This is a genomic window from Streptomyces sp. Je 1-4 4N24, from assembly GCF_026239515.1.
GTDB lineage: Bacteria > Actinomycetota > Actinomycetes > Streptomycetales > Streptomycetaceae > Streptomyces > Streptomyces nigrescens.
In genome coordinates this window covers 8,500,367-8,558,037 of record NZ_CP110836.1, presented here as the reverse complement: position 1 = coordinate 8,558,037, position 57,671 = coordinate 8,500,367, and the positions used below count along the sequence as shown (strand labels likewise).

Here is a 57,671-nt window from a genome sequence, read left to right as displayed (position 1 = left end):
GAAATCAGCCCTGCGGTGAGCGAGGTCCTTCTGTCGTATCGCTTCGTCACATAACCGCTCCAGCTCGGCCCGCAGCCGGTCAGAGGGCTCGTTCCAGGAGGGAGACACGGGTGGTCCGGCAGAGGTAGTGGCCATGCCTGGATTCCAACACGAGGGAAACTCAAGGGACTTGTGCGCGCATGGACAGTCTTACGGGGCGTCCGTGGTGGGCTCCCGACAGATCGGCGGGGGCGGGGCGGAGATCGAAGTGCGGTGCCCCTCGCCTCACAGGTGCCTGCCTCCGTACGTCGCCCGCGCACCTCTCGCCCGGACGGATGCCCCTCTCCGCGCAGCTCACCCACGATGATTAGTGTGGAATCCGCCGGCGTGATCACCGGCGGACGGGCGGCCGCCCTCGTGCGTCCCCCCGGGAGCCCGAGGAAAGGTGTGGACATGACGAGCGTGCACGGCGCATCCCTGGACATCCCCACCCCGGACGGCGCCGCCGACGCCTATCTCGCTCACCCCGACGACGGCAAGCCGCACCCCGGGGTCCTGCTGTACATGGACGCGTTCGGACTGCGCCCCTCATTGGAGGAGCTGGCCGGGCGTCTGGCCGGGCACGGCTACACGGTGCTGGTGCCCAACGTCCTGTACCGCGCGGGGCGTGCGCCCGTCGTGGACCTGCCCGACTTCATCGCCCCCTCCCATCTGCCGGAGATCTTCGAGCAGCTCTCCCCGAGCATGCAGGCCCTCACCCCGGACCTGGCGATGCGGGACGCCGGCGCCTACCTGGACTGGCTTGCCGCCTCTCCTCTGGTCACCGACGGGCCGGTGGGTACCACCGGCTACTGCATGGGCGGTGTGCTCGGGATCCGCACCGCCGCGGCCTACCCCGACCGCATCGGAGCCGCGGCCTCCTTCCACGCGGGCCGGCTGGTCACCGATGCCGAGGACAGCCCGCACCGGCTCGCCGGCCGCAGCACGGCTGAGCTGTACTTCGGCCACGCCGACCGCGATCATTTGATGTCGGCCGACCAGATCGCGAGCCTGGAGCGGACCTTGGACGCCGAGGGCGTCCCCTACCGCAGCGAGTTGTACGAGGGTGCCCAGCACGGCTACACCCAGACCGACACCGCCGCGTACAACTCCGTGGCGGATCAGCGTCATTGGCACAACCTGCTGGAGCTCTTCGGTCGTCGGCTCTGACCGACGGGCCGGGCGGGCGGTGCGAACCCGAAGGGCCGCGCTCGCCACCCACGACGCCGGCAGCCCTGCGCTCCCAGTCTCCTCAACCAGCCCTGACCAGCGGCTCCGAGACGTACGGCGGTCAACTGGAGGGGCCCCTCACCCCGTGTTAGCGTGAAATTGTCCGTACCAAAACGGGCACGCACCCGCATACCTGGCCTCTCCAGAGGGAGATGGTGACCATGGCGCGGGACCCTCTGTTCCACGCGTCCCGGGCCGGCACCGAGGCTCGGGGAGGCGAGGAGAGTTCCCCCCGGGCCGTCGGACGGGCGGCCGCCGTCAGGAACAATGTGGACTGGGACGGCCTGCGCCGGCGGATGAGCGGCGCGCTGCTGCGGCCGGGAGACGCCGGGTTCGAGACCGCCAGGAAGCTTTTCAACCCGCTCAATGACGACCTGGTGCCCGCGGCGGTGGCGCAGTGCGCGTCGGTGGGCGATGTCCGCGAGGCGGTGCTGGCGGCGGCGAACCGGGTGCCGCTGGCGGCCCGTAGCGGTGGGCACTCCTATGTCGGCTACTCGGCGCCGCACGGCGGCCTCACCCTTGACCTCCGGCGTCTGTCGACCGTGCGGGCCCAGCCGGACGGCACCGCCACCATCGGCGCCGGTGCGACACTGCAGGACGTCTACACCGCGCTCGGCCAGGCCAACCGTTGTCTGCCCGGCGGCTCCTGTTTCACCGTCGGCATCGCCGGGGTGGCCCTGGGTGGCGGAATCGGCGTGCTGCAACGCAGGTTCGGGCTCACCTGTGACCACCTCGTGTCCGCCGAGGTCGTCACCGCGGACGGGAGGACGCTGACCGCCTCGGCCACGCAGAATCCGAATCTGTTCTGGGCCCTGCGCGGTGGTGGCGGCGGCAATTTCGGGGTCGTCACACAGTTCACCTTCGCGACCGACCCGGCTCCGGCGCTGACGGTGTTCCGGCTCGACTTCCCGGCGGGGAACGCGACGAAGGTGCTGACCGCGTGGCAGCCGTGGATCACCGCCGCGCCGCGCGAGCTGTGGGCCAACCTCAATGTGTCGGGTGGGGCCAAACCGCGCTGCAAGGTGGCCGGCTGCTTCGTCGGGCCGAGCAGCGCCTGCAATCTCCTCCTGAACGACCTGGTCACGCGCGCCGATGTGCGTCCCGACCAGCGAAGGGTCGAGGACCGCGACTACTTCAAGGCCATGCGCTTCTTCGCCGGCAGCCCCGACCGACAGTCGTTCGTCGCCTCGTCGCGGGTTCTCACCTCGCACGCCGCCAATCCGGGCGCCGTCGTCACCGTGCTCAAAAACCGTCCGGGAATGGATCTCATCCTCGATCCCCTCGGTGGTGCGGTGGCCGATGTGGACGTCCAGCAGACCGCGTTCCCGCACCGCAAGGCCTTCGCCACCGCCCAGATCTATGCGAGCGCGACGGCGGCGTCCGAAGCCGCGGTGACGCGCAGCGTCGGCCAGGTCGTGGCGGGACTTGCGGACCAGGGCATCAAGGGCGGCTATGTGAACTACATCGATCCGGCCCTCCCCGACTGGGCAAAGGCCTACTACGGCCCGAATCTGGAGCGCCTGCGCACTGTCGCGTACGAGTACGACCCGGACCAGGTCTTCGACTTCCCGCAAGCGGTCACCCACACGTGACCGGCCATCCCGGCGACGCACCGGCTACCCCGCCGGCCGGTACCGGCAAGGGGTCCGGCGTGTCCCGCCAGGAGTTCGACGCGCTGTTCGCGGCGGTCCGTACGTGGGGCCGCTGGGCCGCTGCCGACCGCGGGGCCTGGAACCGGGTGACGCCGGAGCACGTACGGCGGGCCACCGCGCTGGTCCGGTCCGGCACCCTCGTCCCGATGGCACGTCCCTGGGACACGGCGCCCGGCCCGGACAACAGCAAGCCCGCCCTGCATTACATGTCCGATCTCGGTGACGTCGAGCCTCCTGAGCCCGCCACGCACAAGGACTTCATCGCCGTCGACTACCACGGCAAGGCCGTCAGTCATCTGGACGCGCTCTCCCATGTCGCTTACCGCGGGCAGCTCTACGACGGCCGCGCGGCGCAGGAGTGCATCGACGCCGGAGGTGCGCGGTTCGGCGCCGTGTCCGCGCTGGGCCCGCTGGTGACCAAGGGGGTGCTTCTCGACCTGCCCCTCGTTCTCGGGCTCGGCTGGCTGGAGCCCGGACAGGCGGTGCACGCGGCGGACATCCTTGCCGCGGAGCGGGCACTGGAGGTGACGATCGGCGAGGGCGACGCGGTGCTGCTGCGGTCCGGCGCTGTCCGCCGCCGCCAGGAACTGGGTGCCTGGGACACCGGCACGGCGAGCGCGGGCCTGCATGTGGACGCCATGCCCCTGCTGGCCGAGCGCGGCATCGCCCTGCTCGGCGGCGACGGCGACAGCGATGTACGGCCCTCACCGGTCGACGGCCTGCATTCCCCGGTGCATGCGCTGGCCGTCGCCGCGATGGGGGTGCCGCTCCTGGACAACCTCGACCTGGAGGTGCTCTCCGCCGCGAGCGCCGAGACGGGCCGTTACGAGTTCCTACTCCTGGTAGCTCCCCTGAACATCCCCGGTGGCACGGGCTCGCCCGTGACTCCGGTCGCGGTCCTGTGACGGCCGGCGGTCACCGGGCCGTCCATCAGGCGACCTTTTTACCGGGCGACCCGCTGGAGGCCAGGTCACGGCCATGATCGCTGCTTCGGCCCGCCCGTGAGCTCCGTACGGTCGGACTCCGTGGCCGGGTCGCGGAAGGTGTCCGGCCGCCCGGTTCTCCTCCGGGTCCGCGATCAGTACCGCCAGAAGTGCAAAGCTCTACAATTGGATCAAACGGGACAGCTGCTCCGACGTACGGGTGGCCATCGCGGCATGCACCCATGTGGGAAGTGATTGGGATGGGGCTGGCGGGAGAGGGCATCGGTCCCGCACGCGCCCGTGAGCAGTTCCTCCGTGAGGGGTCGGTCGAGGGGGCCGTCCGGAGTCCGATCCTGAATTCGTGGCAGCGTTCCCGGTCGCTGGGGCTCACACCGGAAGGCTGCGTGCTCCCCTTCCGCCAGGATCTCGATCTGGACGGCCGGCTCGTCCGCGCCGCGGTGCCCGTACTGGACCGGCTGCAGTCCCGGTTCGCGGGCCGGAACATGAATGTGTCGCTCGCCGACGGACGGGGCGCGGTGCTGCAACGCCGCTTCGGCGAAGCCTCTCTGGTCAGACATCTGGCCGCGATCCAGAGCGTCCCGGGCTTCGTGTTCGCCGAGCGGTTCGGCGGGACCAACGGGATCGGGCTGGCGCTCGCGGAACGGCAGCTGATCAATGTCTTCGGTGCCGAGCACTTCGCCGAACGCTCGCAGTCCAGTGCCTGCGCGGCCATTCCCGTCCGCGACCTGCTCAGCGGGCGCATCGAGGGCGTCCTCTGCCTCGGCTTTCCGCTCACCGACGCGGACACCGCGCTGAACACCGTGATCCGCAAGGCCGCCGGCGTCATCGAACGGCGGCTGCTGGAGCAGAGTTCGGCGCGGGAGCGGGCCTTGCTGCAGGCGTACCTCGACGCCAGGCGCCATGCGCCGGGCGGCGAGACGAGCGGCAACGGGCAGCTGGGCGAGCTCGCCGAGAGCGGTCTGGACTGGCGGGACCAGATGATCCTCAAGGAGAAGGCCACCGAACTGATCACCTCGGCCCAGCGGGCCGCCGTCGAGGTGTCCCTGCCTGGCGGCCGGCGGGTCACCCTGCTGAGCCGCCCCGTGACGAGCGCCTCCGGGGTGGAGGGAATCGTCATCGAAGCGGTCCTGCCCTCGGCCCACCAGCGGGTGGCCGTACCCGCCGAAGCCGGGACACCCGCCACCCCCCTCGCGGAGCAGGTCCTGGCACCCGCCACCCCCCTGCCCGGGCGCCTTCCCGACGCCGCACCCGGCCGGGCGGTCGCGACAGCCCGCAGGCCCGGCACTCCCGGCATGCCCGGCGCCATGGGAAGCACCGCACCCGACAGCGCGGCCAGGGGGCTGGTGATGGTGGGCGAGCCGGGTGTGGGGACGTATGCGGTGGCGGCCCGGCGCCGTCTGGAGCTGCTGTCCGAGGCCAGCACCCGCATCGGCACCACCCTGGACGTGAGCCGTACCGCCCACGAGCTGGCCGAGATGGCCGTGCCGCGCCTGGCCGACTTCATCACCATCGACCTGCCCGCGGCGGTGCTGCGCGGCGAGGAGCCGACCGACCCTCGCTCCGGACTCCACCGCACGGTGGTCCACGGCATTCGCGACGACTGCCCCTTCTACCCGGCCGGCGAACCGGTCGATCTCCGCCCGACCACGCCCCAGCTCCGCTGTCTGGCCGCCGGGGAGCCGGTCCTGGAGCCCGACCTGCGGGCCGCCACGGGGTGGATCGCCCAGGATCCCGGGCACGCCCAGGATCTGCTCGACCACCACGTCCACTCCCTCATCACCGTCCCCCTCCTCGCCCGTGGGATCGCCCTGGGCGTGGCGAGCTTCTACCGCTCGGCGGATCCGGCGCCCTTCGGGGACGACGACCGGTCGCTGGCCCAGGAACTCGCCACACGCGCGGCCATCTGCATTGACAACGCCCGCCGTTACACCCGTGAACACACCATGGTCCTGGCGTTGCAGCGCAGCCTGCTGCCGCACAGCTTCCCCGAGCAGAACGCCGTCGAGGTCGCCTCCCGCTATATGCCTGCCGAGTCGGGGGTCGGCGGGGACTGGTTCGATGTCATCCCCCTCTCCGGCACCCGTATCGCCCTGATCGTCGGGGATGTGGTCGGCCATGGGATGCATGCCGCCGCCACCATGGGCCGACTGCGCATCGCCGCGCGCAACTTCGCCGAACTGGACCTGGGCCCGGACGAGGTCCTCACCCACCTCGACAATCTCGTGGGGCGCCTCGACCGGGACGAGGACGCCGCGGAAGCCGCCGGCAGCCCCGGCATCATCGGCGCCACCTGCCTGTACGCCATCTACGACCCCACCTCCCAGCAGTGTGTGATGGCCCGGTCCGGCCACCCCCCACCCGCGATCGTCCGCCCCGACGGCACCGTGACCTTCCCCGACCTCCCCGCGGGCCCGCCGCTGGGCCTGGGCGGGCTCCCGTTCGAAACCGCCGCATTCCACCTCCCGGAGGGCAGTCAACTCGTCCTCTACACCGACGGGCTCATCCAGGACCGCCACCGCGATTTCGACCGGGCCCTCGACCGGCTGCGCCAAGCACTGGCGCACCCGGACCGCTCACCCGAGGACACCTGTGAGGCCGTTCTCCGGACCGTGGTGCCCGACCACCCCACCGACGACATCGCCCTGCTCGTCGCCCGTACCCGCGTCCTGGCCCCGCACCGGATCGCCACCTGGGACGTGGCCTCCGATCCCGCGTGCGTCTCCGGCATCCGCGCGGCCGTCACCCGCCAACTGGCCGAATGGGGGCTGGACGAGGTCGTCTTCGCCACCGAACTCCTGCTCAGCGAGCTGGTCACCAATGCCATCCGCTACGGCACCGGCCCCATCCAGGTACGCCTGCTCCACGACCGCACGCTGATCTGCGAGGTCTCCGACACCAGCAGCACCGCCCCGCATCTGCGCCATGCGGCCAGCACCGACGAGGGCGGCCGCGGTCTGTTCCTCGTCGCGCAGCTCGCTCAGGCCTGGGGCACCCGCTACACCGCCGACGGCAAGGTCATCTGGGCCGAGTGCGCGCTGGAGGCACCTGGCGGAAAGCCCGGCGCCATCGAAGCACACTTCGACGACATTCCCGCCATCTGACAGCCCATCCGGCATCGAGGCCAAAGGGGGCCTTAGCATGTCGGAAATGTGGCGACCTGGCCGGTCACGCATCATCAGGACCGCACGCCCCGGCGCCCCCACCACCGCGAAGCGCCCAGCAGCAGTGTCCCTTTCAGTCGGGAAGAACCACGAGGCCGACCCCCGGAGAAGTCTGTGCACGACGCTCCTGACCGCCCCCCTCCCCCGCACCATGGCCCGGAGCCGCTCGTCCGCATACGCGGCCTCAGCAAGCGGTTCGGCGGCACACTCGCCCTGGACGCGGTCGACCTCGACATCCACTCCGGCAGCATCCTCGCCCTGCTCGGTCCCAACGGTGCCGGAAAGTCCACCCTCATCAAGGTGCTCGCGGGCGTCCACCACGCGGACGAGGGCGAGGTGACCGTGGCCGGGCACCCGCTCGGCACCGAAGCGGCCGCCCGCACCATGTCCTTCATCCACCAGGACCTGGGGCTGGTGGAATGGATGACGGTCGCCGAGAACATCGCCCTGGGCACCGGCTACCCACACCGCGCCGGGCTGCTGTCCTGGCGGCTGGCCCGCGAACGGTGCGCCGAGGCCCTCAGCATCGTCGCCGCGCACCTCGACCCCCGCACCGTCCTCGCCGACCTCCCGCGCGCCGAACGCTCCTTGGTGGCCATCGCCCGCGCGCTGTGCACCCGGGCCGAGCTCATCGTCCTCGACGAGCCGACCGCCAGCCTCCCGGCGGCGGACTGCGCCCGGCTCTTCGAGGTGCTCCACACCCTGCGCGACCAGGGCCACGCCCTCGTCTACGTCACCCACCGGCTCGACGAGGTGTACAAGGTCGCCGAGGTGTTCGCCGTCCTCCGCGACGGCCGCCTCATCAGCCAGGGCCCGCTCGCCGGCCACAGCCCCGCCCGGCTGGTGCACGACATCGTGGGCCATGAACCGGCCGGCTTCCGCCGCGCCCCCGCCGCGGGACCCGTCCTGCTGAGCCTCGACGGCGTACGGACCGAGAACACCGCACCGGTCAGCCTGGAACTGCGCACCGGGGAGATCCTCGGCATGGTGGGCCTCACCGGCGCAGGCCACATGGAACTGGGCCGCGCCCTGGCCGGCGCCCGGCCCGTCGTCGGCGGACGGATCCGGCTCAACGGCCAGCCGTACACCCCGGGCACGGTCACCGCCGCCGTCGGCTCCGGCGTCGGCTTCGTGACCAGCGACCGTCAGGAAGAGGGCTGTGCCGCCGAACTGACCGTACGGGAGAACTTCCTGGCCAACCCCCGGGCGGACGGACTGCGGGCCTTTCACTGGATCAGCCCCCGGCGCGAGCGGGCCGAGGCCACGGCCCTGGCCGAGCGGTTCTCGGTGTTCCCCCGGGACAGCGAGGCACCGATCGCCACCCTGTCCGGGGGCAACCAGCAGAAGGTCATGGTCGGACGGTGGCTGCGGATACACCGCAGTCTGCTGATCCTCGAAGAGCCGACCGCCGGGGTGGACATCGGCGCCAAAACGGCGGTCTACCGCCTGCTCCAGGAAGCGCTGGCCGAAAGCCTCGCCGTACTGCTCATCTCCACCGACTTCGAGGAGGTCGCCCAGGTGTGCCATCGCGCCCTGGTATTCGTCCGCGGGGCGGTGACGGAGGAGCTGAGCGGGGAGGCCCTCACGGTCACCGGACTCGCCCGCGCTTCCTCGGCCATGGCCGCGCTCACCGGGGAGACGAGGAGACCATGACGCCCTCCCCGCATTCCCCGCAGGTCCGCCGGCTGGGGCACCTCGTCGGCGCCTACGGTCTCTTGGCCCTCACCGCCCTGCTGTTCCTGGCCTTCTCCCTCGCCCTGCCGGACACCTTTCCCACCCTGGACAACATCTCCGAGATCCTGTCCAACCAGTCAATCCCCGCCATCCTCGCGCTCGGCGCGATGATCCCCATCGTCACTGCCAAGTTCGACCTGTCCATCGGCTACGGTCTCGGCCTCGCGCATGTGATGACGATGCAGCTCATCGCCAACGCCTCGTGGCCCTGGCCGCTCGCCTGTCTCGTGGTGGTCCTCGGCGGTGCGGTCGTCGGCACCTTCAACGGTGTCGTCGTCGAATTCGCGAAGATCGACTCCTTTATCGCCACCCTCGGCACCGGCAGCATCCTGTACGCCCTCACCGGCTGGATCACCAACGGCGCCCGGATCGTCCCCGGCCCCCAGGGCCTGCCGGCCGCCTTCACCGACCTCTACGACTCCCGGTTCCTCGGCCTGCCGGTTTCCGCTTTCTACGTCCTCGCCCTCACCGCCGTGCTGTGGCTGCTCCTGGAACGGCTGCCCCTCGGCCGGTACCTGTACGTCATCGGCTCCAACCCGCGCGCCGCCGACCTGCTGGGCATTCCCTCCCGGCGCTATGTCATCTATGCGTTCGCCGGCTCGGGCCTGATCGTCGGTATCGCCGGTGTTCTGCTCGCCGCGCAGCAGCGCATCGGCAATCCCAGCGTCGGCCTGGACTATCTGCTGCCTGCCTTCGTCGGTGCGCTGCTTGGCTCCACCGCGATCAAACCCGGTCGCCCGAACGCACTGGGCACTCTGGTCGCCGTCGTCATCCTCGCCATCGGCCTCGCCGGTATCGGCCAGTTCGGCGCGCAGTTCTGGGTCACCCCGCTGTTCAACGGCGCCACCCTGCTCCTCGCCGTCGGTATGGCCGGCTATGCCGCGCGCCGACAGCTGCGCCACCGACGGGCGGAGCCGCCCCGTCCCCGCAAGGACCTGTCCAATGTCACCTCGTGACGTGCCGTCTCCGTGTCATCCCTCCGCGAGGAGCACCCGTGCAGCCGCACCGCAAGCCCGCCCTGAGCACCGCAGTCGCCGTAGGGGTGGTGGCCGCTGTGCTCGCCGGCTGCGAGCGCGGCACCTCGACCGGTGCCGGGCCCACCGCCACAGGGCCAGCCGAGGCCGGCTGCCCCGCCGTACTGGCCGGCGCCGAGGCGGCCGTACAACGGGCCATGAAGAACCGCCCCGCATGGCACGGCCCCACCCGTGGCCCCCGGGCGGTCCCCGGCAAAAGCATCGTCTATGTCGCCCAGACCATGACCAATCCCGGTGTCGCCGGCGCCGCCGAGGGGGTGCGGGACGCCGCGCAGGCCATCGGCTGGGACGTCCGGGTGATCGACGGCCAGGGCACCCCCGCCGGGATCCAAGCGGCATTCAGCCAGGCCCTCGCCCTCCGGCCCTCGGGCATCGTGATCGGCGGCTTCGACCCCAAGCTGACGTCGCAGCAGGTCGCCAAGGCCAACGCCCTGCACATTCCGCTCATCGGCTGGCATGCGGTCGACTCCCCCGGCCCGAGCAAGGACCCCGAGCTCTTCACCAACATCACCACCCGCGTCCAGGACGTCGCGAAGATCAGCGCGGACTGGGTCATCGCGCACTCCCACGGCCACGCCGGAACCGTCGTGTTCACGGATGCCTCGATCCCGTTCGCCAGGAACAAGTCCGAACTGATCAAGAAAGAACTGGCCACCTGCTCCGGAGTGCGGCTGCTGGCGGAGGAGAACATCCCGATCTCCGACACCAGCAGCCGCACTCCCCAGCAGGTCTCCTCACTCCTCTCCCGCTTCCGGAACACATGGACCCACTCCATCGCCATCAACGACGTGTACTTCGCCGACGCCGCCCCGGCCCTGCGCGCGGCACGCAAAAAAGGCGCCGGCGCCCCCTTCAACGTCGGCGCGGGCGACGGCGATCCCTCCGCCTTCCAGCGCATCAACAGCAAACAGTTCCAGGCAGCCACCGTTCCCGAGCCGCTCTCGCAGCAGGGCTGGCAAATCCTCGACGAATTCAACCGCGCCTTCTCCGGCGAACCCGCCAGCGGCTACGTCTCCCCCGTCCACATCTCCACGGCCGCCAACAGCAGCGGGGCCACGACCTGGGACCCGCCCGGCTACCGCGCGGCGTACCGGAAGATCTGGGGCAGATAGGCCCGGGACACACCACCCTCAGGCCCCTGCCCCACGAAACACGGACAGTTCGGGATGCCGGAACGCGGAATGGCGTCGGCCGTGGCCGTTGCCCGGGCAGGAGCGCCGTGTTCTGGCCGCGCGCGGGTCGTTCGCCAGTCACTCGGCACCAAGGATGTCCGAAGCTTCCCGGCGTTCCTTTTCGGCGTTCCACGTGACGCGTATATCTGCTGGTCACGGCTGATTCAGACGTTCCCGTATCCCGAACTGCCCGTCGTTGGTGGCGGCTGGGACGGATCATGCCGCAGGCTCGAGCCGCCTCGGCAACGCAACAGCCGGACCACCGGGGCACGTAACAGCGCAGCACGGTCGAAGCCGCCGAAGGCTGCTGCACCGCCGGGCGTTGACCCGATGAAAGAGCTTGGAGTGCCTTGGTGGCCTTACGGATAGCGATCACCGCTGAACCGGTACCTTCACACGTGTCCGCGCTGGACTACGTCACCTGCCCGGCCCTTGAACAGGGCCACCAGGTCACGCTCCACGCCCCCCTCATGTTCCGCCGCGAAGCCCGGCGACGCGGGGTGGAGTTCTCCGGCGCCGGTACGAACTGGACATGCGATCCCGTCGTCCAGCAGGCGGCGAGCGAGGTCTGGCAGAGGTACGGAAACGGCCCCTTCAACCGGTACGTCTTCGGCCACCTCTGGCCCGAACAGGCCGAGGCGAAGGCCCATGACCTGCTCACCGCGTGGACACAGGAGCGGCCCGATCTGGTGATCGCCGAGTGCAGCGACCTCGGCGCGCACCTCGCGGCCAGGGCCTTGCAACTGCCCCTGCTCGCAGCGGACAACGGCCTCGGCCCCGTGCTCCTGGATCTCTGGGACACCCACATCGCGCCCGCGCTGCTTCCCCTCTACATGCAGCACGGGCAGGACACACCCACGCTCCCCCCGATGCTCACCCCCGCGCCGGTCCACTGGTTCTTCGAGACGCCCCCGCCCTCGGCGCGCGCGGTCCGACGCACTGTCGCGGACTTCCGCACCGCCCTCCCCCAGTGGCTGGACCGTGCCCCCTCGTTCCGCCCGTCGCGCCCGCTCGTCTACGTGAGCCTCGGCACCCTGACCACCGCGATGTCCGGTCTGCGTACCGCCGTCGGGAAGGTATACCGGGAGATCATGGCTGCACTCCGCGCAATCGACTGCGACGCGATCGTGTCCGCGGGAGACCTCGCGCAGCACCTGCCGAGCGCGAGCCCTCACATCAAGGTCGTCAAGCACGCCCCGCAGCCCGCGCTCCTGCACCGGGCCGACCTGTTCGTGACGCACGGAGGCCGGGCGTCCCTGCTCGACGCGGTGCAGGGCACAACGCCCGTGCTGGGACTGGGTGTTCTCGGCGATCAGCCCGACAACGCCGCCGCGTTCGCCCGCAGCGGCCTGGGCCGGGCGCTGGACGTGACGGCGAGGCGCGGCGAGATCGCCGACGCCCTGACGGCGCTCCTGGGTGCCCCGCGCTACGGCGCCGCCATGAGCGCGGCCCGTGCCGAACTGTCTCAGCTGCCGCCCCTGGACCTCACGGAAATACGGGACAGCCTCTTGGGCCGGCAACCGTGCGGTCGTCCTCGGCTCTGAGTTCACTGCGCCTCTTCATGGGCCCAGCGATCCAGTGGGCCGTGATCGGGCCCAACTGCTGCACCGGACCATCGCACGTAGCTGCGGGAGCGCACCAGGAAACGAGCGTCAATTACAAGTTGACAATACCCGAACGTCAACTTAAGATTGACGCATGAGCCCACTCGACATCAGCCTCGCCGACCTGATCGCCCGGCTCGACGAGGAACTCCCCGACGCCAACGCACTGGCCCGCATCAGCGAGGCGCGGCTGCGTGCCCAGACCCTGTCCGACCTCGGTGACCAGCTCATCGACCACTACGTCAGCAACGCCAAGCAGACCGGCGCGTCATGGACCGAGATCGGCGACGCCATCGGGGTGTCCAAGCAGGCCGCCCAGCAACGCCACGCACCCGGCCCTTTCGAGCGGTACACCAACCTGAACCGGCACAGCATCGTGCTGGCGCAGGAGGCCGCCCGAACGCACAAACACGACTCCATCGGCACCGAACACCTCCTGCTCGGCCTGCTCGGCGAACCGCGGGGCCTGGCGTACGAGGTGCTGATCGCGAAAACCGAATCGGAGCAACGCATCCGTGACGCGATCGAGGAAGCGATGCCGCCGGCCGGGGAGAAGGCGCTGCGCGGTCACATCGCGTTCCGGCCGGAGAGCAAGGAGGCCATCGAGCAGGCACGCCGCTCATCGGCCGACCTCGGCCACGACTGGGTCGGCACGGAACACGCGCTGCTGGGCCTGATCAGCACCGAGGAGAGCCCGGCCGCGCAGATCCTGCGCGACCTCGGCTTCACGTCAGACGAGCTGCGCGAGACCATCAAGACCGAGATCACCAAACGGTCCGCCGAGGGCGACAAGCAGTAGCGAAACGATCAGTCGCCCGGAGGACCGGACCGACACAGCCTCCCCACCCGAACGGGACGGTGCGCTCGCGCCACCGGCCCCCACCTGAGGCGGCAGTCGCGGAGGAACGTCCAGCTCTTCATGGATCTTCCAGCTTGACCAGGCCGGTTCCCGGCTTCAAAACCCCGGACGTGTGTAGCGAGTTGACGAAGAGTCAGGTTGGTGCGCCAGTACGCGGCAACCAGCAGGACCCGGTCCTCCAGTTCAGGCTCCATGACCGACCCCGGCGGACCGGGTCCGCGCCCTCGCGGCGCAAGGCGACGATCAGCCTGCCGAACTACCGCGGGCTCAGCCCGGTGAACGGGCTGCCCAGGACGGCTCCGGCGCCGTGATCACATCAGCCACAGCAAGACCATCCCACCCGTGACCAACAGTTACGGACAGCCCTTAGGCTCCGCGCCCGACCCACGTAAGGGGAACGTCGTCGTCCGGCGCCTGGATGAGTACCCGGGCGGGAATCGCGACGATCTTTTCCGCCTTTCCATCGGTGTTGTCGATCTTTTGGACGATGTAACCGGTGTACCACCCGGCGTTCGCGTGCGCTTGGAATGTTCCACCGGCCATTCCCTCCGGGACGGTGAATTCCCTGCGCTGCTGGGCCATGCTCGCCCACTTCTTCGTGGTTTCGGTCGACTGGTTGTACTCGCCGCCGCCCTCGAGGGCGGCCCCTTTGTTGTCCGGCGAGGCGTTGATGATGAGCTTGCCGCCCGCCTTCCAGCCCTTGACCTCTTTGTCTTCCGTGCCGATGCTGGCCTCGGTCACGTAGGTGAGCTTCGTTCCGCCGGGGACCCTGTCCGTGGTCACCATCACCGGGTATCTCTGGTCGACCTTTCCCACAAAGCCACACGTCAGCTTGCGGGTTTGCTTCTCGAGTACGTCGCTGGGCTGACCGCATATGGACTTCGCATCCCAGTTGCCCAGCCAGCCAGGGTCCTTGTCCTCCTTGCTGTTCGCGCGTTCCTCCGTGCCGTAATTCTCGAAACCAGGGGTGGAGCCGAAGCCCTCCAGCATCTTCTGGGCATCCTGGACCGCCTGCTCGGGTGAATAGCCCGTCTTCTTCACCTGTTCGAGCGTGATCTCCTTGGTGTCCTGACCGGTGACCGGGTAGCCCTGGATGGCTGCCGTGTCCTTGAGGTGCGCGGCCTTGTCGAGGTAGTCGATGACCTCCTGGTCGCTCTTGTAGAAGGGGGTCTTGGGGGTCTCGGCGTCGGCGGCCCAGGCCGTAGCGGGAGCGCCGGCGAGCGGGGCCGCGAGGAGCGCGGTCGCGGTGATGAGGGCGGCACGCCGGGCTCTCCCCGTCGGTGGCGTGCGGCGGGAGGTACGGGCCGAGTCTGTTCTGTCGAGTGACATCTCTTCTTCCTTCCTTGCGCCGGGTGGCCGATGCGTCAGCCTGTTCCCGAACTCGCCTGAAGATTGCGGTACGGAGATTTCCGCCCCGCCCTTCGGTGTTTAAGGAGAGCGCCGCTGCACACTATGGGTTCCCCGGACTCCCCGGTAACTTCCGCAAGTGTCCGCGAGTTGACGCACGGGCCCCATTGGGCGAATCCTCCGCGCATCTCCCGGTCAACTCAGAGTGAGGCGAGCGCGAGGGGGAGCGAATGCCGTATCTATCGGATGGCCTACACCTCAGGTATCACCTTTCCCGGCGATAGGCCGGGCGCAGGTGGCAGTGCAGACGGCGGAATTCCGACGGACGGGCACATGACCCAGCAGAAAGCCGCCCCCGGCGACACAAGACCGTCTCGGGTTGCGGCTCTGCCTTTGGGCGAAGGAGCGCGTCCTTCGCGAGAGGGAGGAGAGCACGCTGTGGCATCAGCTACGGAGCAGATATCGGGTGGATGCGGCCGGAAAACGCAGACCGGGTGCGCGTTCGTCAATGGGCATGTGGCGATCCTTCGGAACAATTTCTGCCCTGAGCGCTGCGCCCAAGGGTGCCGAAGCGTTCGACGTGGCTCGCTGGTCCACACCGAGAGGGGGTGGCGGTTCGAGCAGATAGGGGCGCCAGACGCGACCTGCCCTCCAATGGGCCCCAAAGGGGGTGACCCCTTTGCATGATCATGCGCCGCCATGCATACTTCATCCATGTCTAAGGTCCTCACCTCCCTTCCCGCCGGCGAGCGCGTCGGCATCGCCTTCTCGGGCGGCCTCGACACCTCGGTCGCGGTCGCATGGATGCGCGACAAGGGCGCCATCCCGTGCACCTACACCGCCGACATCGGCCAGTACGACGAGCCCGACATCGCCTCGGTGCCCGGCCGTGCGAAGACCTACGGGGCCGAGATCGCGCGCCTGGTCGACTGCCGCGCGGCACTGGTCGAGGAGGGCCTGGCCGCGCTCACCTGCGGGGCGTTCCACATCCGCTCGGGCGGGCGGGCCTACTTCAACACCACGCCGCTCGGCCGTGCCGTCACGGGCACCCTCCTGGTCCGGGCCATGCTCGAGGACGACGTACAGATCTGGGGCGATGGTTCGACCTTCAAGGGCAACGACATCGAGCGGTTCTACCGGTACGGCCTGCTCGCCAACCCGCACCTGCGGATCTACAAGCCTTGGCTGGACGCGGAGTTCGTGACCGAGCTCGGCGGCCGCAAGGAGATGTCGGAGTGGCTTCTCGCCCACGACCTGCCCTACCGCGACAGCACGGAGAAGGCGTACTCCACCGACGCCAACATCTGGGGCGCCACCCACGAGGCCAAGACTCTGGAGCACCTGGACACCGGCGTGGAGACCGTGGAGCCGATCATGGGCGTGCGGTTCTGGGACCCCTCGGTCGAGATCGCCCCCGAGGACGTGACGATCGGCTTCGACCAGGGCCGCCCGGTGACGATCAACGGCAAGGAGTTCGCCTCCCCCGTCGACCTGGTCATGGAGGCGAACGCCATCGGCGGCCGGCACGGCATGGGCATGTCGGACCAGATCGAGAACCGGATCATCGAGGCGAAGAGCCGCGGCATCTACGAGGCGCCCGGTATGGCCGTGCTCCACGCGGCGTATGAGCGCCTGGTCAACGCGATCCACAACGAGGACACCCTCGCCCAGTACCACAACGAAGGACGGCGCCTCGGCCGGCTGATGTACGAGGGCCGCTGGCTGGACCCGCAGGCGCTGATGGTGCGCGAGTCGCTGCAGCGCTGGGTCGGCGCGGCCGTCACCGGCGAGGTGACGCTGCGGCTGCGGCGCGGTGAGGACTACTCGATCCTCGACACCACGGGCCCGTCGTTCAGCTACCACCCGGACAAGCTGTCCATGGAGCGTACCGAGGACTCGGCGTTCGGCCCCGTGGACCGGATCGGCCAGCTCACCATGCGCAACCTCGACATCGCCGACTCGCGCGCGAAGTTGGAGCAGTACGCCGGGCTCGGCCTGATCGGCACCGGTACTCCCGCCATCGGTGCCGCCCAAGCGGCCGCGACCGGGCTGATCGGCACGATGCCGGAGGGCGGCGCCCAGGCCATCGCCTCCCGCGGCGAGGTCTCCGGTGACGACGAGATGCTGGACCGCGCCGCGATGGAGTCCGGCACGGACTGACGGGGTCCCTCGATCGGAACGCTCGGCACCCCCGGGCGATGCACGACCGGGAAGGGCCGGCTCGACGCCCACAGCATCGAGCCGGCCCTTTCCGCTTCCCGGGGCCGCGGGTCATGCCGTCACCGTACGGAGCCCCCATCGGAACTCACCACACAGCTGGAAGACCAACTCGGCACGGCTACACAGGGGCTCCAAGCGCAACCCGGCGGCGGAATGTGGAGTCCTGAGTGGCTGTCAGATGTGGGCTGTGGTGGGAGTGGCAAGCACACCGAAAGCGAGCGCCGTTCCCGTCCGCCGGGAACGGCGCTCGCGATCGGTGCCGGTTTGTGGATCCGGTGGCCGTATCAGTCCCGCTGTGCGTGGTGGAGTTCGGAACGGAAGGCCGCCTCACGGGCGGTATGACCCGGGCGACGGCGGAGCCCCGCCCACGCGATGCCGAGGATGACGAACCAGACCGGGGTCACCAGCAAGGCCCGCAGCGTGTCGGGCTCCTGGGTCAGTGCCCAGATGAGGAACGCGAAGAAGACCAGCACGACGTAGCACATGGCGATGCCGCCGGGCATCTTGAACTTCGATGCCTCGTGCAGGTGCGGACGGCGCTTGCGATAGACGAGGTAGCTGATCAGGATGATCGACCAGACGAAGATGAACAGCACGGCGGACACGGTGGTCACCAAGGTGAACGCCTCGATGATCGAGTTGTCCATGGCGACCATGACCACACCGGCGAGCAGGAACACCCCGGAGAGGAGCAGGGCGTTGGCCGGTACCTTCCTGGAGGTGAGTCTGCCGAAGCGCGCCGGGGCGTCGCCCTCCCGGGCCAACCCGTACACCATCCGTGAGGTGGAGTAGATGCCCGAGTTCGCAGACGAGGCGGCCGAGGTCAGCACCACGAAGTTGATCAGCGAGGCGGCGATCCCCAGACCGGCGAGAGTGAACATCACGACGAACGGACTGCGGTCCGCACTGATCTCGCGCCAGGGCGTGACCGAAATGATCACGATCAGCGCGACGACGTAGAACAGCATCACGCGCACCGGGATCGAGTTGATCGCCTTGGGCAGGTTCCGTTCCGGGTTCTCCGCCTCGGCCGCGGTGGTGCCGACCAGTTCGATGCCGACGAAGGCGAAGGTCGCGATCTGGAATCCCGCGACGAACCCCATGGGACCGGTGGGGAAGAAGCCTCCGTCGTTCCAGAGGTTGGAGAAGCTTGCCGCCGCACCCCCGGGCGCCTGGAAGTGACTGAACACCATGACCAGCCCGACGACGATCAGCGCCACGATCGCGACGATCTTGATCAGTGCGAACCAGAACTCGGTCTCGCCGAACGCCTTCACGGTGGGCAGGTTCAAGGCGATCAAGAGGATGACGGCGGCCAACGCCGGTATCCACAACGGTAGATCGCGCCACCAGTAGGACACATACCCGGAGATCGCGATGACGTCGGCGATGCCGGTCACGATCCAGCAGAACCAGTAGGTCCAGCCGGTGAAGAAGCCGGCCCACGGCCCCAGCAGATCGGCCGCGAAGTCGGCGAACGACTTGTAGCGCAGGTTGGAGAGCAGCAGCTCCCCCATCGCCCGCATCACGAAGAAGAGCATCACGCCGATGATCATGTAGACGAAGATCACCGAGGGCCCGGCCAGCGAGATCGTCTTGCCCGAGCCCATGAACAGGCCGGTTCCGATCGCACCGCCGATCGCGATGAGCTGGATGTGCCGGTTGGACAGTTGACGGGAGAGGTGTTGCTCGCCCTCGGGCGGGGCCGTGGATCCGGCCGCCGGTTGGTCCGGCGCGGCCGTCGAGCCGGTGTCACTGCGTTCAGGCATGGGCAAACCTCGCAGATCTCAAGACCCGTGCGGGCACGGGAAGGGGGCATCTCGGAGAATGACCACGCGCCCACAGGGGGCGAGCGGCAGGGTCGGCCGGGCGCGGACATGCGGCAGTCGGCCGGAACGGCGTCAGAACGGTCCCACATAGTAGATCGAAGATCAGCCCGGGAGCCGGCAGGCAGTGGCGGTCAGGGAAGAGGCGGCGGGACAGCCATCAGGGGCTCCTCGAATGTCGAGCACGGGCAGGGGCCCGTGCGGCCGAGTGAGCCTCCCCCTCTGTCATGAGCCTGAGAGCTTCGCCGCGCTCAGCGCGCGGCTTGCACCGTCGGCGAGGCGCCTCAGCGCCTGCTTTCCAGAGTTGCCTGCCCGAGCGGTAGGGGTGCCTGAGAGATTCCGGGGAGGTGTTGCTCCTTCGGCGCCTGGGTCTGGCTGATCCAGTGCTCTCCCGCTCCGGGGTGAACGGCAATGTGCGGTGAGGCTAGGGCCCACATCAGCGACCGGTCAAGGGACCGGCCGAACGCTGGACATTACCTCCAAGTAGCACGGCACTCACCCGTGGGGCACGGCATTTGTGCAGCTCAAGGCGCACATCCTGAGGCCATCCGTTACCGGCACGTACACCGGGCGGACTCTTGACGGCTGTCTTCCGGTGCCCGTACGTTGCGTCCGGAAAGATCCGGCAGCACGTACACCGCTGACGATCCTGCGCGGGAGAGTCCACACCCCAAGATGCGGCGCACCATGGGTGTCCACCGCTCGGTACGACCAACCAGGTCATCACCGGCTGAACGGTTCCCGACGGCCGCACCGCAGTGACGCTCACCCCGAACGGAGCCCGGCCGCCCTACGGGCCCCCGTTGACGACCGCCCGCCCCACCGAGCCGTCCGCGACATGCCACTTCTTGAGGATCCTTGCGTACTCGCCGTTCCTGATGAGGCGGTCGAGGGCTTCCCTTACGGCGTCGCGCAGGGCCGTGTTGGTCTTGGCGACCGCTATGCCGTAGAGGAGGGGTTCGAGCTGGGCGCCGCTGAGTTCGAGGGCGGTGCCGCCTGCGCGGGTCGCGGCGTTGTGGGCCGCGACCGGGAAATCGTCGAGGCAGGCCGTGGACCGGCCCTTGGCGACATCGTCGTAGACCTCAGCCGGTGAGTCGAACTCCCGGATCTTCAACTTCGCGGGGGCCTTCGGGTTCAGCTGGTCCAGGTAGTCACGGGCGAACGTGCCGCGCTGGACGGCGACCTTCCTGCCGGACAGGTCTCCGGGAGCCTTGACGCCCTCCGGGTTGCCCTTGCGGACGACGAGCACCAGCCCGGCCTTGAAGTAGTCGACCAGGTCGACACCGCTGCCGGTCTTCGTGCCGTCCGTGCGCCCCTCCTGACGGTCCTTGGTGTCGGTCATCGCCGACATGACCAGGTCGAAGCGGTTCACGTTCAGACCGGTGAGGAGGGTGTCGAAGGTGGCGTTCACGAACTTGACGCGCAGGCCCAGCTCACGGCTGAGGGCGGTCGCGAGTTCGACGTCGAGGCCGGCGGGCTTGCCGTCCCTGACGAACTCCATGGGCGCGTAGCTGATGTCCGAGCCGATGGTGACGATGCCCTTGTCGCGTATCTCCTTCGGCAACCGGCCGGACGGTGTCCCGATGGCCGAAGGGTTCCCGCTCGGCCTGGAGCCGCCGGACGGCTTCCTGCCGCCGTCACTGCCGCCGTCCGGCTGCAGCGTCCAGGCCAGCGCCCCGCCACCGGCTCCGACCCCGACGACGGACAGCGCGGCGAGCACACGGCGTCGGCTCGGTCCCGGGGACGCCGGCTGCCCAGGGGGTGCGGAGGCCGGTCCGGGAGGGACGACGTGCGGCCCCGGTGGCGGAGCAGGCCGGTGGCGCTCCTGCGGCGGGGTGGCGAGGGCGGGGCCGTATTGGCCCGGGGACGGAGTGGCGGGCTGGGGAGGCACGGGGGCTCCCGCGGGCCTCTGCGGCGGCGCGTCGTACGACGGCGGGGGCGGTGCACCGTCCGCCGTCGTACGGGTCGGCAGCCGGTCGTCGGGGACGTCGGCGGGCCCCTCGGCCGGGGGTTGCGGCGCGAACATGTCCGGGGACCTGGGGTCGCTGAGCTGCGCGGACAAACGGCGCAGCTGTACGGCGACGGGCTCCGGCAGCCAGTCGCCGTACGGGCCCGGTGCGCCCACCAGAGCCATGAGGGCGGGCAGAGCGGGCCGCCCCTCCGGCTCCTTCGCCAGGCAGGCCGCCGCCAACTCCCGGAGGAAGTCCGTGAGTTCGTCGAGCCGCGGTTCCTCGTGCACGGTGCGGTACATGAGGACCTGCGGATCGGCGTTCCCGTAGGGGCCGGCGCCCGTCGCCGCGAAGACGATCACCCCGCCCAGCGCGAACACGTCCGCCGCGCCAGTGACCTTGGGGCCCGTCATGACGAGTTGCTCGGGCGCCATGAACCCCGGCGTGCCGAGGGCGGTGCCGGTCGTCGTCAGGGCGGTGTCAGCGGCTGAGTGCGCAATGCCGAAGTCGATGACACGCGGGCCCTCCGCGGTGAGCAGGATGTTCGACGGCTTGAGGTCGCGGTGCACCAGCCCGTGCGCGTGCACCGCCGTCAGGGCGTGCAGCAGGCCCGCCGTCAGCAGCCGCACCGTGTGCTCGGGCAGCGGCCCGCAGTCGTGCACGGCATCGGTCAGCGAGACACCCGGCACGTACTCGGTCGCCATCCAGGGGACGTCGTCGTGGGGCGCGGCGTCGACCACCGGCGCCACGAACGGTCCGCCCACCTGCTGGGCGGCGGATACCTCACGGGCGAAACGAGCCCGGAAGCCCCGGTCGTCGGCGAGTTCGGAGCGCGCGGTCTTCACCGCCACCGGCCGCCCGTCCGCCGCGCGGCCGAGATAGACCCGTCCCATGCCGCCGCCACCGAGAAGGCCGATGATCCGGAACGGGCCGATCTGCTGCGGATCGTTCTTCGCCAGCGGTCGCACCGATACCCCCACCCGTGCCGCCAGTTGTGTCGACACCATTCTGCACGTGCCCGAGTGCTCCGACGGAGGCCGTACGCCGGTGGCGGCGGGCGGTGCGGTGGACGAGGCCAGGCCCTGCCCGGGGCCGGAGCTCGTGCAGGCCGAAGAGGGCCGCGTCGTTCTTCAGTGGCAGGTCTTCGGCGGGGCCGGTCGGCTGCCGCCGTCGGACCGGGGCAGCGCGGCCGAGGCGAGGAAGTCGTCGAGCATGCTGATCTGTACGTCCTGGGGGAATCGGCCGGGGTCGAAGAGGGCCTGGACGACGAGTCCGTGGGTGAAGGCGACGGCAGCGGCGGCAAGTTGGTCCGGGTCGGCGGCTGCGGGGAGCTCGCCGAGATCGCGTGCGGCTTCGAGGTGCGGGCCGATCGTCGAGCGCAGGCGGGTGTAGCGGTCGGCCTGTTCCGCGGTCAGCCCGTCGTCGGCGAGGGAGAGGTCCCAGGAGCTGACCCAGATGCGGTTGCGGGCGGTGTCGTCCGGAGCCAGCGGCAGGATGTCCAGGAGCATGGCGCGCACGGTGGCGAGGCCCGCGGCGGGACGCGCGCGGCGGGGCCTCTCCGCGCTGCGCTTCTCCAGCAAGTCCAAGGCGTGTGTGAGCAGGGCCCGTTTGGTCGGGAAGTAGTGCATGAGCATTCCGGTCGAGACCCCCATCGCAGCGGCGACGGCACGCAGGGTCAGCCCGCCGAACCCCCTGTCGGCGAGTACGTGCCACACCGCCTCGGATACGTCCTTGCGGCGGGCTTCACGGTCTCCGGGTGCGGGCGGCGGCATGCTGCTAGCTTACGTACCGAACGCTTGTTATGGACCCAGAGAGCGAGGCTCCCATGTTCACCCAGCCGCTCGGCGACCAGGCCCAACTCCGCCCCCTGGAGCCGTGGCAGGCACAGGAGTTCCTCGCCCATATCGACCGCGCCCGGGGCTCCGTGGACCCGTGGATACCCTGGGCGACGTTCAGCACCGACCTCGACTCGGCCACGGCTACCCTCCAGCGCTACGCCGACCGTCTGGCCCAGGACACCGGCCGGATCTACGGGATCTGGCTGGACGGCACGCTGGTCGGCGGCGTCATGTTCACCCACTTCGACAGCGCCTCCGGGGTGTGCGAGATCGGCTGCTGGCTGGAGCAGGCCGGGGAGGGACGGGGCCTGGTGACCCAGGCCTGCCGGGTGTTGATCGACTGGGCCTTCCAGGAACGCGGAATGAGCCGCGTCGAATGGTGGGTCGCGGCGGGCAACACCCGCAGCATCGACGTCGCGCGCCGACTGGGCATGACCCGCGACGGCGTGCTGCGACAGCGCTCTTCGTACCGAGGTACGCGGCACGACAGCGAAGTCTGGTCGGTCCTTTCCGGAGAATGGCCCTCTCCCGGGGAAGTGTCCGGGGCCCGCGTCCAGGCCGAACTCGACCGGCTGATGCGCGTGTTCGTCGGCGCCTTCACCAACACCGGCGACAGCCGGCCGGACCTCGGGGTCATCCGCGACGTCTTCATTCCGCAGGGGAGGATCATCGCGAACGTCGGGGCAGAGCCCGTGATCTACGACCTCGACGCGTTCATCGAGCCCCGGCAGAAGATGCTCACCGACGGGACGCTGACGGAGTTCAGCGAATGGGAGGTCGCAGAGCGGACCGAGATCTTCGGATCGATCGCGCACCGGTTCAGCGAATACCGCAAGTCCGGCTTCCACCACGGCGAGTGGTTCGAGGGCTCCGGCCACAAGACCACCCAGTTCGTCCGGACCCCGTCAGGATGGAGGATGTCTTCACTGGCCTGGGACGACGCACCCGCCACCGCCACCGAATGACCGCGCGGATCATGGCGGGACCGAGGCGTGCGCGGCGGCACTCGACTGGTTCACCGGCGTGCTTCCCGGCGAGCCGGTGGTGCTCTGCACCCAGACCGCCAACGACCGCGCGATGCGCCTCGCGGCGAAGCTGGGGTTCACCGAGGTGGAGCGGTTCGAGGAGTACGGCGCCGAGCAGTGGTTCGGCGTGTGGTCCTCCGTAACGCCGTCCGGTTGAGCCGGGTTCTCTCACACCCGTCCGGGTCTCGCAGTGACGAGGGATGCGCCAGGGCATCGCCGCCTGACGTCCGGCCACAAGTCGCCTGTCGCAACGGCGGGTTCCTGCAGCCTCGATGCCGGTGATTCAGGCCGTGGTCGTGCGCGGGCTTCCTCCTGGGCGGGGGCCGATCAGGACGCGGGACAGCAGGCGTGGGTCGGCCAGCGTCAGGGGACCTGCAGTCATGTGGAAGAGGCCGGAGAAGGCGGTGTAGAGCTGCGGGTCATGGGGGACGGTGTCGATCAGGCGGTTCATGAACCAGTTGCCGGCCCTGACGGGCCAGGAGAGCCGCGACTGATCCCAGGCCCGGTCGGGGGTGGTTGCCATCAGCCATGAGGAGGCGGTGACGCGGGCCAACCGCTTCTGGAAGGCCTGCCCGTCGAGGGGAGTGCGGGCAGGCCTGTTGCTGAGCATCTGCTCCAGGAGACGGGCTTCGAGCGCGGCGATGGTCATGCCCTGTCCGTAGGCGGGGTTGAAGGTGCACACCGAGTCCCCCAGGGCAATCAGACCATCGGGCCAGCTGGCAAGGCGGTGGTAGGCGATCTTTCGGTTGACCGTACGGGCGTAGCGGCGCACGGCGGAGGTGGGGGTGAGGGAGGCGATGGTGTCGGCGACAGGGCCGCGCAGCGTTTTGGCGAAGGAGAGGAATTCGCCGTCGCTGTGGGGCAGTTGGGTTCCGTTGGCTCCGTGCAGGGTGACGTGGAGTGCCTTGTTCTCGATCTGGATCGCGTAGCAGCCCTTGTGGAAGTCGGGGGCCCGCAGGGGTTGCAGCACGCCCATCCACGAGGGCGGGGCCTGCCCTTCCGGGTAGGAGTAGGTGTGTGAGGCATAGCCGACCTGAGCATCGACGGTCGTCGTACGGGGGCTGGGCAGACCGAGGGCAGCCAGCCACTGCGGCAGGTGGGAGGAGCGGCCCGAGGCGTCCACCACGAGGTCCGCGGCGATCTCGTCCTCGCCGTCACCGTTCTTGACGCGCACGCCCGTGACCTTCCCGGGCGGGACCGTGCGCAGGCCGGTGACGGTCAGTCCGTCCCGTAAGGTGACGGGTTCCAGCGCCCTCACCCGTTGGCGGAGAACATGCTCCAGGAGAGGACGGGAGAAGGTCTGGATCGGCATGCCCATCGGTGTAGGCGGGGGGGTGCCGTTGGGCAGCACGGCACACAGCCCTTCGCCCCAGTCCCACACCGGCGCACCGGCCTGTTCCAGCTCGGCCCGCAGCCCGGGGAAGTACCCCTCGAACACCTCGGCACCGAGGGCCAGAAGGCCATGGACATGGTGCCCCTGCGGCACGCCGGCCCTGGGTGCGGACGCACTCGGAAGCGTGTCGCGTTCGATGACGGTGACGGCCTCGAAGCTGTCGGCCAGGACACGCGCGGCGGCAAGCCCCGCCATGCCCGCCCCCATCACCACCGCGTGCCGGACGTCCGAATCCGTGGGCATACCGCTCCCTCCCTCTGCGGGCCGAACCCCGCTGTTCCCGGGCCCTTCCCTGCCCCGATCGGCCGACGGGTATGCCGAAAGAGGTGAGCAACTGAGTACGTTCCGTAATCAGGGTGATGTCGCCCCGAGTCGGCTGATGGCTCGTCCCGGCCGGAGTTGACAGGGCCGGTGATCGTCTCAGTGTCGGGGCAGGAGGGAGCCCAGGGGGCCCAGATCGAGGTTGAGGTCTTCCAGACGCAGGTCGTGCTGTTCGCACAGTTCGGTCATCCGCGCTTCGAGATGCATCAGCGTCTCCCCGATGTGTTCCACCTGCTCATCACTCAGATCGCCCTGCTCCACGCGGCGGATCGCCTGCCGTTCCATCAACTGCCGCAGCAGCTCGACCACGGTGAGCACCAACGAGACCAGATCGCGGCCCATTTGCTCACGGTCGAGGTCGATTCTGCTCTCGGGCGTACCCGTTCTTCCCGTCACAGCGGACCTCCGTCCGACCACGGTGCGGGCACACGTTCACTGACCGAGGAGAGCAGTGCGTGCAGGGAGAGCCGGATCAGCGGCACATCGGCGATGGCGATGACCAGGTCCCCGCTGACCACGACCCCGGTGGACAGGACGCGGTCCAGAAGGTCGACCAGTGGCACCCCGATGGGCCCGGCGAGCGGGCCCGGGGTGTCCCAGGGGACGGGCTCGCGCACGGACACGGCTCACACCTCCCCGACGAAGGAGTACGGCACCCAGGGGCCCGAGACCTCGACCTCTGCTCCCGTACGGTGCCGCAAGGTCTCCACCGCGTCGAGCAGTTCCTTCTCCCGCACGGTCATCACCAGGTATGCGGCGTTGAGCACCTGCAGGCGGTGCCGCTCCCCGGTCATCTCCGGAGTGTGCGGGCGAAGCCGGCGGGTGGCGGTGGCCAGACGGCTCAGGGCGGCGTCGACGTCCTCGGCGGTCTGCAGCGCACGGTCGTGGTGCTGTTCCCGCGCCCGGTGCAGCCCCCGTTTCCGTTCCAGGTAGGCCCGGCCCGCCCCGCCGGACGGTCCGCCGCCGCTCCCTGGAGATCCGGTTCCGGGAGGCTCGGGAGCGGCCGTCGGGAGGCTGACCTTCACTCCCCATTCGGCGTGGCCCTCGATACGGGCCAGCGCAGCGGCGAAGCGGTCCCGGTCCGCGCCAAGGGCCTGTCGTGCCCGTTCGTCCCCCCGGTAGAGGGTGGCCAGCGGCAGCGGCACCGTCGGCCCGCAGGCGGCGGCCGCGGTCACCACCTCGTGGTGAGCCCGTGCGCAGCGCTCCAGTTCGGCACGGTCCGACAGCCGCTGCTGCCAGGCGTCCTGGGTGAACTCGGCGGCCGGTACATGCTGGACGACCGCGGTGAGCGGGCCGAGCGGCAGTGTGCGCACGGGGAAGCCTTCGACGAGGCCCGCGAGCCCGCTGAGGGCAGCCGGGTCGAGCCGGCGGCTCACCGCATAAACATAGGTCGCGGTCGCGGTCGCGGTGGCGGTGGCTGGGGCGCTCTCCGAGGTGCCGAGCTGCTCTGTCGTCATGACGCCGCCTCGTCATTCGTCCGGGAGGAGGACGTATCACCGTCGTCGCCGGACTCCAGCGCTTCGATGCGCTCGCGCAACCGGGCGTTCTCTTCGCGCAGTTCACTCCGTGCCGCCTTGGAACTGAGCGCGGGGTCGGTCTCCCACCAGTCGATACCGGCTTTCCTGGCCGTCTCCACCGACGCGACGAACAGGCGCAGCCTGATGGTGAGCAGCTCGATGTCCAGCAGGTCGATCTTGATGTCCCCGGCGATGACGATGCCCTTGTCGAGGATGCGTTCGAGGATGTCGGCGAGGTTCGCGGTGCTGGGACCGTTGGCCGGAGGAGCGGCCTGTCTGTAATCGACGTCGGTCACGTGGTCACTCATTCCTCTTCGTCGCGTACGGGGCGGGGCCCGGCTCCGGAGCGCCGGTCATCTCCCGTACAGCAGGTCGAGCAGCTGGTCCTCTTCGCGTTCGAACGCCGCTTTGCTGAGGTGACCGGCTTCGTATTCCTGGTTCAGCGCGGCGAGCCGGGCGCGGATGACGGACGGATCGTGCAGCTCGCGGTCGGCCGCCTGGGCGAGTTGGTCGGCCACCCAGACCACCCCCCGCACCGGGGCGAGCGGCAGCGTGAGCACTCCGCTGATCAGCCCCATGTCATCCTCCCGCTCTTCCCGCGAGCGCCTGCGGCTCCAGGAAGCTGTAGCAGGGCAACGGACCCGCCACCCGCAGTTCGACGCGCTCGTGCCGGTCCTGGGCGAGACGCTCCGCCTCCGCGGCGAATTCGGCGCTGTCGCTCCGGTCCACCAGGAACGACACATTGATCTGGCATCCGGACACCTCCGGCCCGGGGCGGACCGCATGCGCCCAGGGCTTCAGCTCCCGCACGATTTCCTGGCCCGCTTCGGCGGCCCGGCGCGACAGCGCGGTCGCCACCGCCTCTCCCAGCCGCATATTGGCCTCGTAGCTCGGCCGGCGACGTACCTCTTCGCGCAGCCCGCGGATGGTGGCGTCCCCTGTGACGAGGGCGGCGAGCGAGTCGTTGGCCGGCATCGCCTTGACATTGATCTCAACCCGGCCCGCGAGGCTTTCCAACGCCGCCAGATGGCGCTCCTCGGCATCGGCCAGCTGACGGCGGATCACCGTCTCGTCCGGCGCCACCATGCCGAAGCGCATGGGCAGGACCGGCCCGCCCTCGGACAGGGCCAGCAACAGCTCCTGATGCGCCAAGAGGTCGCGACGGCGGGCGCGCAGCTTCGGCGGCGCCTGGCTCACGACCGCGGCGACCCGCCCCTCCACGATTTTTTCCACGACTCCTGGGGGATCCCCCACTCCACCCACATGCGAGGGCAACGGGCGATCGGTCCGGACGATGCCGTAAACGTAGATACCGTCGTCCGTCACGGGTCATTCCTCCTCTGAGCGCCGTCGGCGGGAAGCAGCTCCGGACCGGGCGGAACTACGCCGCCGCCGCTGCGGCTGCGCTTCCTCCTCGTCCGCATCGTCATCCGAGTCATCGCCCTTTCCCACCGCCGAACGGACGGTTTCGCCAACGGATTTGGCGGCGTCCTTCACCTTGCGTTTTCCGATGCCTTTGGCGGCCTGACCGCTGAAGAGTTCGGGAACGGTGACACTTCCCGAATCCCGCTCCAGATCCAGCCGATTGCACGCCTCCGCGAACCGCAGGTAGGTATCCACACTGGCGACCACGATGCGGGCATCAATCTTCAGAATCTCGATCCCGACCAGGGACACCCGTATGAACACATCGATGACCATCCCCCGGTCCAGGATGAGCTCCATCACGTCGTACAACGTTCCGGCCCTGGGCGGGCAGGGAATTACCTCTCCGGACAGGCCTGAATAGGTCGTGGTGGTCATCTGGGGTGCCCTTTCAGCTGGTCAGGACGGCGCGCTCACTGGTCGGCCGCACCTCGTCGATAGCGGTGGGTCCGGTAGTACTCGAGCAGTTCGCCCTCGTCGTCGAGCCTTACCTCGTACGTCGCAAGAAGGCTTGTGGTGTCCGGGATCCGCGCCAGCTCCAGCACATCCACCACGACACACCAGCCGTCGTCGGTCCGCCGTACCGCCGAAACGCCCTCGGTCCGGTGGCTGATCACGCTCTGCAGCAATTCAGCGGCACGGTGCGCCACCTCCGCAGGGGTGTTCTCCGGCGTTGATTTCCGCTTTCGGGCAGCCGTGGACGACCGGACCCGCGTTCGGGATTGTTCTGCCATACACCAAGTCTCATCGTCTCCATGACCTGCGCATCCTGAGCGGGCCCAATCTTGTGCCGCGGCGGACGCGGACCGCGCCGTGCGACATCGGCAAGGCAACGGCGGCCTGCGCCAGGCCGGTGGATACCCGCGGAAAACGGCGGTCCGCCATTAGGGGGCGCGCACTCCCGGTCAGGCGGCGTGGGGAGGGCGGCGGCGGGTGACGGCCAGGATGGCCATGTCGTCCTCGTGGTCGCCCTCGGTCCAGCGGCCGACGTCCTTGGTCAGGGCCTCCACCAGCGCCTCGGGGTCGGTGAACCGCCGGCTCAGGCGCCCCGAGAAGACCGGGTCGTAGAACGTGCCCCGCTTGTCCCGTGCCTCGGTGACCCCATCCGTGATCAGCAGCAGCGAGGCTCCCACGGGCAGTGGCGCCACATCGACCGCTTCGGAGGCCGCGGGAGCGATATCGCCCAGCCCCACCCCCAGGGGGAGCTGCGGGACGGCCGGGTCGAGCCGTACGAGCTGCCCCTCGTGCACCAGATACGGCGGCGGATGCCCGCGGTTCACCAGACTCAGCGCCTCACCGTCGGCGGAGACCTCGGCCAGCACGGCGGTGGTGAAGCCCTCACTGGAGATCACCGGCCCGCTCCGGGCCGCCGCTCTGGCCAGTGCCTCGTCCAGCCGCCGGCCCAGCGCGTCCAAGGTGGGAGCGTATTCGGCCTCCTGACGGAACGCCCCGAGCGCGACCGACACCGCGGCGACAGCCTGGATGCCCTTGCCCCGTACATCCCCGATGATCATCCGTACCCCGAACGGCGTCTCCTGCACCGCGTAGAAATCCCCGCCGATCCGCGCCTCGGCCTGCGCCGTGGTGTACCCGGCAGCCACGGCCAGCGGACCGGCCTCCGCCGGCGGGTCCGGGAGCACCGCCCGCTGGACCGCCTCCGCGACATCCCTGGCCAGCGCCAGATCACGGCCCTGCCGCACAATGAGCCGGTTGACCCCGAGCGCCAGCACCCCGATCAGGCCCACCACGGCCAGATCGACGAACAGCGGCGTCGCCGGACGCCCACGCTCGATGTCCAGTGCCACCGAGACCACACAGGTGACACACACGACGGCGAGCGCGGAGCGGAAGGTGAGCGTGGCACCGGCCACGAGCGGTGCGGCGGCCAGCAGCGGCAGTCCCATGTACGGCTCGGGCGCGAAAAGGTTCAGCAGGACGCCGGCCAGGAGGGCCAGCGCCGCGAGGATCCAGGGCACCTTCGCCAGCGTGGGTTGCAGGCCATTCACAGTGCATCTCCTGCTGCCGGGCCGCGCTCGCGACGCGGAAGGACCGGACGCCGCCGCACGGTTTGCCGCACCGCACCAGGTGTGTAGTTCCAATGGCTTCACATATACGCCCTGTGGGCTGGATGCGCGCGTTGCGGACCCGCTCCCACGGGGCGGGTGACCCGGCCTGGCTTGATCCGGACGCCCGGTCACCGCCGCCCCGAGCGATAATGATCGAATTGCGCACTGGGGGGCCGCGTCATCTTTTACTTGATTCTCGCTTGTGATGTGCTTTTTTGGATCTTCCTCGTCGGCGGCCTGGCCGCGCGCTACGCCGCCGGCCGGCGGATTCTCGGTGGCGCGCTGCTGCTGTGTGTCCCGCTGATCGATGTCGTGCTGCTGGGGGCCACCGTCCTCAGCATCCGGGACGGCGCCGGGCCGACCGTGTGGCACGGCCTGTCGGCGGCCTACCTCGGTATCACCGTCGTCTACGGACACCGCACCGTCCGCTGGGCCGACGCGAAGTTCGCCCGCCGCTTCGGCGGGAGCAGCGCTCCGCCCCGCCCAAGCCTCCACGGTCGCGCGGCTGTTGTGGACGCCTGGAAGTCCTGGTTCAGGTTCCTGCTGGCCTATGCGATCAGCGTGGGCTTGATCTTCGCTCTGGTGGTGCTGGTCGGCACCTTCGACAAGGCCGCTCCACTCCTCGTCTGGCTCAACCCGCTCACCAAAGTCCTTGTTTACAGCCTCATTTGGCCCATAGTGACCACCATTTGGCCCGGCAAGGCGCCGGAGCAGGAGCAGGAGCAGGAGCGGGAGCGGGAGCGGGAGCGGGAGCGGGAGCGGGAGCGGGAGCGGGAGCGGGAGCGGGAGCGGGAACGGGAACGGGAGCGGGAACGGGAGCGGGAGCGGGAGCGGGCAACGGAGAACGGCTGAAGCGCAGGCCCGGTGTGGTCGTGCCGACCAGCGCTACCGCGCCGATGCACAGCAAGCCGCCACTGACCAGCGCCGCCGTGCCCGATGTGGCGTCCGCCATGAGGCCGCCGCGCATATTGCCGAGGTCCGGGCCGGCCTGTCCGACGATCTGTTCCGCGGCGCTGACCCGTCCTAGCAGCTCATCGGGGGTGTGCAGCTGTACGAGGGTGCTTCGGGACACGACGGCGACGGTGTCGGCGGCACCCGCCAGGACCAGGAAGGCCGGCCCGGTCCACGGGTCGGCCGACAGGCCGAAGAGGGTGAGGGCCGCGCCCCAGGTGGCCGATCCGCCGAGCATGACGAGACCGGGGCGGGAGAGGCGGGTGAAGGTCCCGGCGAAGAGGGAGGCAAGGACCCCGCCGGCTGCCACGGCGCTCAGAAAGAGTCCGAGCGTGCGGGGATCGTTGCCGAAGCGTTCCGCGTTGACCAGGGGGAACAGGCTGATCGGCATCGACAGCACAGTGGTGGCCAGGTCCGTGAGGAGCGCTCCGCGGATGACGGGAGTGCGGACGAGAAAGACCAGGCCGTCCGCCACTCCGCGCAGACCGGGCCGGGCGGGGGCGTCGCCGGGTCTCATCCGCGGCAGGCCGAACGCGCCGTAGAGCGCGGCGGCGAAGGTGAGCGCGTCGATCAGGTAGACACCGCCGACGCCCAGCCCGCCCAGGATCAGCCCACCCAGTACCGGGCCGGTCAGCATGGCGCCCTGGAAGGCGATCCGGTTCAACGCCAGCCCGGCGGCGAGCTGTTGCTTCGGCAGCAGCCGCGGAAGGAAGGTGCGTGACACCGGACCGCTGCCGGCCGCGAAGCAGGACTGCACCGCGACCAGCAGCAGCACCCCCGCGGTCGGAAAGTTCCCGAGGAGGCCCTGCAGGGCGAGCAGGGACGCACAAACGGCTTGGCCACTGGTCGTGATCAGGTAGAAGGTCCGCCGGTCCACGCGGTCGACGAGCGACCCGGCGAAGAGTCCGAGCACGATGAGGGGGACGGCCTGGGCCAGACCGACGGCCCCGGTCCAGACGGTGCTGTGCGTCGTCTGCCAGACCTGGAACATCACAGCGACCAGGGTCATCTGGCCGCCGAGGCGGGAGAGCGTCTGGCCGAGCCACAGCCGCCGGAACGGCGCCGACCGGCGCAGCGGGGTCACATCGAGCAGTGCGCGCTTCACTCCCATGCGGGGTCCTCGGCCAGCTTCTCGGCGATCCGGTCGTGGAAGCTCTTGCGCGCGAGGACCTGCTCGATGTCGGCGACGACCCGGCTCAGCGGATAGGGGATCTCGGCCTCGATCTCGGCAAGGGCCGCCTCGGTGGCGCGCCACTCCGCGGCCAGCCGTCCGACGATGCCGCGGGCGCGGTCCGTGAGCGCCACCTTCTTGCTGCGCGCGTCGTCGCCCGGCACGGTCTCCACCCAGCCGGCCGCGCGCATCGCGGCCACCTTCTGGCTGAGTGCGGAGTGGGTCCGGCCGACCGACCCGGCCAGTTCGGTGATGGTCATCGGCCCGCGGGCGTGGAGCCGGAGCAGCTCCATGACGTAGCTCGGCTTGAGCCCGGTGATCCGCTCCTCGGCGTAGATCCGGGCGATCTCCGCGTCCATCGATGCCTGCAGCAGTCGCAGCGGCCGCCAGAGGCTCTTGCCGGTGGGGTCGAGCGTGGGGTCCTCGGTCATGCGCGGCATCGTAACAGTGCTTATGTAAGTGCTGTCAGATTGCTTTAGGCCAGCGGTGCCCAGGCCCCGCCGGGACGAGGTGTGCGGGCGGCCGGTCCTGGTGGACGATGGAAGCCGAAGCACTCACCAGCGAAGGGGAGGGCCACAGCCAACGAGGTGGACAGACCGCGGACCGGAGCGAGGGGGCAGGCCACGTGGTCCGTCGGGTGGAAGGAGTGCCCGGGTGAGCGCAGCCGACGGGCGTCCGGCCGGTGCCGGTCAGCCGCAGGGAAGGCCGCCACAGCCGAGCGGGCTGATGGACCTCCTCGGTGTGGCCGCGGTCCTGCTGGACGCCGACGGCCGGATCGTCCTGTGGAGCCCGCAGGCCGAGGACCTGTACGGCTACAGCGCCGAGGAGGCGCTCGGGCGGTACGCGGCACCCCTGCTCGTGCACCAGGAGCACTGGGACCTGGTCATCGGGAAGTTCACCGGCGTCATGGAGACCGGCCGGAGCTGGAGCGGTACCTTCCCCGTCCGGCACAAGGACGGCACCGTGCGGCTGGTGGAGCTGCGCAACATGCGGCTCATGGACGACCACGGCGACTTCTACGCCCTCGGGCTCGCCACCGACTCCTCGACGCTCCGCGAGGTGGAGCGGGATGTCGCCCTGTCCACCCGGCTGATCTCCCAGTCCCCCATCGGGCTGGCGATGCTCGACACCGAACTGCGGTACGTGGCCGTCAACCCTGCCCTGGAGCGGATGCACGGCATACCCGCGAAGGACCATCTCGGACGGCACTACCGCGAGATCATGACCGCCGCGAAGTTCGAGGTGCCCGAGGCCGCGATGCGGCAGGTCCTCAAAACCGGGGTTCCCATGGTCGACCAGGCCACGGTCGTCGGCCGTACCCCCTCCGACCCGGACCACGAGCACGCCTGGTCGATCTCGCTGTACCGGCTGGAGGACCCCCATGGGCGGGTGCTCGGGGTGGCCGACCTGGTGGTGGATGTCACCGACCGGTATCAGGCAGCCAGGGAGGCCGCCGAGGCCCGGCAGCGGCTGGCCCTGATCGCCGACGGCTCGGCCCGGATCGGCACCACCCTGGAGGTGGGACAGACCGCCCGGGAACTGGCCGAGGTCACCGTTCCCGAGCTCGCCGACGTGGTAACGGTCGATGTCCTCGACTCCGTCCTGGACGAGCACCGGCCCGCCCCTGACGACGGCCCGGCGCTCTTCCGCGCCCTCGCGGTGAAGGCCGCCTACCCGACCGAAGCCGTCCGGGCCGCCGATCCGCCCGGCCATATCGCCGCCTACGACACCGACCGTCTGGCCACCCAGTGCGTCCGCACCGGCCGCCCGATCCTGGTCTCCCACGCCGATGCCCGTGACCTGGCGCGCATCGCCCGCGACGACCAGGCCGCCACCCTGCTGGCCCGCGCCGGGGTGCACTCCTACATGCTGGCCCCGCTCACCGCGCGCGGCCATATCCTCGGCGTCCTGGGGCTCATCCGGGCGCTCAACTCGCCGCCCTTCGACGAGGACGACCTCGCCCTCGCCGCCGAACTGGCCTCCCGCGCCGCCGTGTGCATCGACAACGCCCGCTCGCACCAGAGCGTGCGCAATGCCGCCGAGACCCTGCAGCGCAGCCTGCTCCCCGACCACCCGCCGCACCGTCCCGGTCTCCAGCTCGCCTCCCGGTACCGGCCCGCGCAGGCCACCTACGAGATCGGCGGCGACTGGTACGACGTCCTCCCGCTCGACGGCGACAAGACCGCCCTCGTCGTGGGCGACGTCATGGGCAGCGGCATCGACGCCGCCGCCACCATGGGGCGTCTGCGCACCGCCACCTGCGCCTTCGCCGACCTCGACCTCGACCCCGACCAGGTCCTCCAGCACCTCGACAAGATCACCTCGGGGCTGGAGCACTACATCGCCACCTGCGTCTACGCCACGTACGACCCCCACCGCTCCACGTTCCATATCGCCACCGCCGGCCATCTGCCCCCCGCCCTCGTCCGCAGCGGCAAGCACCCCGAGTTCCTCTACCTGCCCACCGGCACACCGCTCGGAGTGGGCGGCGTCCCCTTCGAGACCACCACCTTCGTCCTGGACCCCGGCGACCAACTCGTCCTCTACACCGACGGATTGGTCGAGACCCGCCACCACTCCCTCGACGAACGCCTCGACACCCTGCTCCGCCTGCTGGACGCCCCCGACCGCTCCCTGGAAGACACCTGCGACCGGCTCCTGCGCGAACTGCGGCGTCCCGATGACCCGGATGATGTCGCCCTGCTGATCGCCGGCACCGAGCCGTTCATCCCGGGAACGCCCTAACGGCCTTGCGGGAATCCGCTGCGGCACCCCGGGCACGTTCGCCCGATGGCCGAAACAGCGGGTCGCAACCGGCGAATTACCCGACCGAATGCGGGCGTGACGTGAATTGAGAAAGGATTTGAGCGCTCGCGCCCGGAAATTGCTATTCATTGGGACCAGGCCGCGTCCCCTTCCGGTGAATGCCGTGCAGTTCAGCACTCGGGAAGCGTCGTTCCCCTGTCGTCTGTCGTCGTCCGGTCCCGTGAGGCAGCCCCTCACCAGCAGCAATCCGTCATGCTCATGCCTTTTCCCGCGCACACCGCCGATGCCGGCGGCGCGCTCACACCACCCAGAAAGCTCAATTATTCGCCCGGATTCGATCCTCTCAAGTGGTGCGCCGTGACAATGCAACTGGCTGGGTGTCATATCACTACTGCGCCGCAGAAGGCCGACAGGGTGTCGCCCTTCGCAGCAGGCCGAAAGGAACATGTCCATGCGCAGTGCCCGCACTCTGTTCGCCTCCGCCGTCATCACCGCGATGTTCGCGGTTGCCGCTCCCACCGCGACCGCGGCCGAGGCCCACACCACGGACCACGTCGCGTCGAGCAGCTCCGACCACGACCACCGCAAGTGCAAGCACGGACACCACAAGAAGGACCATCACAAGAAGAAGCACCACAAGCGGGACCACCACAAGCGTGATCACCACAGGTGGGACCACCACCGGCCGACCGGCGGGGTGCACACCGGCGGCGGGTACCTGGCCGACCTCCTGCGCTAGGACGGGGACCAGGCCCGGCACGACGGGTCAGTAACCGGGTGCCGGCCGGCTTCCTGTTGCACCGTGGGGTGGGCTCTCCTCCGGGGGAGCCCACCCCACTTCGGCGATTCGCCGTGGCAGGCGACGGCTGGTAGGGAGGTGGTATGAGCGAAATACCTCCGGTCCTGACCGTAACCGCTATCAGCACCATCGGAGTCACCGATGTTCACGACGACAACGCGGACTCGTGGCTGGTGATCGAAACCGCCGAGCAGGGACAGCTGTTGCTGAACCTTCCCGGCCCCCTGTACCGGGCGGCGGTCCAGTCGACCGAGCTGCCGGCCGGCCAGCCCGGCCCCGGCCGCCTGGCGCTGACCGAGGACGAAGTCGCTGCCTACCGCGCCCACATCGCGAGCCTGACCCGGACGGACCAGGAGTCCGCCGAGTAACTGGATGATCAGCCGGACCGGTCACCGACCGCACACCGACTGCATCGAAGAACGACGCCCGGAACCTGCGGCGGGCGTCCACGGCGGCGTTTCAAGCGGCCGAAAGCGGCAACGCGTTGTGGCATGTCCTCACGCGCTCGTTACCGCAGCAACGAAGCAGCGAAGGTCGTCGTCGTCCTTGCAGACCTGACGGCGCTGATCCTCGGTCTGTGGATCCTGTTCGCCCTCGTCGACGCGAACCGCGCCAATGATCTGGTCAACTTTGTCCATGATGCGGCCGGCTGGCTGGCCGGGTGGTCGCACGATCTGTTCACCATGGACGCCGACTGGTTGCGGACCGTGCTGAACTACGGGCTGCCCGCCGTCGTCTATGTGTGCATCGGGCACGCGCTTGCTGCCCGGATCCGCCGTATCTAAGGGCCGCCAGCTCCCTGGTTCCGGGCCCGGGCGATGAGGACGGCGACGTCGTCGGGATCGTCCGGATCGCGCAGTGCGTCAAGCAGACGGTCACAGGTGTCCTCCAGGGAACGGTCCGGGCTGTCGAGAAGGTGCAGGAGAAGCGCCAGACGCTCGTCGATGGCGTCATGGCGGGTCTCGACCAGCCCGTCCGTGTAAAGAACCAGCTGGTCGCCGGGGCGCACGCCGAAGGTGGCCTCCTCGAAGGGCACACCGCCGACCCCGAGGGGTACGCCGATGGGCAGGTCGAGCAGTTGCGGGGGCTTGCCCGTGCGCATCAGCACCGGCGGCAGATGTCCGGCGACGGCGATGTGACAGACGGCGTGGTGCGGGTCGTAGACGGCGTAGGCGCAGGTCGCGTACTGATCCAGACCGGCGGTGATCTTGTCGATGTGCTGCAGCACCTCGGTCGGCGGGATGTCGAGGTCGGCCAGGGTGGAGGTGGCGGTGCGCAGGCGTCCCATGGTGGTGGCTGCGTCGATGCCGCTGCCCATCACATCGCCCACGACGAGCGCGGTCTTGTCCGCCCTGAGGGGGATCACATCGAACCAGTCGCCGCCGACCTCGCTGGTCGTGCCGGCGGGCTGGTAGCGGGTGGCGATCTCCAGGCCCTTCTGGTGCGGCGGGTGGGCGGGCAGCAGGCTGCGCTGGAGGGTGATGGCGGCGTTGCGCTGGCTTTGGTACAGGCGGGCATTGTCGATGCACACCGCGGCGCGGTCGGCCAGTTCGGCGGCCAGGGCGAGGTCGTCCTCGTCGAACGGCAGCGGGTTGCGGGCGCGGGTCAGCCGCCACGTCCGCGAGGTCGGGAACGGCGACGTCGGCAAGCTCGCGGGCGGTCTGCTCCACCTCCAGAGTGGTGCCGATCCGGGCGGACCCGTCGGCGATCATGGCCAGGCGTCGCCGGGCGCGGGCCGCCTCGGTGGCCGCGCGGTGCCGGTCGGTGACGTCCACCGAGAGGACGGCCACCCCGAGCACCCGCCCGCCCGGGTCCTCCAGCCGGTAGTAGGAGACCGACCAGGCGTGATCGTTGTCAGGGTCGGCGGGTGTGCGTCCCACGGTGTGTTCGTCGACCAGGGGCGTGCCGGACTCCAGGACCTGCCGCAGGGCGGCCTCGATGGCATCGGTCTCCAGGAACGGCAGCACCTCACGCACCGACCGGCCCAGATGGTCCTCGGCGGGGACTCCGTTCATCCGCTCCAGCGCCGGGTTGACGGCCAGATAGCGCAGCTCGGTGTCCAGGACGGCGAGTCCGATGGGGGACTGCGAGACCAGCCGCGTGGACAGGGCCACGTCCCGTTCCACCTGGCGCAGGATCTCCTCGTCCGTGGCGATGCCCAGGGCGTAGAAGTCACCCCGGTCGTCCAGCAGCCGCATATTGCGGAACTCGACCAGCCGGGTGCTGCCGTCCTTGTGCCGGACGGGGAAGGCGCCGGCCCAGCTCTCGCCCGTCGCCATCACCTCGGTGAACAGTCTGATCACCAGGTCCAGGTGCTGTTCATGGACCAGCAGCCGCCCGGCGAACCGGCCCAGCGCCTCCTGCGCGGTGTACCCGAACAGCTTCTCGGCCTGCGGGCTCCACAGCACGATCCGTCCCTCGGCGTCGAGCAGCACCGCCGCGACGCTGAGCAGGTCCAGCAGCCCGCTGCGCTGCGGCTCCCCGGGAGGCGGCTGGGCGCCCGCCGGGCCGAAGGGGCCTGCTGTACCCATCCCAGGCACCTCCTCCGCCTGTGAGCGCGGCATGCGGCCCCGCCGGGTTCAGACTGCGGCCCGTGTCCACTGCACCCAGCAGTGCTTCCATGGTCCCCGGATCAGGGCGACCGCGCAGTCGCGCCGGACCGCGCCGCGGCGCCCCGGACCACTGATGCGGTCGGCAGGGCGCGCACCGGCCCGCACCGTGATCAACACCACCACTCCCCCGGCGGGTCGGCGGGTCGGCGGGACGGCGGGTCGGCGGGTCAGCGGGGCGGCGGGTCAGCGGGGCGGCAGGCCGGCGGGTTGAGAACGTGCTCCCCGCCGCCGTCCCCGCGCTGGTCACGCCGTGGGAGAGCAGGCGCTCGCGGGCGCGGTCCGCGGGGTGGTCCGTGGTGAACAGGGCCGGTCGGCGGGGCCATTCCCCGGTGGCTTCCTCCGCAACTCCAGGTACGCATTCGCCGCCCGGGCCCCGGATTTGCCTCGGGCCAGGGGCGGTGTGCAACAGTGGGCCTCCCGGTCAGCCGGGCGCGCCGCCTGCGCAGCCCCTGCCGGGACTCCCCCACACCCCAAACGGTCGGTTCCGGCTGCGCCCTGCGCGTGTCCGGGCCGTCGCCCTCCCGCTACGTCCTTCCCGAGAGAGCGATGCAGGCAACGACTCTTCCTCCCCGGACCGCAGACCTGTTCCGACAGGGTCTGGAGCGCCAGGCCGGCTCCGCCCTGCTGCGTTTCGGCGCCGCGCGACGGCGCCCGGCCGACCGGATCAGCTGGTCCGGCGACGGTGCCGCCGCCTGGCTCGACGACGCCCGCGGACATCTGTGGAGCGTCGGCGAATCGGTTCCCGCCGCCGGGCTCATCCTCCGTGCCGCGCATGAACTCCCCGATGATGTAAGGGAGTTCACCGGCCCTCTGGGCACCGAGGCCCTGGTCGGCCGTCACCTCGCGGTGACCGATGTCGTCGAGTGGGTCTTCCGGTGGACGCTGGAGGAACCGGCCGTCCACCGGGCCGAGGAGCGGGTGATCGAGCTGGACGAGACGCACCACGGGGAGCTGCTCGCCTTCCTCAACGAGCACAGCCCCGCCCATTCGACCGGCCCCGGCTCCTCCGGCGTCAGCCTGTGGACCGGCATCCGTGACACGGACGGACGGCTGGTGGCCTGCGGCGCCCTGAGCAGCCTGCGGGACAGCGGCGCTCCGCTGATGGCGTCGGTCGCGACGGACGCGAGGCAGCGCGGTCAGGGGCTCGGTGCGGCGCTGACCGCGTGGCTGACCCGGTACGCCGTACGCCGGTACGGGTTCTGCACACTGTGGCAACTCGCCGACAACTCCCCCGCCGAACGCCTCTACACCCGCCTCGGATACCGCAACGAGGACCCGTGCGTCTCCGCGCGCATCGCCGCGCCGGGACGCCCTTGAGGGGACGCCGGCCCGTCGACGCCGTCGACCGGTGACGAGGCCGCGCGCTCACAGCCGCAGGCGGTGCACCCGGGCGAGGAGCAGGACGGTGTCATCGGCCGGGGAGCTCGGTACGAGGCGGGCGAGGATGTGGTCCGCGGCGGCCTCCAGTGAGTCGGGGAGCCGGCCCAGTTCGGTGCGGAGCGCCGTCAGCCCCTCGTCGATGTCCTGGCCCCGCGCCTCGATGAGGCCGTCGGTGTAGAGGACGAGCGTGGTGTCGTCGGGCAGGCCGATCTCCGTCGACCGGTAGGGACAGCCGCCGACGCCGAGCGGGACCCCCAGCACCTCGTCGACGATCTCGGTCCGGCCGTCGGGGTAGCGGAGGAGGGGCGGGGGGTGACCGGCGCTGGCGATCCGGGCGCGTCCGGTGACCGGGTCGTAGCGGATGTAGAGACAGGTGGCGAGTTCGATGCCCGCCTCCTGGGCGCACTGGTCGAGTTCGGCCAGCAGCTCTTCCGGCTCCTGGTCGTGCCGGGCCAGTGCCTTGGCGGTGATACGCAGCCTGCCCATCGACGCGGCGGCCGAGACGCCGTGTCCCATGACATCGCCGACGACCAGGGCGACTCGCTGCTCGGGCAGGGCGATCACGTCGTACCAGTCGCCGCCGACCTCGGTGACGTGGCTGCCCGGCAGATAGCGATGGGCGAGGTGCAGGGAGGGGCAGGTCCCCAGGGAGCTGGGCAGCAGCGCCCGTTGGAAGGTGAGCGCGATGTTCCGCTCCCGGCTGTACAGCCGCGCGTTGTCCAGGCAGAGCGCGGCCCGGGAGGCGAGCTCCGCGGCCAGGCTGAGGTCCTGCTCGGTGAAGGCCGGCCGGGCCGCGGAACGGCCGAAAATGGCGATGCCCTGCACCGTCCCCCGGGCGATGAGCGGGGCGAGGAGGAGGCAGGTCAGACCGCTGTCGGCCAGCACCCGGGCGCGCTCTTCGTCCAGCACGGTCCGCAGGATGAACTCCTGGTTCACCGGCGCGGAGATCGGACGGCCGGTCCGCAGCATCCGGTGGATGGCGGAGCCCGGCGGGTAGTGCACTCCCTCCACCCCGCTCACCAGTTCCGTCGCGGGAGGGGGCAGGACGGTGCCGTGGGCCAGGCGGCGAGTGATCACCGGCAGCGCCGGGTCGAACGACTCCCGCTCGTCCAGCCATTCCACGAGCTCCACGACGGCCGCGTCGGCGAAGGCCGGAACCACGGCGTCGACCAGCTCCTGGGCCGTGACCTGCACGTCCAGGGTGGTGCCGATCCGGGTGGACGCCTGGTCCAGCAGCGCCAGCCGCTGACGGGTGGCGGTCGCCTCGACGATGGCCTGCTCCCGGTCGGTCACATCCACCAGCAGTCCGCCCACCCCAGGGCGGGTGCCCCCTGCCCGGGAGAGCGGGAAGAAGCTCACCGACAGCACCTTGTCCCGGTCCGGATGGCCCCGGGTGCGCATCCCGACCCGTACCCCCGCGACGGGCTTGCCTTCCTCGGCGACACCGCGCAGCATCCGCTCGTACTCCCCGCCGTCCGCGGTGATCATGATCTCGGTGATGCGCCGTCCCAGGTGCTCCTCGATGGGCAGCCCATTGATGTCGGCGAGCCCCTGGTTGAGGTGGGCGTAGCGCAGCTCCTCGTCGAGCATGACCAGGCCGATGGGGCAGGTCTCGAAGAGCGCGTCGAGGAAGGCGAGATTGGTCTTCACCCGGTCCAGCTCGTCACCACGGCTCGCCAGGGCCATGACCACCGAACGCCCCTCGGCCCCGGCCACCGGGAAGACCCGGAATCCGCAGTCGAAGACCGAACCGTCCAGGTGCGTGGCGAGCAGCCGTCCACGCCAGTAGCCCTCGGTCCGGCCGCGCTCGGCCAGGCGGGCGCAGGCGTCGGTACCGTCACCGGGAGACGCGGGGAAGAGCAGGGCGCCGGGCTTCGCCAGCAGCTCCGCGGCGCGGTAGCCAAACAGGTGCTGGGCGCCGGGGCCCCAGTAGCAGATCCGGTTGTCGTCATCGATGCCGAACACGGCGACCGCGACATGCTCCAGCAGCGACCCGGGCTCGGACCAGAGCGGACCGCGAGCCTGCTCGTCGCTCGGCCGATCTGATGGCACCGGCTTGTCCTTCCACCCGCCGCGCACGGTGGTCCGGCCGCCCTCCGGACGCCGGAGCGGCTCTCTTCATTCTGCGCCCGTCGCTCAGGTGCGGACACTCGGCGTGGTGAGCAGGCCCGGGACGAGCGGCAGCGCGGCCGCCGTACGCCGCGGTTCCGGCCCTCATGATCGATCCGGCCGGACCCGCCCTGGCGTACGGCAGCGCACCGGCACCTGAGCGGCCGCAGTGGCGCGGTGCCGGGCCGGGCCGGACCGGGGGCCTGACCGGGGCCTGACCGGGCCGGGCCAGGCCGGGCCAGGCCGGGCCGGCCTCGATGCGCCGGGATGCGCCACTGCCCGGCCGGGATGCGTCGGGCCGCGCCAGATACGCCGGGATGCGCAGTACGAGGAGACCCGTACCGCCGCGCCTCCCTGACCTGGGAGACGTCGTCCCGCAACTGCCCCACGGGGCCGGTCGGAACCGAATGACATTGGCTGGATTCCCGGTGTGAGCGGACCTGCCGATGCGGCTTGGGTGGAGAGGTCCGCAAGAGCGCTGCGTGAGGGGTGCGGGTGTACGACTACATCATCGTGGGTGCCGGTTCGGCCGGATGTGTGCTGGCGGCCCGGCTCACCGAGGACGAGAGCACCCGCGTTCTGCTGGTCGAGGCCGGGCCGGTGGACGATGCACAGGAAATCCACGTCCCCGCCGCCTTCGGCAAGCTTTTCCAGACGAAGTACGACTGGAGCTACCTCAGCGACTGCGAACCAGGGCTGGACGGCCGGCGCCGGTTCCTGCCCCGCGGCCGGATGCTCGGTGGTTCGTCGTCGATGAACGCGATGATCTACATCCGGGGCAACCGCCGCGACTACGACGCCTGGGCCGCCGCGGGTGCGGAGCAGTGGGGCTGGGACGACGTTCTGCCCTACTTCCTGCGCGCCGAGGACTTCCGGGGGGAGACCTCCCCGTGGCACGCCACCGGCGGGCCGCTGACCGTCAGCGAAGGCCGCTCACGGCATCCGCTGATGGCTGCCTACGTGGCGGCCGCCCAGGAGGCCGGCCACCCCTACACCGCTGACTTCAACGGTCCGGAGCAGGACGGTGTCGGCTACTACCACCTGACGCAGCGCGACGGAATGCGCTGCAGTACGGCCGTCGCGTATCTGCGGCCGGCTCTGGAACGGCCGAATCTCGAAGTGCTCACCGGCGCCCAGTGCACCCGGGTGCTGTTCGACGGGACCCGCGCGACCGGGGTCGAGCTTGAGCGGGGTGGTGACCTGCTCCAACTGCGCGCCGAGCGGGAGGTGGTGCTGTCGGCCGGGGCGTACAACTCCCCGCAGCTGCTCATGCTTTCCGGTATCGGCGTGGCCGATGAACTGGCGGCCCTCGGCATCACACCCCGGGTGGACCTCCCGGTGGGGGAAAACCTCCAGGACCACCCGCACATCGGCCTCTCCTACCTGACCGACACCGAATCCCTGCTGACCGCGGAGACGCCGGACAATGTGCGCATGCTGGAGGCCGAGGGCCGTGGTCCGCTGAGCTCCAACGTCGGTGAGGCCGGAGGGTTCCACCGCACCCGCGAGGGGCTGGACGCTCCCGACGTCCAGGTGCACGCCACACCGGTGATGTTCCACGAGGAGGGCATCAGCCCGGTCACCGACCATGCCTTCATGTTCGGCGCGGTCCTGCTCGCCCCCACCAGCCGGGGCAAGGTCTCGCTACGGTCGGCGATCCCCAGCGCCAAACCGCACATCCTGCACAACTACCTGACCACGGAGGAGGATCGCGCCACGGTGGTACGGGCGCTGCGGATGCTGCTGGACATCGCCGACCGGCCCAGCCTGCGCAAACACCGTCGCGCCGACTTCCGCGTCCCCCGCGCCACGGACGACGCCGGGCTGCTGGAGTTCGCCCGGCGCGAGCTGCAGACCCTCTACCACCCGGCGAGCACCTGCGCGATCGGCCCCGTGGTCGACTCCCGGCTCGCGGTGCACGGTGTCAGCGGTCTGCGCGTGGTGGACGCCTCGGTGATGCCGACGGTGGTGCGGGGCAACACCAACGCTCCCACGATCATGATCGCGGAGAAGGCGGCGGATCTGATCCGCGGCCTCCCGGCACCGGCCTGAACCGCGGTCTCCGGGCACCGGCCTGAACCGCGGTCTCCGAGCACCGGCCTGACCTGCATGCCGGCGCCCGGAGGGGAGCGCCGGCGGTGGCCCCGAGGGCCGAGGCGTAGAGGACGAGGACGCCATGCCTTCCGGTTCCGTGGTGTGGTGCGGGACCGGAAGGCATTCCTGGGGCGGGACGTGAGGTTCAGCTGATCCGCGCGGGCACGAGCAGACGTTCGCGGCCCAGGGCCCTGGCCGTGGTGTCGCCGTACATGACGAGCTTGCCGCCGGGCCAGAGCGCGAGGAGGTCGTCCTGGCGGGTACCGCCGCCGAAGGCGCCGGCGGTGACCAGACTGTTGTAACGCCATGCGGACTTCGCGGGGCGGAGCCGGTGTTCGGCCTTGAAGCCCTTGGCGGCGACGTTCTCGTAGACGGTCACTTCACCGTCGGACCAGCGGACGAACAGATCCTGGTCGCCGGCGGTCGCGGCGAAGTTCCCGGCGACGCTGTCGCGGGCGTGTGACCAGGTCGTGTTCCTGCGCTTGGCGAGCTGCTTCTCGGCGTGCAGACCCCGCCCGTCCACATTGGTGTAGAGGGTCATCTCGGCATCGGACCAGCGCACCACGAGGTCGTCGCGGCGCGCGTTGCCGCCGCCGAACCGGCCCGCGGTGATGCTCTCGGCATGCGTCCAGGTGCCGTTGGGGCCCTTGAGCTGGATCGCCTGGGTGAGCTTGTTGGTCTCGTTGACGTCCTTGTAGAGGGTCAGTTTGCCGTCGGACCAGCGGACGAGGAGGTCATCGGTGCTGTTGCCGGTGAATTCTCCAGCGGTAACGGCCTTGGCCTTCTTCCAGGTCGGGCCCTTCTTGACGAGCTGGATGTCCTTGCGCAGACCGTATGCGCGGTTGCCGGGGTAGAGGGAGACTTCACCGTCGGACCAGCGCACGATCAGGTCGCCGGTGTTGTTGCGCACCGAGTCGGAGTGGAACCGGCCGGTGAGGACAGTGGTGGCGTGCTGCCAGGTGGTGGCGTCACCGAGGGGGTTGACGGTGTCCGGCGCCGCGTCCGTGACCGCCTGCTGGTAGAGACGGAAGACGTCGTTGTCGAACTGCGAGCTGTAGGAGATGTCGTCCTGCAGCCCACCGGTCTTGTAGCCGCCGATGGCGCCGACGAGGTTGCCGCGGCTGCCGTCGAAGCCTTCCAGGAACGGACCGCCGCTGACCCCCGTACGGAAGCCGGCGCAGCTGATTTCCATGAACCGGCCCTGGAAGGCCCTGGTCGCGTTCGTGCACTGCAACGGGGTCTTCTGGCCCCCGGGATAGCCCATGAGCGTCACCTCACGGCGGGCCAGACCCGCGGCGGGGACCGCAGTGAGCGTGTTGCCACGGCCGATGGCATCTTCCAGGAGCTGTCCTTGGGAGTTCGGTCCGACGCGCAGGACGGCGAAGTCCACATCGTCGCTGGGTGACGAGGACAGATACCGTTCGTCGATCCACACCTTGCCCAGCTCCATCGGGAACAGGCCGTAGGGCTGCTCCCCGGGCCGGCCCGCCTGCGAGGCCCCACCACGGTAGCCGGGCACGAAGGCGACATTGCGGTACGGCTTGCCGCCCTTCAGGCAGTGGGCCGCGGTGAGCACCAGACTCTTGGTCGGCGAGGTGACGGCGCCGGCGCTGCAGAACTGGTTGGGCGTCGCCGACCCGTCCTCACTGCGGATCAGGAACACACCCACCGTGGCGACCCCCGACGCGACCTGATGGCTCGGCGCAAACAGTCCACTGCGGCCCGCCACGTCGACGGCACCCCGCTGGTCCTGTCCCTTCTCCCCGGCCCGCACCGCGTCCACGGGGACGGCGGTACGAATGCGCTCCGGCGTCCAGTAGCGCTCCAACTCCTGCGCCTTACGGATCTCTTCCTGCGTCACGCCCTTGGACGGCTTCACGGGGCCATTGGAAGGCTTCACGGGGCCGGGGGACGGCGTCGCCGGACCGGACAGCGGCACAGTCGCCACGCCGGCGGGCACATCCGGTGCCCGAAAGCCGCTCGGCAGGGACGGTGGTGCGCCCTGATCCAAGGGCGCAGTCCAAGCAGCCGGCGGCGACGCTTGGTGCGCGGCGAGCGCCGGAACGGCGAGCACAATCGAGGCGCAACCGCCGACGGCAGCGGCGCGCACCCAAGGTATTCGTTTCATGAGCCTGTCCGTTGAAGGGTCGGAACGACCGGGTTCAGCTGAGGGAGCCGGGGGCGCGTGTGCGTTCCCGGCCCGGGGATTCGGTGGTGGTGTGGTGCTCGCGCGGTTCTTTGGCGCGCCTCCTCCGGATTCAGCGGGGCGAATCCTGATCGCCGACGGCCGGTGCCGAATTCACCGACTGCGCTGTCCTGAAGGAATGGCCAGATCGCATTACTTTCGCTGAGCGCTTTCCGGCTTACGGTGAGCTGCCTTTCGGCGGCCCCGGATGTCCACATCGGCAATGACCCCACCCGTGTTTCCTTCCGCACGCCGGATGGGCGAAGGAAACTGCACGGCAGGGGTGGGCGCGTCAGCGAAATCTCGGGAGAGGAGAGTCGTCAGACTTCGACCGGTGATCCTTCCGGGATGGGCGACGGCGCATCCGCGGTCCCCCCATGGATGTAACGACAGAATAAGAAGCGGGGAGGAAGGTATCACGAAACCACAGGCAAAAGCGGACAGCGGGTGCTTTGCCGAATGTCAAAACCTTGTGATGTGGGCCACTTGATGCTCCGTCAAGTGACTGTTCCGTTCTTGTATCCGCCTGATGCCGTTCCCGCCCTTTTCTCGCCGCCGGACTACACAGCCCATGGGCCTATCGGCGGCGGGCAATCGTGATGATCTCCCGGCTCGTACCGCTGACGGGCCCGCCGTCCCAGGTCCCGTACCGGGCCTCGACGGCAAAGCCGGCGTCTATGAGGAACGCGTCGAGCATCGCGACGTCAAGGAAGCGCAGGCTCGTCCGGTCGACGCGGAGCACGGTGCCGTCGGCCGCGGCCGTCGTCCCGGTGAAGGTGACCAGGTCACCGATCACGGACTCGGTCTCGTGCCATACGCGCAGGGCCCGGCCGGCCGAGTCGACGATGTCGGATGCCTCGGACGGATTCCACTCCTCCCAGGCACGCGCCTGCGGGTGCCGCGTCTCGAACGCGAAGCGGCCGCCTTTGCGCAGCGCCGTGTGAACCGCCGCGATCGAGGCACGCAACTCCGCGTCCGTGACAAGGCATTGGAAGGCATGGCGCGTCATCATCGCCAGGTCGAATACGGCGTCCCACCGCGCGGCCGCCGCTGCTGTGCCCTCGACCCACTCGATATCGGCGCGATGCCGGACCCGGGACCGAGCCCGGGCAGGTGCGGCGCGGTCCGGATCGAGTCCGACAAGACGGCCCGGATGGCCACGTTCGCGAGCGAGGTGCAGCATGGCGCCGGTGCCGCAGCCGACGTCCAGGACAGAGGCCGCAGCCATGACCAGCTCTTCATAGAAGGCATCGCTGGGGTACTGCTCGGGGTCCCACGGATTCAACAGGTCGTACAGCGCGGCGGCATCAGCGTCCGGGAAGGCGACGGCAGCGTCCACACCTGTCTCCTCCGTCCAGTCCATCGGCCCGCTTCGTCCGGTCCATCGGTTCAGCGCTCCGGGGCGGCCCCGGTCGTCTCGGCCGGGGCCGCCCCGATTCAAGCCCGCAGCTCGCCGTCGAAGACGGTTACTGCCTGGCCGAGCAGGGTGACGCGGTCGCCGCGGAGTTCGACGCCCACCCGGCCGCCTCGCGGGGAGAGTTGTACGCCGGTCAGTGTGGTGCGGCCCAGCCGTCCGGACCAGAGGGGGGCGAGGACGCAGTGGGCGGCGCCGGTGACGGGGTCCTCGGGGATGCCGGCGGCGGGGGCGAAGACGCGGGAGACGAAGTCGTGGTCGGCGCCGTCCGGGGCGCTCGCGGTCACGATCACCGCCCGGCCGCTGAAATCGGCCAGCGCGGCGATGTCCGGGGTCAGGTCACGCACCGTTGCCGCATCGGGCAGTTCCACGAGCAGATCGTGCCTGGCCCGGCCCGTCCACTTCGGCTCGGCGCCGAGGACCTCGGCGAGGTGCGGCGGCGCGGGGGTTGCGGTCGGCACATCTGCCGGGAAGTCCAGGGATATCACGCCCTGGTCGCGACGACGGGCGGTCAGTGCACCGCTGAGGGTGTCGAAGTGCAGGGCCGCGTCAGGAGCGGCGCCCTGGGTGGTGTGGAGGACGTGGGTGGTGGCCAATGTGGCGTGACCGCACAGATCGACCTCCACGGTCGGTGTGAACCACCGCAATCCGTAGGTGTTTTCCGCTGTCCGGTGCACAAAGGCGGTTTCCGGCAGATTGAGTTCGGCAGCCACCCGCTGCATCCAGGCGGCGTCGGCCGGCTTGTCCAGCAGACACACACCGGCGGGATTGCCGGCGAAGGGGCGGTCGGTGAACGCATCGACGATGAAGGCACGCATGCCTCCGACGCTACTGGTTGTGGCTCGTTCGAGGGGTGTGGGTTTGGAGAGGGCCTGGAAAGGGGGTGCGATGGGGGCCGGTACGTCGCCCTTGTCGGCTGTACCCCGGATGCGGGGCTTCCTCGGTGCCAGGTGTTCCGTACGCCTTTGGCGTGGCTCGTCGGCCATTGATGTGCCGTAGTCCGCCATCCGTTCCGCCAGTCATTTTCACTCCGGAAGTGAGCATCTTTTGGCCTCTTCTGTCTGACGGAGCACGGGAGGGGCAAGCTGTTCTCGCCATGGAAGCCGGATACGTACTCAGAGGATTGCGGGCCATCGCGTTCGCGGTGGTCTGCGTACTGCTCACGGCTGTCGGGCATGTGCTGACCTCCGGTGCGGTGCTGCCGTGGAAGGTGCTGCTCACGGCCGCGGCAGGGGCCGCGGGGGGTGCATGGTGCTTCGCCGGCCGTGAACGAGGTCCGTTGACGGTGGCGGCCCTGACCGTGGGTACCCAGGCGACACTGCACTCCGCCTTCGCCCTCGGGCAGGCGATCGACCACGCCGGGCACAGCAAGCTGTCCTGGGTCAGGCTGTGGTGGGAATCGCTGCGGTGTGGTGGCGGTGTGCCGTTCCATGACATGCGAGCCCCAAGTGGCCTACAGAGCAGCTTGGTTGACGGGTTGCCGGTGCAGGCGATGCTCGGTGACGGGCACTTCGGTGGTCTGTCGATGCCGGGCCAGATGCCCGGCACGGGGCACCTACCGCATCCGGGGACGCCGGGTGGCGTCGGCGCGATGGTCGCGGCGCATCTGCTGATCGCGACGCTGAGCGTGTGGTGGATGTGGGGCGGCGAACGCGCGGTCTTCCGGCTGGTGCGGGCGGTGTCCCTCGCCCTCGTACCGCGTATACGCCTCGTTCTGCACCCCGTGCTTCCGACCCTCCCGCCGGACACCCGGGAACCGGAGCGGGCACCGCATCGCGCCTTGCGGAGGCTGCTCCTGGTCCATGTCGTCTCGCGACGCGGCCCACCGCTGGAGCCGGCTGTCCACTGACAGCAGTGCGCCCTGCGGGCCACGGACGGATCGTGCGCGGATGCCGCGCCGCCGGCCGCTCCCGCCCGATATCTCCGGTCCCGACGCCGTTCACCGTGACCGGATCCAGCGAAGGACTTCCGATGATGATGACGCCTGCCCAGATGCCGGTATCGCAGATACCCCTGCCCATGGACCTGCTTACGGGAGAGGAGGCCTCGTATGCGTGCCGCTGAGGACGCCCTGGTGACCAGGTGGGCGCTGGAGGGCCGCAGCGGCGACGAGGCCGCCGTCGAGCGGTTCGTACGGGCCACCCGACGCGATGTGCTGCGCTATGTCACGCATTTGAGCGGTGACTTCCAGGCGGCGGATGACTTGGTCCAGGACACCTATCTGCGGGCCCTCCGGGGCCTCCCCTCCTTCGAGGGCCGGTCCTCGGCCCGTACCTGGCTGCTGACGATCGCGCGGCGCACGGTCGCCGACCGGATCCGGGCCAACCGGGCCAGGCCCCGTATCGCCGCGCTCGACGACTGGCAGACCATGGCGGAACAGGCGCAGCCGGAGATCCTGCCGGGATTCGACGAGGGCATCGTGCTGGCCGATCTGCTCTGCGCCCTTGCGCCCGCGCGGCGGGAAGCGTTTGTGCTCACCCAGCTGCTCGGGCTGCCCTATGCGCAGGCCGCCGCGGTGGCGAGGTGTCCGGTGGGCACCGTCCGGTCCCGGGTGGCGCGGGCCCGGGAGACGCTGATCGCGCTGGTGAACTCCGCTGAAGGGACCACCGCGCGGCGGCCGGACGGTGCTGAGCGGGAAGCGGCGAATGCGGGGTTCGGCGCGAGGTGGCAGGTGTCCGCTTCGACGGCTTCGGCCTGAGGCGGGGTCGGTGTCGGGCGGGGCCGGGAGCCGGATGCGGTGGTAGCGACGGCCGGGCCGGGGCGCAGGACGCTTGGAGCTACGGTCCCCGCGCCCCGGTCCCGCGGCCCGCCCCCCCAGAGAAAGTGGAGTTGCCGGGAACTCCACGGCCCGGCGGTCCGACTAGTGGGCTGTGGAGCGCAGCAATGAGCGGCCGGAGCCCCCAGCGGCACGGCAGACGAGCAGGGCGTCCGGTCTCGACGTACGGATGCACGGCGTGGTGTGCCGGCATGGCCGCCTGGAGGCCGTGAGCGGTGTCGATCTGGACGTGGCTGCCGGTGAACGGATCGCGCTGACCGGTACGAACGGTTCGGGCAAGACGACGCTGCTGCGGGCGGTGCTGGGGCTGCACCGGCAGGTCGACGGCCAGATTCTCGTCGGGCGGCGGGGCTGCCGCAGCGCGGCGGAATGGGCGTGGCGCCGGCGGGCCTGCGCATGGATACCGCAGCGCCCGGCCGCCGGCCGCTTCCCACTGCTGGCGAAGGAACTGCTGGCGAGCAGCGGCGCCCCGGCCGAGGCGGCGGACGCCGCCGAGCGTCTGGGGGTGGGTGCGCTCGGGGACCGTCCGTTGAGCAGTCTGTCCGGTGGGCAGTTGCAGCGGATGCATCTGGCGCGGGCGGTGGGGTGTGTGGCCGCCGGGGCGGGGGTGCTGCTCGCCGACGAGCCGACGGCGGCACTGGACTTCGCCGGGCAGGAGGAGGCCGCCGAGGTGCTCACCACCCTGCCGGTGACGGTGCTCGTGGTCACCCACGACCGGGCGATGGCCGCGCGCTGCGACCGGACGCTGGAGATGGCCGCCGGACGTCTGCGGGAGGTCCGGTGAGCGCGTTCGGACAGGTCGGTGACCTGCTGCAGCTCGTACCGGTCCAGCGCGCCGGGGCCGGTCTGCTGCTCTCCGCGCTGGGCCTGCCGGTGGTGGGCGTGGTGATCGTCGGGCTGGACATCATGCCGGTCCGCTTCGCGATGATGCATGTGGCACTGCTGGGTATCGCGGTGGGTCAACTGATCGGGCTGGACCCGGTGTTGTGTGCCCTGATCGCCTGTGCGCTGGCGGGTGCCGGGGTGGCCCCCCTGGCGCGTACGGCGGACGGCCTGTCGGGGGCGATGGGGCTGCTGATGAGCCTGGCCATCGCCGCCGCGCTGCTGATGCTGGCGTTGTCCGGGGTGAATGCGAACGGGGCCTTTGCGCTGCTGTGGGGGTCGATCCTGGCGGTGCGCCCGGTCGATCTCGCGGTGCTGGGTGCGCTGGCGGTGGCTCTGCCCGCGCTGTTCGTCTGGCGGCGCCGGGAGCTGTCGTTGCTGCTGCACGACCGGGAGCTGGCGCTGTGTTCCGGGGTGGCGGTCCAGCGGCTCACCGTGCTGCTCCTGGTGCTGGTGGCGGTCGCGGTGGCCGGTGCCATCCGGCTGACCGGGGCCCTGCTGGTGGACGCGCTCACCCTGCTGCCCGCCCTCGCCGCCCGCCGGCTCGGCCGCTCCCTGGTGTCGATCACGCTGTGGGCGATCGGCATCGGGCTGGTGGTGAACGTCGTCGGTTTTCTTGCCTCCTTGGCCTGGGACCTGCCGCCCGGACCGGTCCTCGTCCTCACTGCGGGTGCGGTCGCCCTCGCAGCTCATCTCATCCCTGAACGGAGAACTCCCTCATGGCGCGAACCCGCGTCCTCGTCCGTCCCCTCACCGCACTGAGCGCGGGCCTGCTGCTGATCTCCGGATGCGGCTCCGGCGCGGCCTCGGAAAACACCGCCTCCGGTACGTCGGACAAGGCCGGCTCCGGCCCCGTGGTGGTCGCCACCACGGCGTGGGAGGCGGCGCTGGCGAAGGCCGCCGGGGCGAAGAACGTCACGTCCATCGTCCCCGCCGGCATCCGGCATGCGCCCGATTACGACGTCAAGCCGTCGGATCTGACCAAGGTGGCGAAGGCCGACTATGTCCTCTACTCCCCCTTCGAGCCCTTCGCCGGCCGGATCGAGGAAGCGGCGGGCTCCGAGGCCAAGATGATCGAGCTCAACCTGGACAACACCCCGTCGAAGACGACGGCGAATGTGACGCGTCTGGGCAAGGCGTTCGGTACGCAGAAGGCCGCCGGGCGGTGGAACACCACGTTCGGCAAGGAGTGGGAGTCGCTGCACAAGAAGGTGAAGGCCGCCTGGCCGGGCGGCAAGGCCCCGGCGGTGACGGCGCAGATGTTCACCACGTGGGCGGCCAAGCTCGCCGGGGCGCAGATGGTGGGCACCTACGGCCCGGAGGCGGTGACCCCGGCTCAGCTGTCCAAGCTGTCCGCGAAGAAGCCGAAGTTCGTGCTCGACAACGAGAACATGTCGACCGGAACGGTACTGCCCGGTTCGGGCGCCAAGCAGCTGAGCATCGCCAACTACCCCGGCCAGGACCTCGATCTGCTGGCGGTGTACCGCAAGGCGGCGCAGCAGATGGAGAAGGCGTTCGACGGGTCCTGAGCGGCCGAACCGCCGTGCGGTGGTGGGCCGTTGGAGCACGGTCCCACCACCGCCGGCCGGTCACCCCGTCCGTGCGGGCTCGTCCGGGAGCCCGGCGGCGAGCCGCTCGCGCAGTGCGGCGCGGTCGGGCTTGCCCGCCGGGGTGAGGGGCAGCGCGCCGGTCACCGGCAGCAGATGCTCCGGGTGTTTGCGGCGCTCCAGACCCCGCGCATCGAGGTGGGCGCACAGGCTCTGCAGGGTGATCTCCCGGCCTGCTCTCGGTACCACGCAGGCCGCGAGCCGCTCGCCCATCAGCGGGTCGGGCACGCCCACACAGATCACGTCCCGTACGTCCGGGTGGGAGGAGAGCTCGCCCTCCACCTCCGCGGGGCTGATGTTCGCACCGCCGCGGATCACGATGTCCTTGAGGCGGCCGACGACCCGCAGGGTGCCGTCGGCGGCGAGAGTCCCCAGGTCGCCGGTGCGTACCCAGCCGTCCGCCGTGCGGTAGCGCATGTTCAGCTCGGGGGCACCGACATAGCACAGGGGCGTCATCGGGCCTCGCGCGAGGATCTCCCCGGGCCCGTCCGAGGCCGCACCGGGCGGCGGCGCGATACGGATCTCGCAGACGGCGGGGTCGGGCCGGCCCACCACGATCCCCGGCCCGTCGTCCGGGAGCGGGGGCCGCTGGGCCGTGCCGGTATGGCAGTTGACCCCGTCGGCCGATCCGTAGAGGTTGACCACCGGGCAGCCGAAGACCCTGGCTGCCTCGTCGTGGGTGGGCGCGTCGAGCGCGGAGCCGCCCAGGATCAGTGCCTTCGGCCCGGCCGCCGTACGGCCTTCCGTTGCGCAGCGTTCCACCATCATGCGGACCATCGTGGGCACGCCCAGCACATGGGTGGGCCGTTGGGTGCGCAGCGCCGCCAGCGCGTCCTCGGGCGTGAAGCGGTCGATCAGCACCAGGGTTCCGCCGTGCCGGGCGAGGGTCACCGCGGTTCCGTTGCTGCCGAACGCCGAGGCGAGCGGGACGAGGAACAGACACCGCGGGTGTGTGCCGTCGACCAGCAGCGAGGCGAGGAAATTGCCACGGCCGCCGGCGAGCGCGTTGTGCGAGTACGCCACCATCTTCGGCTCCGCCTCGGAGCCGGAGGAGACCAGGATCCGGGCCGCGGAGTCGGGATCGGGCCGTACGGGGGTGAACCCGGTCCGCTCGTCGCCGGTCAGGTCGGCCATCGACCGGCATCCGGCGGGGGCCGGACCCGGTCCGGCGGCGATCACGGTGTGCAGGGCGGGCAGGTCGCCCGCCCGCTCCGCCAGTTCCCTGGCGTGCTCGCTCCCCCGGTACGTGGTGGCCGCGATCACGGCCCGTGCCCCGGAACGGCCGAGCAGCGATACGGCTTCGCGTCCGCCGCGCCCGACGGGGAAGGGCAGGGCTATCGCCCCCAGAGCGGCCAGCGCGAGATCGGCGGCCACCGCCGCTCTGCTGTTGGGCAGTTGGACGCCCACGACATCGCCGGGGCGGATACCGGCCTCGGCGAGGCCGGCGGCCAGACATCGTGCCTCGGTGTCCAGCTCGGCATAACTGGCCTCGCCCTGCGCGTCGATCACGGCGGTGCGGAGCGGGTCCCGCATCCGGTGTGCCCGGAACAGTGCGTACAGGTCGAGATCGGGGCAGTGTCCCTCCGCCGCCCACGTGCGGCGGAGCGTGCCGGGAACCAGGTCGTGCATCCGATGGGTCATACGAATCTCCAGGGCGTGGGGACGGTGAGCGAGCCATGGGGGTCACGGGTGAAGGCACCGCGCAGGCGCGGGTCCTGCGGGAGCGCACCGAGGTCGGTGGTCACGGCGGTCGCGGCCAGTCCGTCGGCGCGCAGTCCTTCGAGCGCCTGCTCCGAGGTGAGCTCCGTCAGCCGGGCCGCGCGGGCACCGGCGGTGGGGGCCGAGTCGTCGGCGGGGGCGATCCAGCCGTCGGCGGTCGGCAGCGGACGGCGAAAGCCCGCGGGACGGCGGAGTTCCCCGCCGGCCGCCGCCCGGTGCAGCGCCGGTGCGGTGAGCGCTTCCGCGGCGCCCAGCAGCGAGGACTCCACCCGTACACCGCGGCCGCCGCGTTCGCGCAGCAGCAGACCGGCGACCACGGCTTCCGCGCCGAGCAGTCCGCCGAGGACGTCGATCAGGGTCATCAGGGACGGCGCGGGCGGTTCGTCGGCGGGGCGCGCCACCGTGCCGATGCCCGTACGGGCCTGGACCATGAAGTCGGTGCCCATCGGAGCACCGGGCAGCCGGCCCGCCCAGCCGCTGGTGTAGGCGTACACCAGCCCCGGATTGACGGCCGACAGCCGGTCGGCGTCCAGGCCGAGCTGTTCGGCCTTGCCCGGTGCCCAGTTGTGCAGGAAGACATCGGCACCGGAGGCCAGCTCCCGCAACTCGGCCTGCCCGACGGCGGACTTGATGTCGATCTGTACGGCGTCCTTGCCCCGGTTGAGCGCGAGCCATCGGGCGGAGATGTCCTCGCAGCAGGGCGGCATACCGCGCAGCGGGTCACCGCCGGGGGGTTCGATCCGGAGGACCTCCGCGCCGAGCTGACGGAGCAGACGGGCGGCGAGCGGGGCCTGGATGCGGCGGCCCGCTTCCAGGACCGTCAGCCCCGCGAGGGGAAGTGCAGCGGGGGAGACGGTGGCGGTGGCCGGCGGGGTCCGGTCCGCGGTCCGGGGGGTCAGGGTCCACGGTGCCGGGTGAGCCGTCGCTCCGGGCGGTGCGGCCGGGGCGTGCAGGGGGCACACCTCCGCCCCCGAAGCGGCTGCGGCCTGCTGCACCCGCGCCCAGGGCACGGAACCTGCCGCTCGGTGCAGCGCCTCGGGCATCGGGGCGCAGGCGGTGGCGTACCGGAACTGGAAGGGCTGCCAGCCGGTGCGGATCGCCTCCTCGGGCGCACCGAGGTCCCGCCAGAACCGGGCCCAGGGGACGGGATCCAGGGCCTCCAGCTCGAACCGGGTGCCGCACCGGGCGGTGAACGGCGGCCCTCCCGGCGACAGCGGCACGGCCTCGGTCTCCGGGGCGTTCGCCGCCGCGAGGTACTGGCCGAGGGTGAGCAGCGCGGCCCGGTCGGCTCCGGTGGTGACCTGTGCCGGGCCCGCACCGCCACGCGCCCGGCCGAGCAGGGCGGCGAGCAGGCCCTGCACGGTGAGCACGGAGGCACAGGTGGCGGCGTAGTCGACGGCGAGACCACGCGGGGGGCCGTCGCGTCTGCCGTGCACCTGCATCATGCCGGTGGCCGCCTGGACGGTGGCCTCGTCGGCGGCGTCCGCGGCCGGCAGGACATCGGCCCAGGCGGTGTACGCGGTGGCCGCGCCCGGTGCGCCCGCGGCCTCGAAAGCCGCGGGCCCGGTGTGCGGTACGGGCGTCTGCGGTGTCAGTGTCGCGCCGAGCGCCCGCAGATGGGCGGCCGCCGGCGTGGTGAGCGCCGGGGGGCCCGCGACCCGGACGGTCACCTCTTCCAACGGTTGGGACGCGCGGATGACGGCAGGGTGTCCCACGGCACTCCTCTCCGGCGGCGGACCGCCGCCTGGTTCACACACAGACACGGGAACCAGACGGCGTCCGGCGCCGACCAACTCCACGGCCAGTAAGTCGGACTGTCGGTTCACCGAGTTCCCGGTGAATATGGAGGAAGGCCGTGCACGCCATGAACGCTGGGCAGCAACTGTCGGCGACGGACCCGCCGCTCGGGTCCGCCGGGCTCGGGCAGCCCGGCTGCCCGCCGGAGATCGACGCCCTGCGCAGGCGGGTCATGGCATTCGTGCGGGAGCGGGTGATGCCCTGCGAGCCGGTGCTGGACGCGGGGGGCGCCGCGGCACGCACCGAGCTGCGCAGACTCCAGGCCGAGGCGAAGCGGGAGGGGCTGTGGGCCCTGCCGCTGCCGGAGGAGTGGGGCGGCCAGGGGCTCGCCCTTCCGCTCTACGCGCATATCGCGGAGGCCGAGGGGGCCAGCGACCACGGCCCGGCCGCACTCGGTTCGGCGCCCCTCCTCGATGTGCTGATGCTCGCCCGGCATGCCGACGACACCGTGAAGGAACACTTTCTGCGGCGCATCGCCGACGGCGAGGTGCGGACCTGCTATGCGATGACCGAGCCCGGAACACCCGGTACCGACCCGGGGTTGACCGCGACCAAGGCCGTCTCGGACGCCGCGGGCGGATGGGTCCTGCACGGCCGCAAGTGGTTCATCTCGGGCGCGGGCGACGCCGATCTGCTCACCGTGCTGGCGCGGGTGGATGACGAAGGGCCCGGTACGGACAGCCTGTCATTGTTTCTGGTGCCCTCGTCCGCCGCGGGGTTCACGGTGGTGCGTGAGCTGCCGGTACTGGGCGCCGGCGGGCAGTGGGAGATCGAACTCGACGGTGTCGCCGTGCCGCCCGAGCATGCGGTGGGCGCTCCCGGCCAGGCGCTGCGGATCGCCGGGGAGCGGCTGGTGCTCGGCCGGGTGCTGCGGTGTCTGCGCTGGCTCGGACAGGCCGAGCGGGCCTTCGATCTGATGTGTCTGCGGGCCCGGTCGCGGAGTCAGTCGGCCGGGCCCCTGGCGGACCGTCAGCTCGTCCAGCAGATGGTCTTCGACTCGCTGCTGGCCATCCGTACGACCCGGCCCCTGGTCCATGAGGCGGTGGCCCGGCTGGCCGCGGGCGGCGACGCCCG

Annotated in this window: 46 protein-coding genes, 3 pseudogenes and 2 riboswitches (2 of these 51 running past the window's edge); of the genes and pseudogenes, 24 read left to right on the top strand and 25 right to left on the bottom strand. The window is 70.5% G+C overall.

What is annotated here, in order from left to right; genetic code table 11:
• A protein-coding gene (locus SLV14N_RS37090; protein WP_208687241.1) for a hypothetical protein crosses the window boundary here: on the bottom strand, nt 1-135 show its beginning. 321 nt of this gene lie to the left of the window's left edge; 135 of the gene's 456 nt are visible here — the first part of the coding sequence; it begins with the start codon at nt 133-135; the stop codon falls past the left edge of the window.
• A gap of 297 nt (nt 136-432) precedes the next feature.
• On the opposite strand from SLV14N_RS37090, the gene SLV14N_RS37085 reads away from it, so the two are divergent.
• The 9 genes from SLV14N_RS37085 (at nt 433) to SLV14N_RS37045 (ending at nt 13,348) form a co-directional block, all read left to right on the top strand.
• The gene (locus tag SLV14N_RS37085; protein WP_263272725.1) at nt 433-1,188 is read left to right on the top strand and encodes a dienelactone hydrolase family protein; all 756 of its coding nucleotides are present in this window, start codon (nt 433-435) and stop codon (nt 1,186-1,188) included.
• A 221-nt stretch (nt 1,189-1,409) separates the two neighbouring features.
• On the top strand, nt 1,410-2,840 hold the full coding sequence (locus SLV14N_RS37080) for an FAD-binding oxidoreductase (RefSeq protein ID WP_263272723.1): 1,431 nt from the start codon (nt 1,410-1,412) through the stop codon (nt 2,838-2,840).
• Nucleotides 2,841-2,899: 59 nt separating this feature from the next.
• Complete coding sequence (locus SLV14N_RS37075) at nt 2,900-3,805, top strand: cyclase family protein (RefSeq protein ID WP_263272721.1); 906 nt, start codon at nt 2,900-2,902, stop codon at nt 3,803-3,805.
• A 260-nt stretch (nt 3,806-4,065) separates the two neighbouring features.
• Entirely contained in the window at nt 4,066-6,945 is a 2,880-nt protein-coding gene (locus SLV14N_RS37070; RefSeq protein WP_263272720.1) for a SpoIIE family protein phosphatase, read from the top strand.
• 174 nt (nt 6,946-7,119) lie between these two features.
• Nucleotides 7,120-8,658 carry a sugar ABC transporter ATP-binding protein gene (locus SLV14N_RS37065; protein WP_263272718.1) on the top strand — a complete coding sequence of 513 codons (1,539 nt, stop codon included), beginning with the start codon at nt 7,120-7,122 and terminating at the stop codon, nt 8,656-8,658.
• Nucleotides 8,655-9,695: an ABC transporter permease gene (locus SLV14N_RS37060; RefSeq protein ID WP_208687231.1), complete on the top strand. Its 1,041-nt coding sequence runs from the start codon at nt 8,655-8,657 to the stop codon at nt 9,693-9,695. The genes SLV14N_RS37065 and SLV14N_RS37060 overlap by 4 nt, the downstream gene beginning before the upstream one ends.
• A 38-nt stretch (nt 9,696-9,733) precedes the next feature.
• Nucleotides 9,734-10,885, top strand: a complete 1,152-nt coding sequence (locus tag SLV14N_RS37055; RefSeq protein ID WP_208687229.1) for a substrate-binding domain-containing protein — start codon at nt 9,734-9,736, stop codon at nt 10,883-10,885.
• A 458-nt stretch (nt 10,886-11,343) separates the two neighbouring features.
• The gene (locus tag SLV14N_RS37050; RefSeq protein ID WP_263272716.1) at nt 11,344-12,489 is read left to right on the top strand and encodes a glycosyltransferase; all 1,146 of its coding nucleotides are present in this window, start codon (nt 11,344-11,346) and stop codon (nt 12,487-12,489) included.
• A gap of 154 nt (nt 12,490-12,643) precedes the next feature.
• A complete protein-coding gene (locus tag SLV14N_RS37045; protein ID WP_263272715.1) occupies nt 12,644-13,348 on the top strand; it encodes a Clp protease N-terminal domain-containing protein in 705 nt (234 codons plus the stop codon).
• Between the two features lie 176 nt (nt 13,349-13,524).
• Here the strand turns inward: SLV14N_RS37045 and SLV14N_RS37040 are convergent.
• Together SLV14N_RS37040 and SLV14N_RS37035 are read right to left on the bottom strand one after the other, a co-directional pair.
• Nucleotides 13,525-13,732: pseudogene (locus SLV14N_RS37040) on the bottom strand (transposase family protein); the annotation flags it as partial.
• A gap of 42 nt (nt 13,733-13,774) precedes the next feature.
• Complete coding sequence (locus tag SLV14N_RS37035) at nt 13,775-14,737, bottom strand: hypothetical protein (RefSeq protein ID WP_263272714.1); 963 nt, start codon at nt 14,735-14,737, stop codon at nt 13,775-13,777.
• A gap of 732 nt (nt 14,738-15,469) precedes the next feature.
• Between SLV14N_RS37035 and argG the strand changes: the two genes are divergently transcribed.
• Nucleotides 15,470-16,915, top strand: coding sequence for an argininosuccinate synthase (gene argG, locus SLV14N_RS37030; RefSeq protein WP_263272713.1), 1,446 nt, complete (start codon nt 15,470-15,472; stop codon nt 16,913-16,915).
• Nucleotides 16,916-17,259: 344 nt separating this feature from the next.
• Here argG and cycA read toward each other — a convergent pair whose 3' ends face one another.
• From cycA to SLV14N_RS37015, 3 genes are all read right to left on the bottom strand, one after another.
• Complete coding sequence (gene cycA / locus SLV14N_RS37025; RefSeq protein ID WP_263272711.1) at nt 17,260-18,744, bottom strand: D-serine/D-alanine/glycine transporter; 1,485 nt, start codon at nt 18,742-18,744, stop codon at nt 17,260-17,262.
• A 272-nt stretch (nt 18,745-19,016) separates the two neighbouring features.
• A riboswitch (glycine riboswitch) is annotated at nt 19,017-19,108 on the bottom strand.
• A riboswitch (glycine riboswitch) is annotated at nt 19,109-19,205 on the bottom strand.
• A 386-nt stretch (nt 19,206-19,591) separates the two neighbouring features.
• Nucleotides 19,592-21,718, bottom strand: coding sequence for a transporter substrate-binding domain-containing protein (locus tag SLV14N_RS37020; RefSeq protein WP_263272709.1), 2,127 nt, complete (start codon nt 21,716-21,718; stop codon nt 19,592-19,594).
• A 162-nt stretch (nt 21,719-21,880) separates the two neighbouring features.
• Nucleotides 21,881-22,522, bottom strand: a complete 642-nt coding sequence (locus tag SLV14N_RS37015; protein ID WP_208687215.1) for a TetR/AcrR family transcriptional regulator — start codon at nt 22,520-22,522, stop codon at nt 21,881-21,883.
• A gap of 53 nt (nt 22,523-22,575) precedes the next feature.
• Between SLV14N_RS37015 and SLV14N_RS37010 the strand changes: the two genes are divergently transcribed.
• Together SLV14N_RS37010 and SLV14N_RS37005 are read left to right on the top strand one after the other, a co-directional pair.
• Complete coding sequence (locus SLV14N_RS37010) at nt 22,576-23,553, top strand: GNAT family N-acetyltransferase (protein ID WP_263272708.1); 978 nt, start codon at nt 22,576-22,578, stop codon at nt 23,551-23,553.
• A 22-nt stretch (nt 23,554-23,575) separates the two neighbouring features.
• Nucleotides 23,576-23,770, top strand: a pseudogene (locus SLV14N_RS37005) (GNAT family N-acetyltransferase); the annotation flags it as partial.
• A gap of 126 nt (nt 23,771-23,896) precedes the next feature.
• Here SLV14N_RS37005 and SLV14N_RS37000 read toward each other — a convergent pair.
• The 12 genes from SLV14N_RS37000 to SLV14N_RS36945 all read right to left on the bottom strand — a co-directional run bounded on the left by SLV14N_RS37000 (nt 23,897) and on the right by SLV14N_RS36945 (nt 32,888).
• Nucleotides 23,897-25,249 carry an NAD(P)/FAD-dependent oxidoreductase gene (locus tag SLV14N_RS37000; protein WP_263272707.1) on the bottom strand — a complete coding sequence of 451 codons (1,353 nt, stop codon included), beginning with the start codon at nt 25,247-25,249 and terminating at the stop codon, nt 23,897-23,899.
• Between the two features lie 177 nt (nt 25,250-25,426).
• The gene (locus SLV14N_RS36995) at nt 25,427-25,723 is read right to left on the bottom strand and encodes a gas vesicle protein K (RefSeq protein ID WP_208687207.1); all 297 of its coding nucleotides are present in this window, start codon (nt 25,721-25,723) and stop codon (nt 25,427-25,429) included.
• The gene (locus SLV14N_RS36990; RefSeq protein ID WP_127149305.1) at nt 25,720-25,950 is read right to left on the bottom strand and encodes a gas vesicle protein; all 231 of its coding nucleotides are present in this window, start codon (nt 25,948-25,950) and stop codon (nt 25,720-25,722) included. Before SLV14N_RS36990 ends, SLV14N_RS36995 begins: the two co-directional genes overlap by 4 nt.
• 3 nt (nt 25,951-25,953) lie before the next feature.
• Entirely contained in the window at nt 25,954-26,784 is an 831-nt protein-coding gene (locus SLV14N_RS36985) for a GvpL/GvpF family gas vesicle protein (RefSeq protein WP_263272706.1), read from the bottom strand.
• Nucleotides 26,781-27,140, bottom strand: coding sequence for a gas vesicle protein (locus tag SLV14N_RS36980; RefSeq protein WP_263272704.1), 360 nt, complete (start codon nt 27,138-27,140; stop codon nt 26,781-26,783). Before SLV14N_RS36980 ends, SLV14N_RS36985 begins: the two co-directional genes overlap by 4 nt.
• 57 nt (nt 27,141-27,197) lie before the next feature.
• Nucleotides 27,198-27,422, bottom strand: a complete 225-nt coding sequence (locus SLV14N_RS36975) for a gas vesicle protein GvpG (protein ID WP_127149308.1) — start codon at nt 27,420-27,422, stop codon at nt 27,198-27,200.
• A 1-nt stretch (nt 27,423) separates the two neighbouring features.
• Nucleotides 27,424-28,170, bottom strand: a complete 747-nt coding sequence (locus SLV14N_RS36970) for a GvpL/GvpF family gas vesicle protein (RefSeq protein WP_208687200.1) — start codon at nt 28,168-28,170, stop codon at nt 27,424-27,426.
• Nucleotides 28,171-28,173: 3 nt separating this feature from the next.
• Nucleotides 28,174-28,647, bottom strand: a complete 474-nt coding sequence (gene gvpJ, locus SLV14N_RS36965) for a gas vesicle protein GvpJ (RefSeq protein ID WP_093637960.1) — start codon at nt 28,645-28,647, stop codon at nt 28,174-28,176.
• A gap of 35 nt (nt 28,648-28,682) precedes the next feature.
• Nucleotides 28,683-29,003, bottom strand: a complete 321-nt coding sequence (locus SLV14N_RS36960; RefSeq protein ID WP_208687196.1) for a gas vesicle protein — start codon at nt 29,001-29,003, stop codon at nt 28,683-28,685.
• Between the two features lie 171 nt (nt 29,004-29,174).
• On the bottom strand, nt 29,175-30,254 hold the full coding sequence (locus tag SLV14N_RS36955) for a PP2C family protein-serine/threonine phosphatase (protein ID WP_263273407.1): 1,080 nt from the start codon (nt 30,252-30,254) through the stop codon (nt 29,175-29,177).
• 745 nt (nt 30,255-30,999) lie between these two features.
• Nucleotides 31,000-32,397 (bottom strand): MFS transporter, encoded by a 1,398-nt coding sequence (locus SLV14N_RS36950; protein ID WP_263272699.1) that lies wholly within the window; start codon nt 32,395-32,397, stop codon nt 31,000-31,002.
• Entirely contained in the window at nt 32,388-32,888 is a 501-nt protein-coding gene (locus SLV14N_RS36945) for a MarR family winged helix-turn-helix transcriptional regulator (RefSeq protein ID WP_208687192.1), read from the bottom strand. Before SLV14N_RS36945 ends, SLV14N_RS36950 begins: the two co-directional genes overlap by 10 nt.
• Before the next feature lie 223 nt (nt 32,889-33,111).
• On the opposite strand from SLV14N_RS36945, the gene SLV14N_RS36940 reads away from it, so the two are divergent.
• The 4 genes from SLV14N_RS36940 to SLV14N_RS36925 all read left to right on the top strand — a co-directional run bounded on the left by SLV14N_RS36940 (nt 33,112) and on the right by SLV14N_RS36925 (nt 36,807).
• Nucleotides 33,112-35,202 (top strand): SpoIIE family protein phosphatase, encoded by a 2,091-nt coding sequence (locus SLV14N_RS36940; RefSeq protein WP_259670644.1) that lies wholly within the window; start codon nt 33,112-33,114, stop codon nt 35,200-35,202.
• Between the two features lie 472 nt (nt 35,203-35,674).
• Entirely contained in the window at nt 35,675-35,962 is a 288-nt protein-coding gene (locus SLV14N_RS36935) for a hypothetical protein (RefSeq protein WP_263272698.1), read from the top strand.
• 143 nt (nt 35,963-36,105) lie between these two features.
• Nucleotides 36,106-36,390 carry a hypothetical protein gene (locus tag SLV14N_RS36930; RefSeq protein ID WP_127149314.1) on the top strand — a complete coding sequence of 95 codons (285 nt, stop codon included), beginning with the start codon at nt 36,106-36,108 and terminating at the stop codon, nt 36,388-36,390.
• A gap of 123 nt (nt 36,391-36,513) precedes the next feature.
• Entirely contained in the window at nt 36,514-36,807 is a 294-nt protein-coding gene (locus SLV14N_RS36925; protein ID WP_148588762.1) for a hypothetical protein, read from the top strand.
• On the opposite strand, the pseudogene SLV14N_RS36920 reads toward SLV14N_RS36925, so the two are convergent.
• Nucleotides 36,804-38,553: pseudogene (locus tag SLV14N_RS36920) on the bottom strand (SpoIIE family protein phosphatase). The gene SLV14N_RS36925 and the pseudogene SLV14N_RS36920 overlap by 4 nt on opposite strands.
• A gap of 627 nt (nt 38,554-39,180) precedes the next feature.
• On the opposite strand from SLV14N_RS36920, the gene SLV14N_RS36915 reads away from it, so the two are divergent.
• Nucleotides 39,181-39,951, top strand: a complete 771-nt coding sequence (locus tag SLV14N_RS36915) for a GNAT family N-acetyltransferase (protein ID WP_208687185.1) — start codon at nt 39,181-39,183, stop codon at nt 39,949-39,951.
• 48 nt (nt 39,952-39,999) lie between these two features.
• Here SLV14N_RS36915 and SLV14N_RS36910 read toward each other — a convergent pair whose 3' ends face one another.
• A complete protein-coding gene (locus tag SLV14N_RS36910; protein ID WP_263272697.1) occupies nt 40,000-42,066 on the bottom strand; it encodes a SpoIIE family protein phosphatase in 2,067 nt (688 codons plus the stop codon).
• Nucleotides 42,067-42,618: 552 nt separating this feature from the next.
• Here SLV14N_RS36910 and SLV14N_RS36905 point away from each other — a divergent pair.
• Nucleotides 42,619-44,175, top strand: a complete 1,557-nt coding sequence (locus SLV14N_RS36905) for a GMC family oxidoreductase (RefSeq protein ID WP_263272696.1) — start codon at nt 42,619-42,621, stop codon at nt 44,173-44,175.
• Between the two features lie 187 nt (nt 44,176-44,362).
• Here the strand turns inward: SLV14N_RS36905 and SLV14N_RS36900 are convergent, their stop codons facing one another.
• The 3 genes from SLV14N_RS36900 to SLV14N_RS36890 form a co-directional block, all read right to left on the bottom strand.
• Nucleotides 44,363-46,096: a serine protease gene (locus tag SLV14N_RS36900; RefSeq protein ID WP_263272695.1), complete on the bottom strand. Its 1,734-nt coding sequence runs from the start codon at nt 46,094-46,096 to the stop codon at nt 44,363-44,365.
• 883 nt (nt 46,097-46,979) lie between these two features.
• Nucleotides 46,980-47,741 (bottom strand): class I SAM-dependent methyltransferase, encoded by a 762-nt coding sequence (locus SLV14N_RS36895; RefSeq protein WP_259670643.1) that lies wholly within the window; start codon nt 47,739-47,741, stop codon nt 46,980-46,982.
• 98 nt (nt 47,742-47,839) lie between these two features.
• Complete coding sequence (locus SLV14N_RS36890; RefSeq protein WP_208687174.1) at nt 47,840-48,634, bottom strand: PhzF family phenazine biosynthesis protein; 795 nt, start codon at nt 48,632-48,634, stop codon at nt 47,840-47,842.
• A 278-nt stretch (nt 48,635-48,912) separates the two neighbouring features.
• Here SLV14N_RS36890 and SLV14N_RS36885 point away from each other — a divergent pair, with 278 nt between their 5' ends.
• From SLV14N_RS36885 to SLV14N_RS36865, 5 genes are all read left to right on the top strand, one after another.
• Nucleotides 48,913-49,665, top strand: a complete 753-nt coding sequence (locus SLV14N_RS36885) for a PE-PGRS family protein (protein ID WP_263272694.1) — start codon at nt 48,913-48,915, stop codon at nt 49,663-49,665.
• Nucleotides 49,666-49,866: 201 nt separating this feature from the next.
• Nucleotides 49,867-50,514: a sigma-70 family RNA polymerase sigma factor gene (locus SLV14N_RS36880; RefSeq protein ID WP_208687170.1), complete on the top strand. Its 648-nt coding sequence runs from the start codon at nt 49,867-49,869 to the stop codon at nt 50,512-50,514.
• 247 nt (nt 50,515-50,761) lie between these two features.
• Nucleotides 50,762-51,376, top strand: coding sequence for an ATP-binding cassette domain-containing protein (locus tag SLV14N_RS36875; protein WP_208688283.1), 615 nt, complete (start codon nt 50,762-50,764; stop codon nt 51,374-51,376).
• On the top strand, nt 51,373-52,236 hold the full coding sequence (locus tag SLV14N_RS36870; protein WP_208687168.1) for a metal ABC transporter permease: 864 nt from the start codon (nt 51,373-51,375) through the stop codon (nt 52,234-52,236). Before SLV14N_RS36875 ends, SLV14N_RS36870 begins: the two co-directional genes overlap by 4 nt.
• A complete protein-coding gene (locus SLV14N_RS36865) occupies nt 52,194-53,003 on the top strand; it encodes a metal ABC transporter solute-binding protein, Zn/Mn family (protein ID WP_208687166.1) in 810 nt (269 codons plus the stop codon). Before SLV14N_RS36870 ends, SLV14N_RS36865 begins: the two co-directional genes overlap by 43 nt.
• A gap of 60 nt (nt 53,004-53,063) precedes the next feature.
• Here SLV14N_RS36865 and SLV14N_RS36860 read toward each other — a convergent pair whose 3' ends face one another.
• Complete coding sequence (locus SLV14N_RS36860; RefSeq protein WP_263272693.1) at nt 53,064-54,722, bottom strand: class I adenylate-forming enzyme family protein; 1,659 nt, start codon at nt 54,720-54,722, stop codon at nt 53,064-53,066.
• Complete coding sequence (locus SLV14N_RS36855; protein ID WP_263272692.1) at nt 54,719-56,515, bottom strand: CoA transferase; 1,797 nt, start codon at nt 56,513-56,515, stop codon at nt 54,719-54,721. Before SLV14N_RS36855 ends, SLV14N_RS36860 begins: the two co-directional genes overlap by 4 nt.
• Nucleotides 56,516-56,664: 149 nt before the next feature.
• Between SLV14N_RS36855 and SLV14N_RS36850 the strand changes: the two genes are divergently transcribed.
• Nucleotides 56,665-57,671 carry the 5' portion of an acyl-CoA dehydrogenase family protein gene (locus SLV14N_RS36850; RefSeq protein ID WP_208687161.1) on the top strand. It continues 220 nt past the right edge of the window, so only the first 1,007 of its 1,227 coding nucleotides appear in the window; it begins with the start codon at nt 56,665-56,667; the stop codon falls past the right edge of the window.

What these genes read in the sequence shown, in the direction of transcription:
- SLV14N_RS37045 (WP_263272715.1), top strand. Translation starts at nt 12,644, where the DNA reads ATGAGCCCACTCGACATCAGCCTCGCCGACCTGATCGCCCGGCTCGAC.
- SLV14N_RS36945 (WP_208687192.1), bottom strand. Translation starts at nt 32,888, where the DNA reads ATGACCGAGGACCCCACGCTCGACCCCACCGGCAAGAGCCTCTGGCGG.
- SLV14N_RS36950 (WP_263272699.1), bottom strand. Translation starts at nt 32,397, where the DNA reads ATGGGAGTGAAGCGCGCACTGCTCGATGTGACCCCGCTGCGCCGGTCG.
- SLV14N_RS37035 (WP_263272714.1), bottom strand. Translation starts at nt 14,737, where the DNA reads ATGTCACTCGACAGAACAGACTCGGCCCGTACCTCCCGCCGCACGCCA.
- SLV14N_RS36885 (WP_263272694.1), top strand. Translation starts at nt 48,913, where the DNA reads ATGGAAGCCGGATACGTACTCAGAGGATTGCGGGCCATCGCGTTCGCG.
- SLV14N_RS36860 (WP_263272693.1), bottom strand. Translation starts at nt 54,722, where the DNA reads ATGACCCATCGGATGCACGACCTGGTTCCCGGCACGCTCCGCCGCACG.
- SLV14N_RS36975 (WP_127149308.1), bottom strand. Translation starts at nt 27,422, where the DNA reads ATGGGGCTGATCAGCGGAGTGCTCACGCTGCCGCTCGCCCCGGTGCGG.
- SLV14N_RS37085 (WP_263272725.1), top strand. Translation starts at nt 433, where the DNA reads ATGACGAGCGTGCACGGCGCATCCCTGGACATCCCCACCCCGGACGGC.
- SLV14N_RS36925 (WP_148588762.1), top strand. Translation starts at nt 36,514, where the DNA reads ATGTCCTCACGCGCTCGTTACCGCAGCAACGAAGCAGCGAAGGTCGTC.
- SLV14N_RS36960 (WP_208687196.1), bottom strand. Translation starts at nt 29,003, where the DNA reads ATGGCAGAACAATCCCGAACGCGGGTCCGGTCGTCCACGGCTGCCCGA.
- SLV14N_RS37000 (WP_263272707.1), bottom strand. Translation starts at nt 25,249, where the DNA reads ATGCCCACGGATTCGGACGTCCGGCACGCGGTGGTGATGGGGGCGGGC.
- SLV14N_RS37015 (WP_208687215.1), bottom strand. Translation starts at nt 22,522, where the DNA reads ATGCCGCCGCCCGCACCCGGAGACCGTGAAGCCCGCCGCAAGGACGTA.
- SLV14N_RS36890 (WP_208687174.1), bottom strand. Translation starts at nt 48,634, where the DNA reads ATGCGTGCCTTCATCGTCGATGCGTTCACCGACCGCCCCTTCGCCGGC.
- gvpJ (WP_093637960.1), bottom strand. Translation starts at nt 28,647, where the DNA reads ATGACCACCACGACCTATTCAGGCCTGTCCGGAGAGGTAATTCCCTGC.
- cycA (WP_263272711.1), bottom strand. Translation starts at nt 18,744, where the DNA reads ATGCCTGAACGCAGTGACACCGGCTCGACGGCCGCGCCGGACCAACCG.
- SLV14N_RS36915 (WP_208687185.1), top strand. Translation starts at nt 39,181, where the DNA reads ATGCAGGCAACGACTCTTCCTCCCCGGACCGCAGACCTGTTCCGACAG.
- SLV14N_RS36875 (WP_208688283.1), top strand. Translation starts at nt 50,762, where the DNA reads ATGCACGGCGTGGTGTGCCGGCATGGCCGCCTGGAGGCCGTGAGCGGT.
- SLV14N_RS37010 (WP_263272708.1), top strand. Translation starts at nt 22,576, where the DNA reads ATGTTCACCCAGCCGCTCGGCGACCAGGCCCAACTCCGCCCCCTGGAG.
- argG (WP_263272713.1), top strand. Translation starts at nt 15,470, where the DNA reads ATGTCTAAGGTCCTCACCTCCCTTCCCGCCGGCGAGCGCGTCGGCATC.
- SLV14N_RS37080 (WP_263272723.1), top strand. Translation starts at nt 1,410, where the DNA reads ATGGCGCGGGACCCTCTGTTCCACGCGTCCCGGGCCGGCACCGAGGCT.
- SLV14N_RS36935 (WP_263272698.1), top strand. Translation starts at nt 35,675, where the DNA reads ATGCGCAGTGCCCGCACTCTGTTCGCCTCCGCCGTCATCACCGCGATG.
- SLV14N_RS36930 (WP_127149314.1), top strand. Translation starts at nt 36,106, where the DNA reads ATGAGCGAAATACCTCCGGTCCTGACCGTAACCGCTATCAGCACCATC.
- SLV14N_RS37070 (WP_263272720.1), top strand. Translation starts at nt 4,066, where the DNA reads ATGTGGGAAGTGATTGGGATGGGGCTGGCGGGAGAGGGCATCGGTCCC.
- SLV14N_RS37060 (WP_208687231.1), top strand. Translation starts at nt 8,655, where the DNA reads ATGACGCCCTCCCCGCATTCCCCGCAGGTCCGCCGGCTGGGGCACCTC.
- SLV14N_RS36865 (WP_208687166.1), top strand. Translation starts at nt 52,194, where the DNA reads ATGGCGCGAACCCGCGTCCTCGTCCGTCCCCTCACCGCACTGAGCGCG.
- SLV14N_RS36985 (WP_263272706.1), bottom strand. Translation starts at nt 26,784, where the DNA reads ATGACGACAGAGCAGCTCGGCACCTCGGAGAGCGCCCCAGCCACCGCC.
- SLV14N_RS36880 (WP_208687170.1), top strand. Translation starts at nt 49,867, where the DNA reads ATGCGTGCCGCTGAGGACGCCCTGGTGACCAGGTGGGCGCTGGAGGGC.